The sequence below is a fragment of the Sporolactobacillus shoreae genome (genome assembly GCF_004684935.1).
Classification (GTDB): Bacteria; Bacillota; Bacilli; order Bacillales; family Sporolactobacillaceae; genus Sporolactobacillus; species Sporolactobacillus shoreae.
Genome location: NZ_SRJD01000003.1, coordinates 173,015 through 229,122 on the forward strand (window position 1 = coordinate 173,015; position 56,108 = coordinate 229,122).

Genomic DNA, 56,108 nt, shown 5'->3' on the forward strand with positions numbered 1-56,108 from the left:
GTGAAATGGAAGCGAAAGCCCACGAGATTTACATTCCGATTATGCACCCGCCCGCTATCGCTTTACTTCAGCAACTGATCCAGTGGACAAAGGCTCGGCGGATTCTGGAGCTTGGAACGGCCATCGGCTATTCCGCCATCAGGATGCGTCTCGCGGCAGGTGCTGGGGCAAAAATATTTTCAGTAGAACGGGATCCTGAAATGATCTCTGAAGCGAGAAAAAACATCTGCAAGATGGGTTTTGATCCGTCCATTCAGATTATTGAAGGAGACGCAACAGAAGATCTTCAGGATGTGAGAGAGGCCGCGCCATTTGATCTGATTCTCGTGGACGCGGCTAAGGCCCAGTATGAGCATTTGTTTCTTGAATACTCTTGTTATCTGAAAACTGGGGGAATAATGGTTACTGACAATGTTTTTTTTCACGGACTTGTCTGTGATATTGAAGGTGTAAAAAAGAAACAACTGCGCAGGTTGGTCGAAAAGGTGGATGATTTCAATCGTTTCCTTTCAAAGAGGACTGATTTTGAAACGGTCTTTCTGACAGTTGGGGATGGCCTCGCAATCAGCACCAAAAAAAGAGATTCCGAATCGATGGAGGGGAGCGCTCAATGAAACAAAAAAAGCCTATTGTGATCGGCGTCGCCGGCGGATCAGGATCGGGTAAAACAACGGTTACCAGGGAGATCTACAGGAGTTTCCCCGACAAATCCATTGCGGTGATCCAGCAGGATGCCTATTATAAAGCGCAGGACGACAAGCCCTTCGAAGAAAGGCTGCTGACTAATTATGATCATCCGCTCGCCTTTGACACCGATCTGCTGATTTCGCAGATTAATGAACTGCTGCAGTTTCACTCGATAAAAAAACCGGTGTATGACTATACAGTACATACAAGATCTGATAAAATTGTACCCGTCGAGCCAAAAGACGTAATTATCCTTGAGGGAATACTGATCCTTGAAGATGAGCGTCTCCGGGACCTGATGGATATTAAAGTGTTTGTCGATACGGATTCAGATCTGCGGATCATCAGGCGCCTCCTGAGAGACACCCAGGAACGTGGAAGAAGCGTTGAGTCTGTCATCAATCAATATTTAACGGCAGTTCGTCCGATGCATCTCCAATTCGTTGAACCGACAAAACGTTATGCGGATCTCATCATTCCGGAAGGCGGAAAAAATACAGTGGCCATTGATTTGATGGCAACAAAAATTCGAGCGGTCCTGAACAGTAAGGATGCTTAGAACTGAACTAAGGGAAATTTTCCGGAATAATTGCCGGTAATATGATTTATCGATCATTTTAGTTGGGAGCGTGAATTTATATGGCAGAAAAGCTTCATTACATGACAGCTGAAGGCAAGGCGAAACTTGAACAGGAACTGAGTTATCTCAAGACCGAGAAGCGCAAGGAAGTTGTAGAAAGAATTAAAATTGCCCGTGGGTTCGGTGACTTGTCCGAAAACTCCGAGTATGATGCTGCGAAAGATGAGCAGGCTTTTGTTGAAGCACGGATACAGCAACTTGAATTGATGATCCGAAACTCAGTAATTATCGAAGACGATGAGACGACTGATGTTGTTAAAATCGGCAAGTCTGTGACCTTCAAAGAGCTCCCGGATGGTGAAGAAGAAACGTATCAGATCGTCGGCAGCGCTGAATCGGATCCTTTCGCAGGAAAAATTTCAAACGATTCTCCTATGGCCAAAGGTCTGATCGGATTATCGGTTGGAGAAGAAGTCAGTGTCAGTACACCAGGCGGAGATATCCGGGTCAAGATTCTGAAGGTTGAATAATACCAGGCAGACATCAGCCGGGATTCATAAAATGAGCGCAAACCCTCCGCTTTTATGCCGGACAGCTTGCGCTCTCTTTAATGGAGGAAATATTTCACCGGTTCCCGAATAGTTATTAGAGCCTGGCATAATTTAGAAAAAAAGGGTTTGCAGGGGCTAATTATGAATGGACAGACAGGACAAAGGGATTCATCCGAAAAATATAATAATAGGTCAAGTCGATGATCTGAATGACATTAATTCAGATCAATTGAAATTTATATGATTCAAATGATTCCTGCGAGACGGATTCAATGTCTTTGCGGGAAGGGAGGATGTTTGAATGAGAAACCAGAGAAGCGGCGCCTCATCCCGCGCAGAACAGCGAAAAAATAAAACAGACCGGTTCCTTAACTGGACAATTGGCATTGTTTCACTGTTGATTTTGGCGGTGGGGTGTATCATTCTCATTGCGGTATTCAACACATCAAATCCGCGGCCTGCTGCCCAGCCGGCAAGCTCGCTTGCCCAGACAAGCGCTTCGTCGTCGCAAGCAAAGGGTCCGGACAACAGTTCTTCTGGCGATAGCAGCCAGTCCGGGTCGAGCCAGGTTTCCAATGAAGGTTCCTCGGGAAGCGCCAGTTCCTCAACGGTATCTGATGAAAACCATCAAGCGTCTTACGATATTGGAACCGCCGACTGGAATGCTCAGGTCCAGGCGATTTCTGGTGCGACCGGTATCAGTGTGAGCGATATGACCATTCACTGGCTTGGAAACGGCGGCTCACCAAACAGTTCGCTTGCCCGGGTTTCACCAAAGAGTGCCCAGACTTCAATTTACGTGGTTCATTTAATTTATCAGGGTGGAAAATGGCAAGCTGACAACGTCACAAAACCCGGTCAATAATAAGTATATAGAGTCTTAACCCGGCTGTCATTCGGAGGAATGGCAGCTTATTTTATAGGGCCTTCGGATTGAAAATCCTGTGAAAGTGTGATAACTTGAAACCATTAATCCTATTAATCATACTATTATTATAAGAATAAACTCAGTATAACAACTAATGGAGTGATCATAGATCATGGGACGGGAATTTATCGATGCATTTGAAAAATGGGCGGATCACTATGATCAGTCGGTTGCCGGTGAAGATCCTGAATATCGTGTCGTTTTCAGTTCGTACGATCAAATTCTTGAAGAGACAGCGAATGCAGCTTGCGGGACAGTGCTGGAATTCGGTACCGGAACCGGTAATCTCACCCGTAAACTTGTCGATAGGGGCCTCAATGTTATTGGTGTTGAACCCTCTCACAATATGCGCCTCATCGCACTTGAAAAAATACCGACTCTGAAAATTTGTGACGGAGACTTTCTTGATTTTCCGGATCCGGGCGAACCGGTTGATACAATCACGAGTTCGTATGCCTTTCATCATCTTACCTCGGACGAAAAGGACAAAGCGCTCAGCCGTTATAACGCTTTTCTTTCCGAACGTGGTAGAATTGTTTTTGCGGATACGCTATATAACAGTGAAGTTGACAAATTAAGGATACAGCATTGGGCAAAGGACAAGGGTTATTTTAACTTGTTAAAAGACTTACAGACAGAATACTATCCGCTTCGGAAGGATTTAGACAGGATGTTTCGTAAAAATCATTTTGTGCCTAAATTTAAACAAATGAATATGTTTGTCTGGCTGATTATTGCTGAAAAAGAGAACGAGTGACGGAAGGACGTTGATGATGAAAATCGGTTTGATTGGCGCTATGGAGGAAGAGGTTGAAATTTTGAAAGGGGAAATGATTGATACCAATGAGACAGAAGTGGCTCATTCCCGGTTCTATTCTGGACAGCTTGAAGGTTTTGACACCGTGCTTCTGCAGTCGGGCATTGGCAAAGTGAACGCTGCGCTAGGCACTACGTTGCTGATTGATCGCTTTCATCCGGATGTGGTGATCAATACCGGATCAGCGGGAGGGACTGATGCGGAATTGAGTATTGGTGATGTCGTCATCTCTTCCGGCGTCATCCATCATGATGTGGATGCGACAGCATTTGGCTACGTGCCAGGGCAGGTACCCGGTATGCCGGCTGTTTACATCCCCGACACTGCACTTTCAGAAACAGCTGAATCCGCGGCATCCGCGGCACTGGAAAAACATCGGATTGTCAGAGGGAAAATTGCGACGGGTGACTCTTTTATGGCGGATCCGAAACGGATTGAAGTTCTCAAAAAGCAGTTTCCGGATGTTAAAGCTGTAGAAATGGAAGCAGCTTCTATCGCTCAGGTATGTCTCCAGTTTGGCGTACCATTTCTTATCGTTCGGGCATTATCGGATATAGCCGGGAAGAAGTCCAACATTTCATTTGATCAATTCCTTGAGACGGCGGCAAAACATTCGGCACAATTCGTTCTTGCTGTTCTGGACAGACTGAAAAATGATAACGAGGCGGAATTTCATGCAAAATAAGCAGCAAACCCCCATTCAAATAAAATCGATGATAGCTGGTTGGAATGTATTGGGCAGCATTCTAAAAAGAAATCGGGCTATTAATCCGGCTGAGGACTGTTGTCAGTACGGCCGGGAAAAATCATCGAATGATTAAAATGGGGTGACATCATTGGCAGTATACCGGAGTGTGCATGAAATGGTCGGCAGGACTCCGCTGGTCGAATTAACCGCTTTTCAGATCCCGAAAAATGTGCATTTGTATGCAAAATGTGAATTCTTAAATCCAGGGGGCAGTGTCAAGGATCGTTTGGGTGAAAACTTTGTTGGAAAGGCTCTGGCTTCAGGAAAACTGAAACCTGGAGGAACATTGATCGAGCCGACTGCGGGAAACACGGGGATTGGTATCGCTTTGGCTGCTGTTGGAAAGGGTATTCACGTTATTTTTTGTGTGCCTGAGAAGTTCAGCGCGGAGAAGCAGATCCTTATGAAAGCGTTGGGAGCGGAAGTGGTTCATACGCAGACCGAGAAAGGAATGTCGGGGGCAATTGCCAAAGCAGAGCAGCTGGCCGGCGAAATTCCAGACAGTTACGTCCCGAATCAATTTGCCAACGAGGAAAACCCAGGTGCCTATTTTAACACGCTTGGTCCGGAAATATGGGAAGATCTGCATGGAAAAGTGGATGTCTTTGTTGCCGGAGCGGGAACAGGAGGAACTTTCACTGGGACGGCTTCTTATCTGAAAAGCAAGAATCCTAAGATTAAGACGGCAGTGGTTGAACCTGTCGGATCCATTTTGAACGGCGGGACACCTGCACCTCACAGAACTGAGGGAATCGGGATGGAGTTTATCCCCAAATTCGTGAAAACTGAGTATTTTGACGCGATCCATACAGTGAGTGATGATGACGCATTCCGGAGACTCAGGGAAGTGGCGCGCAAAGAGGGGCTTCTAGTCGGAAGTTCCTCGGGATCTGCACTTCATGCAGCGCTGCTGGAGGCGGATGCAGCCGAACCGGGAAGCAATATCGTCGTCCTATTTCCGGATTCAAGTGAACGCTACTTAAGTGAAAAAATATACGGCTGACCATTAACAGCAAAGAGGAGAGAACCAGTTTTGAAGCCAAAAACGAAAGTCATACATGCGGGCATTTTCGGTGACGACCATACGGGTGCCGTGACCGTCCCGATTTATCAGACCAGCACATACAAGCAGGAAGCGGTTGGGATAACAAAGGGCTATGATTACTCCCGCACAGCAAATCCGACGCGTCATGCGCTGGAAGTACTCATCAAGGAACTGGAATATGGCAAGGCCGGTTTTGCGTTCGGTTCGGGAATGGCGGCAATTTCTTCCGTACTGATGCTGCTGAATAGCGGCGACCATATTGTCATTACCGATGATGTCTACGGCGGTACGTTCAGAGTCATTGACAAAGTTTTTAAAAGACTGGGTATTTCAGCAACTTTTGTCGATACAAGCGATCAGAAAAAAATCGAGGGCGCGATTACAGAGAAGACAAAGGCGATTTATCTTGAAACGCCGACAAACCCTCTTCTGAAGATTACCGACATTAAGAAAACAGCCGAGTTCGCGCATAGAAAAGGTCTTCTTCTGATCGTTGACAACACATTTGCGACTCCATACTGGCAGCACCCCCTTCAGCTGGGAGCGGATATTGTTCTGCACAGTGCGACGAAATATATTGGCGGACACAGTGATGTTGTGGCAGGACTTGTCGCAGTTAGTTCAGATGAACTTGCTGAGAAAATCGGATTCATTCAAAATTCTGTGGGGGCCGTACCCGGACCTCAGGACGCCTGGCTATTGATCAGAGGTGTAAAAACCTTGGCTCTCAGAATGGAGCAGATTGAGGCAAACGCGAGAAAGATCGCTGAGTTTCTCGAGGCACATCCTAAAGTCGTGAAAGTGTACTACCCGGGACTTGAACACCATCCGGGTCATGAACTGGCCAAAAGTCAGGCTGAAGGTTTTGGTGGTATGATATCTTTTGACGCGGGTAGCGGTGAAGCTGCGGACCGTCTGCTTGCGAAGGTACAGTATTTTACACTGGCCGAAAGTCTGGGTGCTGTCGAAAGCCTTATCTCTGTTCCTGCTAGGATGACTCACGCTTCGATTCCTAAGCCACGAAGAGAAGAACTTGGCATAACGGATGGCCTGATCCGTCTTTCCATTGGTATTGAAGACGCCGAAGATCTGATTGCCGATCTGAAGCAAGCATTGGATGACTAAAAATTTGGTTTTGTTGAACGTGTCTGTTGTTTTTCGCTCCATGCGTTCGCTTTTCGCGGGCGATCCGTGAGTCTCCTCACTCGTGGCCCTCGCTGCGGGGTCTCACTTGGTCGCTGATCCCGCAGGAGTCTCGCACCTTTCACTCCAATCAAAGGAGGGGCAAAATCAACATTGAATTTAAACATAGCCATAGAATTAAATACTTGACCTGTCTGGATCCTCATGAATTTGTGGGGATTCTTTTTTTTACAGAATATACCTTTCAAAACTTGTGGCTCCCATGTTAAAGTGATAGAGGACTGGGGGTGCAAAAATGAAAGAGTATGAGAAAAAAATCATGGAAAAAATCGTTGATTGCAGAAGAACAGGCTTTCTTTGCCTGTTTCTCAGTGCGTTTTTATATGCGGGCACGCTGATCCCTAAATTTGAAGATCAGCAATGGAAGATTGGCATCCTGTCTATGTCAAGTCTATTGTTCGTTTTGCTTGCTTTCTTTTTCTACTGGAGGACATCGAAATTAAGAGATAAGCTCGAACGGTAGAAAATAAGTTTTTCAGTTCTTGAAGTGAAAAATAATTAGAGACTGTGAGGCGTATCTGATGGATCTGGGACTTAATGGGAAGCGCGCGCTGGTTCTTGCATCAAGTAAAGGGCTTGGTTTTGCGATAGCGAAACAGCTCGTTCTTGAAGGGGCGGAGGTGATTCTGTCAAGCCGGGATCATGAGCGTCTTGAAGTAGCTGCGGATTCACTGGATGACCTTTCTGACGGCGCCGCTACCTATTATCCGGCGGACGTCAGCCTGAAAGATGAACTGGATGCCCTGGCAGACTTCACAAAACTGCATTTTGGTTCATTGGACATTTTGGTCAACAATTCGGGTGGACCGCCAAGCGGACCGTTTCTATCGATGACCGATCAGGACTGGCAGAACGCCTTTGAACTGAATCTGCTGAGCTATGTCCGAATGATCCGCGCTACCGTTCCTCTAATGGAAAAAGCAGGCGGCGGCCATATCCTCAATATTGCGTCATCATCCATTAAGAAACCGATCAGCAATCTGGTTTTATCCAATACGTTTCGGCTGGGAATAGTAGGCCTCACTAAAACCTTGGCCAGTGAACTGTCGGACAGCAATATTCTGATCAATACGCTGGCGCCTGGCCGTATTCTTACAGATCGTGTTCTCTTGCTGAATGAAAAACAAAGCGAGACAACAGGCATCCCGATAGAAGACATAAGAAAAAAATCGGAAGCTGAAATTCCGCTCGGCCGATACGGAACGCCTGAAGAGTTCGCCAAAGTGGCCGCGTTCATGGTCTCGGATGCCTGCACCTATGTTACGGGAGAATCATTGTTGGTCGATGGCGGACTTGTCCGAAGTATTTAAGTTTTACAACTTTGAGCAGAGGGGTTTACATTGCTGTCGCCATGCCATACAATATCAAATGCATCTGGAACGGCCGCTGATACAGTTAACCGTATCACTGAAAGATTCAGGACGGAGAGACAAGTGTAAGCTGTACCAAGATTCTTTTTAGACGTACCAATCGACTTATATTCCAAAAAACAGCCGCGGGGTCAGCTAGTTGCTTGCCTGCGGTTCTTTGCGCCCTGAATAACAGCGGTAAAGCAGGAGATAGAGAAAGAGTAACAGTAAGCGGTTTTCCTGATTAAGGTGTACTTGATACTGTGGTTCAAAGGAGGAATTCTGCATGGCAGAAAAACGTTTATTTTCATTTGCGGTCGGTAAAAAGAAACAGACCGCGGCGAGCCGGATCGAAGACAATGAACGGATCAACCGGTTGAAAGATGAGATGCTTACAAAGCGCATGTTTTACGGCAAGTTATTCTGATAAAATTTTTTTCTGAAAAACTGAATGGTGATTTAAAAAAGGAATGAAAATCATAATTGATTTCATTCTTTTTTTTAGGTAACGAAGAATAAATCTGGCAAATTAAACAGTGCCTTGGATGAGATTCAAAGCTGAGGTGCGCGGGCTACTGTGGGATCAGCGAGCGCCTGGAGCGAAATGTAACAAAGAAGTTCGGACTGATTTAAAATCAGCCTTAAGCCTGAGCCTGAAACCGTTCAGAAGGCGGTCGATTGAGATTTCGACACCTTGTAATATAAACATATGGAACGGAGGATCAGTCATTTTAGTACACGAGAATGGAGGAATCGATATGGCTCATTTTAAAAATCTGCGCAGATTGATCAGGAGCAACAAACTCAGGAAAAAAGAACAGAGTGCCGATATCTTAGGAGATAACATTAGAATCCAAACAATGCATGAACAGTCTGTTGACCGCCGCTGCAATGCCACTTTTTTCTATATGTAGTTGTAACCTTGGATTTAAAATACTGTCCCGTCAGACAGAGTCCAGAATTTCAAAGGATGTGTAGCGTTTCGCATGATCATAGACATGCATGTCCAGATGATCCACGTGTGAAAATGGGCTGCCTTTCTTAATCGCGCCCACAAAACGGTCCACACGATCAGCCGGTCCCTCGGCGGCGATTTCTACTGAGCCGTCTTCACGGTTCCGCACCCACCCGGAAAGATCAAGTTTCTGGGCGGTTTGCCATGTATAGAACCTGAATCCGACGGCCTGTACGCGGCCTTTCACCATTATATGAACACTTTTAATTGTACTGTCTTTCTCCATAGAGTTCTCTCCCTTCACAGCGATAATAGCTTTACAATTACAGTTTAACATTCTCTTTTCCACATAGATAATGAGAGATCCTGTGTAAGAAAAGGCCAGACCGAATCACCGGCCAGGCCTGCGGAATATTTCATTATAGAGTTTCATCAGCGCGCGTTTTTCGATACGTGAAACATAGCTCCGCGAAATCGAAAGTTTTTCCGCTATTTCACGTTGTGTGAGATCCTGCTGGTTATTTAGCCCATACCGGCCGATAATCACTTCTTTCTCCCGGGGATCAAGCACCGAAATGGCGTGATGAATTTTTTTTGTGTCCAACCTCAATGAGATTTCATCAACAATATCTTTATTTTTTGATTTGAGTATGTCGATCAGAGAAATGGCATTGCCTTCTTTGTCCTGCCCTATCGGATCATTCAGCGAAACATCTTTCCTTGTTTTCTTCAGGCCTCTAAAATGCATCAATATTTCATTTTCAATACAGCGTGCCGCAAAAGTTGCGAGTTTCGTTCCTTTGTCAGCGGAATAACTCTCAATGGCTTTAATCAGACCGATGGTTCCGATCGAGATGAGATCATCGGTATCTTCCTTTGTATTGTTGAACTTCTTAACAATGTGTGCCACGAGGCGAAGATTATGCTCGATCAGCATATTTCTGGCTTCCTGATCCCCTTCAGCCATCCGCTCCAGGCATTTCTTCTCTTCCTCCTCTGACAGTGGCTGTGGAAAAGCGTTGTTCTTCACATATGAGACAAGCAGCAGGACCTGTTTGAACAGGTAGGCGAGTCCGCCCGCTATTGACAGCATGAGTAGTCACTCCTCCGCAAAATTCTCTGTGCTTCCGTACTGTCTTTTAGCATATGGGCGTTTGCCATGTCCTGTGCCTGTCCGGGCCTTTAAGAAAAATTAATTCATCCAGTGGAATAATACGTCTTCATCACGGAGCGGAGTGTTGTAAAAAAGCCCAGTCAAAGCCCTGTCAGGTGAATAATTTATAGTGATCCGAACAATAAGGAGTTGAAATCGAATGGGCTATTCAGGCGGTTACGGATCAGGTTTTGCCCTGATCGTTGTGTTGTTTATCCTGTTGATCATCGTCGGCGCGGCTTGGGTTTATTAAATTTCTTCGAAGAGGGGCCTGTGTTGCAGCAGGCCCCTTTCGGCTTTTAACAGATGATAAAGTAGTTCTCTGATGCTACTTTGTCATCTGATGAACAGGAACATGGAGTTGACGCCGGTTCATTTCCTCTTCGATAAGTATAATAAATTCTTCACTCAACTGATATTTCTTAGCTTTTTTATAAGATTCAATCAGTAGTTCATCGGTCAGATTCTTCATTTTTTTCCGTTTCCGGATGACACCTCCTTCAAAAAAATAGATTCATGAGATTTCTTAAATCCACTCTATCATGATCAGAAACAGTGGACAATCATCTTCTTATCCACAGATCACGGTGTATAAACTGTGAGTATTTTGTTGATAAGGCATAGGAGGACTTTATTTTTCAGTGTGAATTTGTGGACAAGGTTATCCACAAAAGACGACCAGTCATTTTTTGTCGAAACATATAGGTTCTTTTTTCAAAACTGATTTTTGCACTTGGTAAATCGGACGACATGTGGGAAAATGAGATCAGAAGATGAGGTGCTGGATCATTGTTGAAAAAATTTTTACCTGATGAACATGTTCAGAGCATTCTTGACATCCATCCGGAAATGCTCAAAAAGCGAGGAATCAAAGGACTGATTACGGATCTTGACAATACTCTGGTTGCCTGGAACGAGGCCCATATGACGCCGGAGCTTGCCAGTTGGTTTGACTCTTTCCGGGAAGCCGGTATTTCTGTAATGATTCTGTCAAATAACAGTGAACGGCGAGTCAAATTATTTTCAGAACCTGCTCATGTCCCGTATGTGCATCGCGCGAAAAAACCGATGGCCTACGGATTCAGACGGGCACTGAAGGAAATGCGGCTGAAAAAGGATGAAGTTGTTGTGGCCGGTGATCAGATTGTCACTGATATTTTCGGAGGCAATCAGTTCGGCGTGCATACGATTCTTGTTGTTCCGGTTGCGTTAAACGATGCCTGGATCACAAAAATAAACCGGACGGTGGAACGCTTTATTCTGTCGCAGATGCGCCGCCGGGGATGGCTTAAATGGGAGGAATAAGGAATGGACGATATACTCTGTGCCGGATGCGGCATTAAAATCCAGACGGAAAATGAGAATGCCCCCGGCTATGCGCCGCCGGGGGCACTGAAACATAATCCTGTAATATGCAGGCGCTGTTTCCGGCTGAAAAATTACAATGAAATACAGGATGTTCCGATGACCGGTGATGATTTTCTGAAGCTGCTCTCCAAAATAGCGGACGCGGATGCTCTTGTCGTGTATCTGGTTGATATTTTTGATTTCTCCGGGAGCTGGATTCCGGGGCTTCAGCGATTTATCGGAAAAAATCCTGTTCTCCTGGTGGGGAATAAAAATGATCTGCTGCCGAAGTCAACCAACCCCAACAAGTTGAAAAACTGGCTTCGGCGCTCAGTCAGGGGATTGGGCCTACGGCCTGTCGATGTGCTGCTGATGAGTGCGGAAAAAAATCACGGCATTGACGACGTCATGCAGAACATGGAGTATTACCGCAACGGAAGAGATGTCTATATTGTAGGTGTCACGAACGTCGGCAAATCGACATTTATCAACCACCTGATCCGGCAGTCGGGAAATGGGGACGGTGAGATCACAACATCACATTTTCCTGGCACGACTCTGGATTTTATTGGTATTCCGCTCGACGACGGACACATGCTTTATGATACGCCTGGAGTTGTCAATCTCCATCAGGCCGCCCATTTTGTCAGTGAACAGGATTACGGTGAAATCATGCCTTCCAAAGAAATCAAGCCGAAAGTATTTCAGCTGAATGAAGATCAGACACTCTTTCTGGGCGGACTGGGACGCATTGATTACACAGGGCCGGGAAGGCGCTCACTGATCGTCTATGCGTCGAACGCGCTGACGGTTCACCGGACAAAACTGGAAAATGCAGATGACCTTTTTCACCGGCAGTACGGACATTTGCTGACACCTCCAAGCCACAGAGACGGTCTTCCCGCTTTGAAGCGTTATGATTTTCGGACTGATGAACTTAACACAGATATCGTTTTTTCAGGACTCGGCTGGGTCACCGTCAAAGGCAAAGGGGCAAGAGTGTCCGCCTATGCACCATCAAGTATCAGCGTATCCGTACGTGCTTCAATTATAAAGGGGTAAGTTTGACACAAGAGATTTTGGACTCACTGGCGCCCGATGGGATTTCGGGTAAAAACAGATTTCCAATGGTCCGAAGAATGAAGTATGATTGAAAAGAACAGGACAGGAAAAGACACATTACTGAAAATGAAGGGATTTAACAAGGAATGCTGAACAGCAAACAGGTTAAGTATTTGAGAAAGCTGGCTCACCCGCTGAAACCGGTTTTCCAGATTGGCAAGGCCGGACTCGGCGATCAGCTGATCAATGAACTCGATGCCGTACTTGAGCGACGTGAATTAATCAAGGTATCACTGCTTCAGAATACGTTCGAGGACGCAGAAGATGCGGGAGAGCGTATTGCCACGGGGACAGGTGCGGAACTGATTCAGGTGATCGGACATACGATCGTTCTTTACAGAGAATCAAAAGAACACAAAAAGATAGAATTTCCAAAATAATGGGGAAGAATTAATTTTATGAAAAAAATTGGACTGCTTGGCGGGACCTTTGATCCGCCGCATCTGATGCACCTGCTGATCGCGCAGGAAGCACTTGAAGCGTGCGAGCTGGACGAAGTTTGGTTCCTGCCGAGCTATATCCCGCCGCATGTGCAGGGAAAGGTTGCCCGGACAGAGGCCAGTGACCGCGCCGAGATGGTCCGTCTGTCGATCAAGAGCAATGACCGGTTCCATTTATCAATGGTAGAAGTTCTGCGGAAGGGTAAATCTTACACAGTGGATACCCTCAGGGAACTTAAAAACAAATATCCCGGCAACAAATTTTACTTTATTCTGGGTGCGGATATGGTGGATGACCTGCCGACATGGCACGGTATTGATGAACTGAGACGCCTGACATCATTCATCGGTTTCAGAAGACCGGGTTTCCCCGCTGATAATCCGGCACATGTTGATGTGATTTATATTGACATGCCGCTGATTGATATCTCATCAAGCATCATTAGAAGACGACTGTTGGACGGGCGGTCATGCCGCTACTTCCTGGCAGATCCGGTCATAAACTATATAAAGGAGAGACGGCTGTATGAGGATTGAGGAAGCCGAAGAGGCGATCAGGAGCCTGCTTCCTGAGAAACGTTTCAGGCATTCGGTAGGCGTCTCGAAAACAGCGGTAAAGCTGGCGAAAAAATACGGTGCAGATGTTGAAAAAGCCGGAATTGCGGGCATGCTTCATGATATAGCCAAATATTTTTCTGATGCGGACCTGGAAGCAGCCATCAGGCGCAGAGCGGATATCTCCAATGATTTTCTGGAGTATTCGGATAAGCTCTGGCATGCTCCAGTCGGGGCTGTTTACGCTCAGGAAAAACTGGGAATTGAAGACCGCGAAATTCTTGACGCGATGACCTATCACACCACCGGCAGACAAAATATGAACTTGCTTGAGAAAATCATTTTTCTGGCGGATTATATTGAACCGGGACGTGATTTTCCGGGGGTGGATGAAGTACGTGAAGTCGCGGCAGAAAATCTGGACAATGCTGTATATTTAGAGCTTCAGAAAACCGTGATCCACCTGCTGGAGAAGAGACAAAGTGTCTATCCGAAAACTTTTGAAGCATATAATGATCTTGTCAAAAAAATTCAATGAGGTGACTGGATGAACAGTGAGGAATGGGTTAAATATCTGGCGGAAGCCGCGGATGACAAAAAAGCTCAGGATCTTGTCATTCTGAAGATGAAGGGTATCTCCATTATTGCGGATTACTTCATCATCTGCCACGGCGATTCCGGAAAACAGGTACAGGCTATTTCCACAGCGGTTAAAAAAGCCGCTGAAACAAAGGGACTGACCATCCACCGTATGGAAGGCTATGACCAGGCGCGCTGGGTGCTCATTGATATGGGCGATATCGTCGCGCATGTTTTTCATAAGGATGAACGGGATTACTATCAGCTTGAAAAATTATGGGGGGACGCCCCTCTCTATACTTTAGAAAAAAAGCCGCTTTAATAGCGGCTTTTTCTATTATAAATAATTCACGGGACAAGATCGGAATTCACCAAGCCGACACATTTTTAAGAAGGATTCCGCAGGACGAACGGGGAATATGTTAACAGTGTATAGCTCTGAATTAAAGACGATCATGTTTCAGTCGATCCCATCAAAAAATGGATCGAGAGCCTGATGATCTTCAAGAAATTTTTCTTTTGTTGCTTCAAAAAGGTGTTCAAAAACTCCGCTGTATTCCTGATTTAAAACGGCCAGCCCCGCCCCCGTCACCCCGCCTTTGACAGTGACTTTATCGCGAAGCTCCTGTAAAGTGAATTTTTTTTCCTCCAGCAGTTTGCCATATCCGATGGTCATCTGCGTTGCTAGTTCCGTTGCCTCCTTCTTTGAAATAGAGGTTGCTGCAACGGCTCCGTCGATCATTTTTTCCAGCACAAAAGAAAGAAATGCCGGACCACAGCTCGAGATGTCTGAGGCCACACGGATATCTTTCTCACTGACTTCTAGCGGCTGCGAAAAATTTCCCAGCAGATTCCAAAGCTTGTATTTTCCATGGTCAGTCAGGCTCGAACCAAAGGTTACAAGAGTGCTTCCTGACAGAGATTGGTTCACAATACTTGGAACCACTCTCGCGGTATGGCAGGGAATCAGCTTCTCAAGCTGGGCGATTCTGATCGGGCTGGTGACCGAAACGGCAAGCTGTTCCGGGTACCAGACCCCGCGGAGCGGCTGAAGCAATCCAAAGTATTCCTGGGGCCTGACGCAGAGAAAAATTGTATCCGAACGGCGGATCACTTCTCTGGAAGAACCGCAGACCTTCAGCCCGGGATAATGCGCAGCAAGATCATGAGCTTTTTTGGGGGTACGGTTTGTAACGTAAATTGTTTTCGCCTTTGCTGATTTGCTTCTGATTAGTGCACTGACAATCAACGATCCTATATTCCCTGTCCCAATAACGCCGATCCTCATTACTTTTTTCACCCCGATCTTTTCAATCTCCTTGTGAACTTTATGAGAGGAATTATAAAATTATACCCGCTCTTTAAGACACGTTAAATTTCACCTGATCTTTCGCAATTCCCGTTTGTTATCTGTTTTCATTATTACGATAGGAAGTGTGCCGATGGATCAAATTTGGAAAAAATATAGAAAATGGATTTCATTAGTGATAGTTGCCATAGGTCTCGTGCTTGGATTACTTATTTGGCAATTCAATGATTCAAAACAAAAAGCGGCTGCCGAAAGAGTGGAAACGTATTTCTCGGCGGACAAGAAAACCAAGAAAACTGCATCTTCCGAAGGTACAAATAAGCCATCTCCACCACGGCAGGAAATTATAGTCGATATGAAGGGTGCCGTGAGAAAACCTGGTATCTATCGAATGAGTTCCACCGACCGAGTCAGTGATGCCATTAATAAAGCAGGCGGGCTAGCGGATAAAGCAGACAGGGATAAAGTCAATCTGGCACAGAAAGTGTCCGATGAAATGGTTGTTTACGTACCTGAAAAAGGGGAGGATCTGCCGAAAATTCAGGCAGGCGGTGCAGCAGCAACTTCGGCGGGAATGCAACCGGGCAATGGTGCGGATCAAACTCAGGTAAATATAAACACCGCAGACGAACAGGAACTTCAGAACCTTCCCGGAATCGGTCCGGCAAAAGCAAAAACGATTATTCAGTACCGTGAGGAACATGGCCTTTTTAAATCTGTTGAGGATCTGACGAATGTCTCAGGAATCGGAGAAAAATCACTTGAAAAAATAAAGCCCCAGGCCACCATTCAGTAAGACCCCTTGGGGGCTTCAGAAATTATTTTTACGTCGCTAAATGATTTTTGAGAAAACAGGTATTTTCAGTTTCGTTCTGTTACAATAACTGTCGAGCATACGAAACCGGAGGGAAAGAGACAGAATGAAAAGATTATCATGGGATCAATATTTTATGGCTCAAAGCCATTTGCTCGCGTCCAGAAGCACCTGCACGCGACTCATAGTCGGAGCGACGATTGTACGAGACAAACGAATCATCGCAGGCGGCTATAACGGATCGATTTCGGGCGGTGTTCACTGCAACGATGAGGGCTGTTACATGATTGACGGTCACTGCGCGAGGACCATTCACGCGGAAATGAACGCCATCCTTCAGTGCGCCAAATTCGGTGAATCTACTGACGGAGCGGAGATCTATGTCACACATTTTCCTTGTGTCCAGTGCTGTAAAGCAATTATTCAGGCAGGTATCCAGAGCGTCTATTACGCGAATGACTACAAGAATCATCCGTATGCGGTGGAACTTTTCCAAATGGCAAATGTGAAAGTGAAAAAGGTTCCCTTTGAAGATGTTTTTGAATTAAAAGAGGATAGTCTGTCAGGAAAACAGATCGCTTATATTAAGGAACTGTTCACACGTCTGGAGGAAAATGGGACGGGAAAAGAGGAATTGCAGGAACTCCATGATCAGGCAGAAAGACTTTTTAAGCGTGGAAGCTAATGCCTTTCGCATCAAAGTGGCACCTGATCGCGTTTTGCGCCTGCCTCTCAAGCTGGGCGGCTGGGCGCAATCCTTCCGTTCCGGTTCTATTACTAGGTCTTTACAGTATCTACCTCCTGACTGCAAAAAAATATCGGCTGTTTGCAGTTTTCATCGTGGTCATACTGGCCATTATGCTTGATGTACAGCTTTTCCAGACAAATGGAACTGTGCTTTCTCCTGATCGGAACGTTTTTATTGGGAAGATAAAAGATATCCCGCTCTTCGATGGCGATCTTCTTTCATACACACTGAAGGATTCCGGGGAGGATGTCAGGGTTTCCGTCAAACTGCGCAGTGAAGAAGAGAAGAATAGGCTTATGAAAACACTTCGCCCGGGGTTGATCTGCCGTATCGAAGGACAGCTTGAGCGGCCTCCGGGGGCAACGAATTTTCATGCATTCGATTATCGGGCCTATTTGGAGAACAACCACATTTTCTGGCTGCTTAAAGCCAAAGGTCCACCGCAATGCGTGGGCTCATCATTGAGCATTTGGGAACGATTGAACCGATTCCGGCAAAGCCAGATGGAACGGATCCAAAATCAATTTTCTCCCACGAGCGCAGGTATCATGAATGCTCTGATTTTCGGTGACGACCGCAGCATGGATCCTGATCTTGCCGATGCATACCGTCTGTTCGGGCTTGTTCATCTTCTGGTGGTTTCGGGCATGCATATTGCTGCAATATTCGGTTTCCTTTATTTTGTGGCGCGTCGTCTTGGCGTGGTAAAGGAACATGCCTGCTTGATTTTGTTGCTGTTCATTCCTTTTTATGTTTTCCTGGCCGGTGCGGAACCCTCCGCTGTCCGCTCAGGATTAACCGCTGGTCTCGTGCTTACCGCGGGGATCGCAAAGATAAAAAACCTCCGCACTACAGATGTCCTCTCTATTTCTTGCCTGATTATGGTGTTCCAAAATCCGAAAGTCGTCTTTGATCTCGGATTTCAGCTGTCCTTTGCCGTGACTTTTACTGTAATGATCGCCGGACCGGCCATAATCGAAAAATACAAATCAGCGCTTTTAAGAATCTTCATGTTATCTATGATCAGCGAGATTGCCTCATTCCCTATTGCCGTGTATCATTTTTATCAATTTTCTTTTGTCGGGCTATTCCTCAGTATTTTTTTTGTCCCCTACATGACCTTTATTATCCTGCCCTTATCAGTATTGGCCTATGTCGGAGCGAGTATTTTGCCTGCAGCCTCCCGTTTTCTGTCACCTACAATGGATTTGTTCCTGTACGTGCCGCATGAGGTTCTGCTTTATCTGTACAGGCACCCCTTTTTTCAGCTTAATTACGGAGCTATGGAGCCATGGATGCTCGCCTCTGCGATTCTGATTTTCGCAGCGGCTCTGCTGATCTGGGAGAATTCGCGAAAAATCCTAACGGCGGCTTTGCCCGCACTCTCTTTTCTCCTGATTTACGGCATAATTTATGCGGCTGATTTTATTAATCCCTATGGATCCGTTACGTTTCTCGATGTCGGGCAGGGTGACAATATTCTGATCCGTCTGCCCCACCGACAAGGTACTTTGTTGATCGACAGCGGCGGAACGATGCCCTATCCTAAAAAAAAGTGGCAGATTCGAAATAAACCGTATGAAGTGGGAAGAGATGTTGTCCTACATGAATTGCAAGCGATGCGTATCAATTCATTGGATCGTGTTGTTTTCACGCACAAGGACTTTGACCATGTCGGTGGCATGCGGAGTGTGCTCGACGTTATTCCTGTTAGGCGGATCGTGGTTAGTCCTTTTTATAACCCGGATCAATCGGATTTGAAATTATTTGAGGACGCGTTAAACAGGGGAAGTGAACTCAGTCTGATGAAATCAGGAGACAGGCTGATGCTTGGCCATGCAGTCTTTGACATCCTGTCTCCGATCACGGCATCAAGTGACAGTAATGACAATTCGATGGTCATCCGGACAATGCTTGGAGGAAAACACTGGCTTTTTACCGGAGACCTGCCTATTGAAGGAGAACTGCGGCTTATCGAACAGAATTCTGATCTGAAGGCCGATATCCTGAAACTGGGCCATCACGGGAGTCGAACCTCAACCTCCGAAAAGTGGCTGGAAAAAGTAAATCCTGCTTTAGGAATTATATCGGTCGGCAAGAATAACCGGTATGGCCATCCCCATCCTGAAGTCCTTCAATTGTTGAAAAAGCATCAAGTCGGCGTCATCCGGACGGATCAGTCGGGAGCTATTCAATTTCTTTTTACGGATCAGAAAATTGTGCGGATGATCACCGCCTTGGGGCACTGAAGAACAATTTCCAGTATTTTTTGCTGATGACAAGAGTTGTCACCCATACTTTGAGTCATCATAGGATAACATAGAGAAAGAAACGAACATCGTCCGACCGGCGTTGTCCTAGGCTCCGCCAGTCCGGCGTTCATATATAACGGGGATAGGCCTTAGACGGCTATCCCTTTTTTTGTAGATGTCCCATGGCTTGTCAATCGTCCTGGGAAACGGTAAAGTGGGAGTTATGAGAAAAACCACGGGTGAACAAATACAGTTTTTTTGTTCTTCGCCTGTTTCAATGGGGGATGGTCCGAATTGCCACAGAAAAAATCTGCGGATCTGTCGATTCAGAAACCGCTGGCACCTGTAATCCTTCTATTTGGAACTCAGGATTATTTGATTCAATTAATGAAAAAAAATATAATACACGAAGCTTTGCCTGAGGATGATCTGGATTTTAACCTTTCGCGATATGACATGTTTGACGTCCCTCTGGAACAGGCACTTGAGGATGCGGAGACTGTTCCGTTTATGGGTGAAAAAAAGGTGGTTGTCATTGAAAATCCCTTTTTCCTGACGGCTGAGAAGGTAAAGGCTAAAATTGAACAGCACTTGCCCGCTCTGGAGCGCTACCTGGAGCATCCTTCACCGGACTCTATTCTCATTATTTCGGCTCCTTATGAGAAACTGGACCGACGCAAGAAGGCCGTAAAAAGCCTGGAGAAGGCAGCAAAAATGTACGAACTGTCTCAGCTGACTGATTCTACACTCTACCGGCTGATGGAGAACGTGGCGGGTCGATTCGGCGCGGTCTACACCCGCAGCGGTCATGACCAGCTGATTGCTTCCTCCGGTCAGGATCTGGCGAGGCTTGCTCATGAAGTGGAAAAATGCGCGCTGTATTGCGGTACGGATCGTCCGATCGACGGGGAAGCAGTCCTGGAGATAGGCTCCCGGTCGCTGGAAACGAACGTATTTCTTCTTGTCGACAAAGTCATGAAGAGGCGGACAGCTGAGGCCCTTCATTTATTGCATGAGCTGGTACGGATGAAAGAGGAGCCGCTGAAGCTTCTGGCCTTGCTTGAACGGCAGTTCCGGATTGTTTATCAGGTTTCCTATTATCACAATGCCGGGTATACGCAGAACAGCATAGCGGGGAAGATCGGTATTCATCCATATGTGGTCAAACTTGCGGCTGAACAAGCAAAATTGTACAAACCGGAATATCTTAGAGGTGTTCTGGTCCGGTGCACAGAAGCGGATTACCGGATCAAGACAGGTGCGGGGGACAAACTGCTCATTCTGGAACTGTTAATTCATAAAATTTCCGCATAAAAAAACCGGGATTCGCACTTCTGCGATCCCGGTTTTCTCGTTCAATTACGCATTCAGACCGTTCAATTTCTTGGAAAGTCTCGATTTTTCATGAGACGCTTTATTTTTGTGAATCAGGCCTTTTGTTGCTGCCTTGTCAACTTTCTTAGTCGCAGCAACAAAAGCTTCTTTTGCGCCCTCAACATCTTTTTCATCAACTTTTTCATTGAACGATTTGATAGCAGTGCGCATCGCCGACTTAATCTGCACATTGTGCTGGCGATTAGCTTCACTTGTTTTCACACGTTTAATTGCTGATTTAATTTGTGGCATTCCTTTCACCTCCAAATCCTTGAATTCCCGGCCAATCATAAACAAAAGGCTGCAGGAACAGAGAAGGTTCCGGATGATGCAGCCATTCACGTAAGCAGAGATTAATTCTGACAAACTGTATTGTATCAAAGCCGCAGTAGTTTTGCAATGAATGAATGAAAAATGTCGGTGTCGAACACTCTAGTAACAGTATTCATTCAGCTTGCGAGGAGTGGACGTCAGTATGGCAAAGGAATTAGATCTGAAGAACTACGGTGTCCGGACGGATTTGGCGATTGAATCCGGTACGGGAAAGAATCGGGATCGCGGCGTGGTTCTTGAAGAAAAGAATGAAAACGGAATTAAGATTACCCGAATGAAAATTGACGAAGAGGCGTCATTGAAGATGCACAAGAAGCCGGGTTCTTATTTAACCTTTGAGGCACGCGATCTTCGCGGCGGTGACACTGAGGCGGAAATGAAAACAGAAACCGTTTTTGCAAAATATTTCGCCCAATTTATTAAGGATCTGGGAATTTCAAAAGGGGCCAGCTGTCTGATCGTGGGGCTTGGCAACTGGAAAGTGACTCCCGATGCCCTGGGACCCAGCGTCATTGAAAATGTTCTGGTGACAAGGCATCTTTTCCATCTCCAGCCACAGAATGTCCAGAAAGGGTACCGTCCGGTTAGTGCGATTACACCCGGCGTTATGGGCGTGACGGGGATTGAAACAAGCGACATTATTCTGGGCGTGATTAATAAAATCAGACCTGATTTCCTGATTGCCATTGATGCCTTGGCTGCAAGATCAATTGAACGTGTGAATACGACAATCCAGGTAGCCGACAGTGGCATCCATCCGGGGTCTGGAATTGGCAATAATCGTAAAGAACTGAGCCGGGATACACTCGGAATTCCCGTGATCGCTGTCGGCGTTCCGACGGTCGTTGACGCTGTCACCATCACAAGTGATGTTCTGGATCTTCTGCTGAGGCATCTCGGGAGGGAAATGAACGACAAAAGTCCTTCAAAATCACTTGTGCCGTCATGGATCCCATTTGGTGAAAAGGGTGATTACAGGGAATGGAAACTGCCGAGTAAGGAGAACAGGGCGGCTTTTCTGGGGCTGGTTGGTACATTGGATGAAGGTGAAAAAGCGCAGCTGATTCAAGAAGCATTGGGCGCGACAGGCACCCGGTTGATGGTCACGCCTAAAGAAGTGGACTTTTTTATTGAAAAAATGGGCAATATTCTGGCACAGGGCCTGAATTCGGCATTGCACGATCAGGTCAGTCAGGAAAATGTCGGACACTTTACCCATTGAATTAAAATTGTTGTTCAAAAACATTGGCTCTGTCAAACTTGCCTGCTCTTTTTCACTCCATGTGCCTGCTTTTCGCGGGTGATCCGTGAGCCTTCTCTCCTTTTTTGGCCCCTAATATAAAAATAAAGTGGTCTAAAAGGCAGAATCCGCGCATAAAATGTTTAAATACTCTATCAAAAATGATTGTGAGGGAAGCTCATATGAACAAAGAAAGAAAAAAGATTCAATATTTATCCGAGCACGGCTGGAGTCCCAGGCAATATATAAGAAACGACAGAACAACTGTTGTTTGGAGACGCCAGATGAGTGACGGGGTTCATCAGGACCAGTCGGAACTGAGCCTGCTTGAGATAAATATGCTGACCTATAAAGGGTTAGCGAGGCACTGCGAATATATTGAAAATCGTCTGAGAAGAAGTATGGAAAGAGCAGAAAAAAGTGATCGATTGATCAAAAAAATCTATGGCTGACGACCCGCAGACTTTTGTCCGATTCAAAAAGAAATTCATACATCAATGGCTCTTTAATTGAAGGCTATGTGAATATTGAATGTTGATTTTGTTGCCCTATTGATTCGAACGCCTAGAGCGAAAAACAACAGACTTGACAAAACCTAATTGAAGAATTCAGTGCACAGAAAGGGAGATGGTCTGATTGAAAATCGAAATCTTTTCAGACCTTCAAGCGGGTAAATTGGAATGTTCAGTGAATGACTTCCTAAGCCATCATATGAATATTGAAAGGTCGAATTCAGTACATCTCAAAAGGACACTGATGATATGGTGTAAAAAAATGTTTTATTCACTCATGACTGTATGCGATGAATAACGGAATTCAGGAAAAAACACTCTGACCTGAGTGTTTTTTCCAATTTCAGATTCTATAAGTGAGACCAGCAACATATGATTTTGGAAAGGACAAGCATAAAACAGCAAAGGGGGAAAACGCCGTGCTGAAAAGAATGGTGATTGAATTGGCAGTGGTCTTTTCTCTGCTGCTTGTGTGCGTCATTTATGGAGCTGTGACTGTTCGGGATGCTCAGAATCCCGGAATAAACGTGAGCGCCTCGTCTCAGAATAGTGTAATACCACAGCAGAGCAATCAACCGGGAGTCAATCAGGACGGACAGGGGACAATTTCTTCGGGGGCAACCCCGGATTCCGGTATCCGAACAGACGGCAGCAGCAAGGGAGCGGGAGATTCTTTTTCAAACCGTGTCTCCCGTTTCTTTCTGGCTGGAGTCAGTTTAGTGGCAGGTGTTTTCGAGGGAATTGTTCAGCTCTTTTTGTAAATGCTCGTGAACCGTGTGTATTTGGTACAGGATCCGTTCTCCCTCATTCCCATTCTCCCGATTTGCGTTGAAACCGCTTGGATCGATTGATATAATCGAAAAGAGTATGGTTTTAAGCGGGAGGAACAAACATGTCAGAACGCAGCGATAGCAGGCAGTCGCATATCCGTAATTTTTCGATCATCGCACATATTGACCACGGAAAATCGACGCTTGCCGACCGAATATTGGAAGCGACTCAGGCGCTGACCAAGCGGGAAATGAAAGAACAGACTCTTGATGCCATGGATCTGGAGAGAGAACGGGGCATCACGATAAAATTGAATGCAGTGGAACTTACATACAAAGCGCCGGACGGCGAAACCTATATTTTTCATTTGATCGACACCCCGGGTCACGTCGATTTTTCTTATGAAGTTTCCCGGAGCCTTGCCGCGTGCGAAGGAGCATTGCTGGTGGTCGATGCCGCTCAGGGAGTTGAAGCGCAGACACTGGCGAATGTGTTTCTCGCGCTGGAGAACAATCTGGAAATTATACCGGTGATTAATAAGATCGATTTGCCGAACGCGGATCCGGACAGAGTAAAAAAGGAAATTGAGGATGTTATCGGTCTTGACGCCTCGGATGCCGTATTGGCATCGGCCAAAACAGGAATCGGCACGGAAGACATTCTGAAACAGATTATCGACAGAATCCCAGCGCCCACGGGAGACCCTGATGCGCCACTCCGCGCGCTGATTTTTGACTCTCTGTATGACGCTTATAGGGGTGTCGTCGTGTATGTGCGGATCATCGACGGTACAGTACGGGTCGGTGACACAATCAAGCTGATGGCGACAGGAAAGACGTTTGAGGTAATTGAAGTAGGGGTTTCCACACCGAAAATTGAAACCCGCGACGCTCTTTCAGTCGGCGATGTCGGCTTTCTTACAGCATCAATCAAGTCTGTCCACGATACGCGGGTCGGGGATACCATAACCTATGCGGAACGGCCGGCCGCCGAACCGTTGCCGGGTTATCGGAAAATGAATCCGATGGTTTACTGCGGGCTTTATCCGATTGACACCGCCCGCTATGATGACCTTCGTGAAGCACTGGGCCGTCTCGAACTGAACGACGCCGCACTTCAGTATGAACCTGAGACTTCTGAAGCCCTTGGCTTTGGTTTCCGCTGCGGCTTTCTTGGGCTTCTGCACATGGACATTGTTCAAGAGAGACTCGAACGTGAATTTAATATTGATCTGATTGCGACGGCGCCAAGTGTCATCTATAAAGTGAAATTGACCGACGGATCGACGGTTGACGTCGGCAATCCGTCTGAAATGCCGGAACGGAAATATCTCGAGGAAGTTTCCGAACCCTATGTCAAAGCGACGATCATGACGCCAAATGATTATGTCGGCACGATTATGGAACTTTGCCAGCGGAAGCGCGGCGACTTTAAAAACATGGAATATCTGGATGATAACCGTACGAATATCATTTACGATCTTCCGCTTTCAGAAATCATGTACGATTTTTTTGATTCATTAAAATCCAGCACCAAAGGTTACGCATCACTTGACTATGAAATGGACGGATATCGGGTCAGTGATCTGGTCAAGATGGATATTCTCCTAAACGGGGAAAAAGTGGACGCGCTCTCCGTAATTGTCCACAAGGAATTCGCGTACGACCGCGGCAAGGCGATTGTTGAGAAACTGAAGGAACTGATTCCGCGCCAGCAGTTTGAAGTGCCGATACAGGCGGCAATCGGGCTGAAAATTATCTCCCGTTCGACCATCAAGGCTCTCCGCAAAAACGTGCTTGCCAAATGCTATGGCGGCGATGTTTCGCGGAAACGGAAGCTGCTTGAGAAACAAAAAGAGGGTAAGAAACGGATGAAGGCAGTAGGTAGCGTCGATGTGCCCCAGGAAGCGTTCATGGCTGTTTTCAGGATGAGCCACGATGACTGATCAGGTAACGCGCGGTGCGTATATACACATCCCATTCTGTGATCATATTTGTTATTATTGCGACTTTAACAAGGTGTTTATGAAAAATCAGCCGGTGGATGGCTATCTGGACGCCCTTGCAAAGGAAATGGCCTATTACGCGGCAATGGGTCCGGTAAAAACCATTTACATTGGCGGAGGGACACCAACTGCCCTGAATGAAGAACAGTTTGAACGGATGCTGTCCGATGTGTCACATTACTTCGGACATGATGCTCTTCAAGAGTTCACTGTGGAGGCAAATCCGGAAAATCTGAGTGGTGGAAAACTTGAACTGATGAAACGCTACGGCGTCAATCGCCTCAGTGTCGGCGTGCAATCCTTTGACAACGAACTTCTGAGGACAATTGGACGTGCCCACAATGCGGAGAACGCAAGGGATACAATTCAGCGGGCGCAAGCGGCGGGATTTGAAAATATTACTTTAGATCTGATGTTCGCTTTACCGGGACAAACGGAGGAAATGCTGCATCAATCACTTGAAACAGCCTTATCTCTGAACACACCGCATATCTCCATATACTCGCTTCAGATTGAACCGCGCACGATTTTCTATAATCGGATGAAGGGCGGTAAATTGCGCCTCCCGGGTGAAGATATCGAAGCGGATATGTACGGACAGATTATTTTTACTCTGGAAAAGCATGGGTTGCGCCAATATGAAATCAGTAATTTTTCCAGATCTGGCTATCAGGGCATACATAATTCTCTTTATTGGCACAATGAGGAGTATTACGGAATAGGCGCTGGTGCCCATGGTTATGTGAACGGAAAAAGATATGCCAATGCAGGTCCGGTCAAAAAATACATTTCACTGGTTGGTAAACATGGCTTCTCGGAGGCTTCGGCACATGCAGTGACTGTGCAGGAAAGGATTGAGGAGGAAATGTTTCTGGGACTCAGATTAATGAGGGGAGTCAGCCAGTCCCGCTTTCTTCAAAAATTCGGCCGGCATATTAAAGAAGTTTATGGTAATCAGATCAATCGTCTGAAATCGGAAGGGCTCCTTGAAGAATGCGGCGATTACATTAAATTGTCAACCAAAGGAATTTTCTTAGGAAATAATGTTTTTGAAGCATTTTTATTGTCCTAACCATTTGACAAATGGGCGGGAAGTTGGTAAATTTTAATGTAGAATTAGCACTCAGTAAGAGAGAGTGCTAACAGAGGTGATAGGGATGTTGACGGAGCGCCAGTTGTTTCTGCTGCAGCTTCTAGTAAATGACTATATTGTCTCTGCCGAACCCGTGGGGTCCCGTTCCATTTCAAAACGCGATGATGTTCACTACAGTCCGGCGACGATCCGTAATGAGCTGGCGGATTTGGAAGAGATGGGCTATCTTGAAAAGACACATCTGTCTTCCGGACGGGTCCCTTCAGAGAAGGGATATCGCTTCTATGTGGATCATCTCCTTTCTCCGGCGATGCTTTCAGACCTGGAAATGAAAAATATCCGTGACGCGTACCGCCGGAAATTTTCCGAAACTGAAGAGTTGATTCATGTCACTGCCGAGTTGCTGTCCGAGTTCACAAACTACACGGCCATCATGCTCGGCCCTGAATTGCTCGAAATGAAGCTCAAGCATATTCAGTTTGTCAGGCTTTCCGGAAACAAGGGTGTCATGATTATTGTTACAGACTCTGGACACGTTGAGAACCGTGTTGTGACATTCCCAAGTGAAATTAAAGCTGAGGATATTGAGAAAATCGTCAACATCCTGAATGAAAAATTGAATATGGTTCCGCTGTACCAGCTTCAGAAGAGGCTGAACGAAGAGTTCAGAGATGTGCTCCGCAGGAATGTCAGCAATTATGAACACGCCATGACGCTCCTCAGGGACAGCCTTGAAATTAATGATCCGGAGCAGATCTTTTACAGTGGAAAGAGTAAAATACTCTCGCAGCCTGAATTTCAGGATATTGATAAAGTGATTTCTCTTCTTAATGTATTTGAAGGCAAGGATCTCATCAGAGAACTGATGAATATGCCGCCGGGCGGAATGCATATCCGGATCGGGAAGGAAAACAAGCTGAACGGCATTGAGGATTGCAGTCTGATCACAACAACTTATTCAGTTGGCAGTGAGCTTTTGGGAACGGTCGCCGTGATCGGTCCGAAGCGGATGGCTTATCCGAGAGTGATCACATTGATTGATGTTCTTTCGAATCTTTTAACAAAATCGCTGAGCGACAGGAAAGAAAATAATAAATAAAAAACAGCCGGAATAAAGTGAATGAACTTATTCCGGGATGGTCGCATGATGCAGGAGGTGAGCTTATGGCAAAACAGACAAATGAAGAAATTAAGGATAAGAATCAGGAAACCGCTGACGGATCAGCAAATGATCCGTCCGTGAAGAAGAGCGCCGATGCTCCCGAATCCGTTAAAGAAAAGGATGAGGCGGCAGACCAAACGGGACAGAAAGAAGAAGCTGTCGATAATCAGCCGGACCCGGCAAAACTGGAAGAACTGACAAAGAAAGCAGCCGCGCAGGCTTCAGAAATTGAGACGCTGAAAAAAAGCGGACAGGATCTGAATAGCCGCTTGCTGCGAGCACAGGCGGACTTTGATAATTTTCGTAAACGTACGATCAAAGAAAAGGCTGACGCAAGAAAATTCCGTGCACAGGATCTGGTGTCGGATTTACTCGAGACACTGGATAATTTCAAACGCGCACTCGCGGTCGATACGGCTTCTGAAGACGGCACCGCTTTGAAAAAGGGCATGGAAATGATTCTGGGAAAATTTGAATCAGCACTGAAAAAAGAAGGCGTGGAGGAAATTGAATCTCTGGGCAAACCGTTTGATCCGACTGTTCACCAGGCCGTGATGCAGGAAGAAAGCGATGAACACGATTCCGGCATAGTGATACAGGTTCTTCAGGCAGGTTATACGCTTAACGGAAGGGTCATCCGTCCTGCGATGGTTAAAGTCAGCCAGTAAAAATACCAGATTAACAGTCAACATTTTTTTCTTAATATAATCAGGAGGAAAAGATCATGAGTAAAATTATCGGTATTGATTTGGGTACTACAAATTCTTGTGTGGCAGTTATGGAAGGCGGCGAACCTGTAGTCATCCCTAACCCTGAAGGCGGACGTACAACTCCTTCAGCCGTTGCCTTCAAAAATGGTGAGCGCCAGGTTGGTGAAGTTGCCAAGCGTCAGGCTGTGACAAACCCGGATGTTGTGCTCTCCATCAAAAGACACATGGGTTCCGATTATAAAGTTGAGATTGAGGGAAAGAAATATACGCCGCAGGAAATTTCCGCGATTATTCTTCAGAAACTGAAATCGGACGCTGAAGCTTATCTCGGGGAATCGGTTGATAAAGCGGTTATTACAGTACCGGCTTATTTCAATGATGCTCAGCGCCAGGCGACAAAAGACGCGGGTAAAATCGCCGGCCTGGATGTACTCAGAATCATTAACGAACCGACTGCTTCCTCCTTGGCTTATGGTCTGGACAAGGGCGAAGATCAGACGATTTTGGTTTTCGACCTTGGCGGTGGTACATTTGATGTGTCAATCCTGGACCTTGGGGACGGCATCTTTGAAGTTAAAGCAACTGCCGGAAATAACCATCTGGGCGGCGATGATTTCGATCAGAGAATCATCAACTATCTGGTCGGGCAGTTTAAAAACGAAACCGGAATTGATCTTTCAGGAGACAAAATGGCTTTACAGCGTCTGAAAGATGCTGCTGAGAAGGCGAAAAAAGAGCTCTCAGGTGTCACTCAGGCTCAAATTTCACTTCCGTTTATTTCGGCGGACGCCACTGGCCCAAAACACCTGGAAACAACACTGACGCGCGCTAAATTCGATGAACTGACCGCTGATCTTGTTGAATCAACAATGGGCCCTGTCCGTCAGGCTCTTTCCGACGCGGACATGACCATGGACGACATCAACAAAATCATTCTCGTTGGTGGTTCGACACGTATTCCGGCCGTTCAGAATGCAATCAAGAATCTGACAGGCAAGGAACCGAGCAAAGGCGTCAACCCGGATGAAGTCGTCGCAGTCGGAGCTGCTATCCAGGGTGGCGTATTGACCGGTGACGTCAAAGATGTGGTCCTGCTCGATGTAACGCCTCTGTCACTGGGCATTGAGACGATGGGCGGTGTATTCACAAAGCTGATTGATCGTAACACGACAATCCCGACAAGTAAGTCGCAGGTATTCTCAACGGCAGCCGACAATCAGACAGCCGTTGATATTCATGTACTGCAGGGTGAACGTCAGATGGCGGCCGACAACAAAACACTCGGACGTTTCCAGCTGACCGATATTCCGCCGGCACCGCGTGGTGTTCCACAGATTGAAGTTTCCTTTGAAATTGACGCCAACGGAATTGTCAATGTCAAGGCAAAGGATAAGGGCACAAACAAAGAACAGTCGATTACGATTAAGTCATCTTCAGGTCTGAGCGATGATGAAATCGATAAGATGGTCAAAGATGCCGAAGCAAACGCTGAAGCAGATAAGAAGCGTAAGGAAGAGGTTGACCTCAGAAATGAATCCGATCAGCTGATTTTTGCGACAGAAAAAACTCTGAAGGATCTCGGCGACAAGGTGGAAGCCTCTGAAAAAGGGAAAGCCAGTGATGCCAAAGATAAGCTTAAAAAAGCTCTTGAGGGCAAAGATTTGGATGCGATCAAGAAAGCCAAGGATGAATTGAACGAAATCGTTCAGCAGCTCTCTGTCAAGCTGTACCAGCAGGCTGCCCAGAACGGTCAGAACGCTGGACAGGGTGCCGGCGCTGAGGGACAGTCCGGATCAGGCAAGAAGGACGACAATGTTGTTGACGCTGATTATCATGAAGTCAACGATGATGATAAAAATAAAAAGAAATAAGCAGACATAAGATAAAAACATCTGCTGAAAAAAAGCCGAAGTCAGACGCGCGTCTTGGCTTTGGCTTTTTCTTGCTTATTTGTTTGTTCAGATGGTATGATTTATTTTAATGTGAAGTCTTTTCGGGAGTGGTTTGATGAGTAAAAAGGACTATTATGAAATCCTCGGAGTCGGCAAGGATGCTTCGAAGGACGAAATTAAAAAAGCTTTTCGGCAATTGGCGAGAAAATATCATCCCGATGTGAATAAAAGTACGGATGCTCCGGAAAAATTTAAAGAAGTGACGAAAGCGTACGAAGTGCTCAGTGATCCGCAGAAACGTGCGCAGTACGATCAGTTCGGAGAGGCTGATCCGAATGAACAGCAGGGCGGATTCGGCGGCTTTGGAGGTCAGGGTTTCGGCGGTGGCGACTTTGGCGGATTCGGCGATATTTTTGACCAGATTTTCAATGGCGGTGGAAGAAGACGAAATCCAAATGCTCCGAGACAGGGGGCGGACCTTCAATATGAGATGTCGATCACTTTTGAAGAAGCGGCGTTCGGGAAAACAACTGAAATCCGAGTGCCAAAGGAAGAAACATGTTCCAACTGTCACGGTACAGGAGCAAAACCCGGTACAAAACCAGAGTCATGTTCGCATTGTCATGGAACAGGCCAGTTGAATACGGAGCAGAATACGCCGTTTGGCCGGATCGTTAACCGGAGAGTATGCCCTTATTGCCAGGGAACGGGAAAAATTGTCAAGGATCCGTGCCGCGCCTGTGGTGGAAAAGGGAAAGTAAAAGTTAACAGAAAGATTGAAGTGAAAATTCCTGCGGGTATAGATGACGGTCAGCAAATCCGACTTTCAGGACAGGGAGAGGCCGGCGTCAATGGCGGACCAACTGGAGATCTTTATATTGTATTTGCGGTGAAGCCCCACAAAGTTTTCAAGCGCGATGGAGATAATGTATATCTTGAAGTGCCGCTCAGCTTTGCGCAGGTAGCACTTGGGGATGAAATTGAGGTACCGACGCTTTACGGGAAAGTTAAACTGCGTATTCCTGCGGGGACGCAGACTGGCACTAATTTCCGCCTGAAGGGAAAGGGAATCAAAAATGTCAGAGGATATGGCCAGGGCGATGAGCATGTCACGATCCGGGTTGTCACTCCGAAGCATCTAACCGAAGAAGAAAAGGCACTCTTCAGGAAACTTGAAGGAACTAAAGATGGCGCTGCAGACAATGAGAACGAAAGTATTTTTGACAAGATGAAGAAAAAAGTATTTAAGGCTGATTAATGATGCCATCAATTCAGCGAATGGAGCCAAGCGTATGAAATGGTCCGAAATATGCATCCATACAACTGAGGAGGCCATCGAACCTGTCACGGGTATTCTCTACCAAGCCGGAGCGGGGGGCGTTGTTATTGAAAACTCTCAGGATCTTCAGAAGGATCAGCCCGCGGGCACTGAAACCGTCTTTGATCTCGATCCAAATGATTTCCCGGTAGATGGAGTAAATGTCAAAGCCTATCTCCCGGTAAACAGTTTTTTAGGAGAAACGGTTGAAGAGATAAAGCAGGCCCTTAATAATCTGCTTCTTTACAACATTGATCCCGGTGAAAATCTTCTGACTTTCAGTGAACATAATGAAGAAGAATGGGCGACGGCCTGGAAGAAATATTATAAGCCGGTTCATGTCGGTGATCATTTTACAATTACGCCGACTTGGATTGATTATCATTCAGAGGACAGCAAGAGACATATGATCGAACTTGATCCGGGCATGGCTTTTGGTACCGGGACACACCCGACAACTGTTCTGTGTATAGAGGCCCTTGAAAAATACATGACAACTGGTGCCCAAGTTCTCGATGTAGGGACCGGTACAGGGGTACTTTCTATTGCCGCGGCTAAACTCGGTGCAGGCAGCGTTCTGGCTGTCGATCTGGATCAGGTCGCCGTTCATTCATCAAAGTTGAACGTTAAATTGAATAAAGTCCGGGATATTGTCAGCGTACGGCAGAACAACCTTGCCGACGGCATCAAAACAGAATTCGATCTTATAGTTGGAAATCTTCTGGCTGAGCTTGTTATCCGGCTGGTCGAAGAAGGGGCGGCATCTAAATTAAAAGCGGACGGGGTTCTGGTTGTGTCGGGAATCATTAAAACCAAAAGGGATCAAGTCTGTGATGTTCTCCTGTCCAACGGTTTTCATCTGATCGATGAAAAAAGAAGCGGGGACTGGGTGGCTCTTGTTGCTCGGAAGGTGTTCTGACGATGCAGCGATATTTTGTTCCGGATGACCAATTTCATGAAAATCATGTATGGATTACGGGTGAAGATGCGAAACATATCATGCGCGTCATGCGCATGAATCTGACTGATAAAATCGTCTGTGCGAATAACATGGGTGAAGCTTTTCTCTGCGAAATTGACAAAATCCAGGATCAGCAGGTTGCAGCGGTAATCCGCTCACAGCTGATATCGGATCCTGAGCTGCCGGTAAGAGTTGTCATTGCTCAGGGCATGCCCAAGGGGGAAAAGTTTGATACGATTGTTCGAAAAGGGACGGAGTGCGGAGCATCCGCCTTTATTCCCTTTTATGCTGAACGATCGGTGGCGGTCTGGCAAAAGGACAGAATTGAAAAAAAACGTCTCCGCTTGGGCAAGATTGCCAAGGAAGCGGCGGAACAGTCTCATCGCCTTTTTATCCCTGAAGTCACGGAGCCTATGAATCTTGGCCAGCTCCTTGCTGCCTGTAAATCCTTTACTTATGCAGCGGTGGCTTATGAAGAGACTGCTAAAAAGGGCGAACTTTCCGCACTCCCCTTGTTATTGAAACAGATGAAACCCGGAGACAGCCTATTAGCTGTCATAGGCCCGGAAGGCGGCTTGTCTCACGAAGAGGCTCTGGCTTTCCAAGTTGCCGGCTGCCGGCTCTGCGGCCTCGGACCGCGGATTATGAGAACTGAAACGGCACCTTTGTATCTACTTTCCGCTGTTTCCTATCAGTTCGAACTATTAAACAATGAGGTGGGGTACTAAATATGCCTTCAGTTGCATTTCATACACTTGGCTGCAAGGTCAATCATTACGAAACGGAAGCGATCTGGCAGTTATTCAGCAAAAACGGCTACGAACGAAGAGATTTTGAAAAGACTGCCGACGTCTATGTCATTAACACGTGCACGGTCACTAATACAGGTGATCAAAAAAGCCGACAGGTGATCCGGAGGGCGATCCGCAACAATCCGGACGCTGTCATTTGTGTGACCGGCTGTTACGCACAGACCTCTCCTGCGGAAGTCATGTCCATCCCAGGTGTGGATATTGTTGTAGGGACTCAGGACAGGAACCGTCTGTTGGGTTACGTGGATCAATATAGAAAAGAACGCGAGCCGATCAACGGGGTCAGCGACATTATGAAAGCGAAAGTCTATGAGGAACTTGACGTACCGGCATTTACCGACCGGACAAGAGCATCGCTGAAGATTCAGGAAGGTTGCAATAATTTCTGCACTTTCTGCATTATTCCCTGGGCGCGCGGTCTGCTCCGTTCAAGAAAACCAGAAAATGTGATCGGCCAGGCGCAGCAGCTGGTTGACGCGGGTTACAAGGAAATTGTCCTTACCGGCATACATACGGCCGGATATGGTGAAGACATGGAGGATTACAGTTTTGCCAGACTGCTTTCTGATCTGGAGGAAAAAGTCAGCGGGTTGAAGAGAATCCGCATTTCGTCCATTGAAGCAAGTCAGATCACGGATGAAGTCGTGGATGTCATCAACCGGTCACATGTGATCGCCCGTCACCTTCATATCCCGCTTCAATCTGGTTCGGACGGAGTACTGGAAAGAATGCACCGCAAGTATACGACGGCTTTTTTTGCGAAAAAAATTGAGAACCTGAAAAAGGCATTGCCTGATTTTGCACTGACATCGGATGTAATTGTCGGTTTTCCGGGCGAAACGGAAAGAGAATTTCAGGAAACATATGATTTTATCCGGGACTTGCATTTCTCTGAATTGCACGTGTTCCCGTACTCGCAGCGGACAGGCACTCCGGCCGCTAAGATGCCGGATCAGGTGCCGGAAGAAGTGAAGCATGAACGTGTTGAAAGACTGATTGATCTTTCCAACAGATTGTCGGGGGAATACGCGTCAAAATATCAGGATCACGTGCTCGAGGTCATTCCTGAGGAACCGCTGAATCATCATGAGCCAGATGGCTACTATGTTGGCTTCACAGACAACTATTTGAAAGTAAAATTCCGCTATCCTTCTCATGACATTGTTGGAAAGCTTGTACGTGTTAAGATTACGGATGCCGGTTATCCGATCAATGAGGGGCAGTTTGTCCGGATACTTGATGAAGGTGAAAAGCCCGCGGCAACTTTCTAATTTTTTTAAGATCACAGTCGATTTTTTTCGACCCAGCGTCCGTAAGGTTCTGCAAGAGGAACAGCGAGAAGAGCCGTGATCAGGTTGAAGATAACAGATGTGTGTGCCAGAGCTGTCCGTCCGTCTCCGGCAATCATCATGGATAGATTCGCTAAAGGATGGATGAAGGGGAAAAAGATAACAACGCTCAGGACATTAAACAGAATATGGGTGTACGCTGTCCATCTTCCCTGACGCCCGGTCCCAAGGCTCGCGATGTAGGTAGTCACGCAAGTCCCAATATTAGAGCCAAACATAATAGCAATCGCAGCCGGCAATGTCAGGATGTTGTGGTCAAGAAAACCCATGCAGACAAGCATCGTTGCCGAGCTGGACTGAATAATTGCGGAAAACAGTGTGCCTACCACAACGGCATAAATCAAGCTTCCGTTCGCATCCACCAGTAAGTCGCGGATAAAAGATGATCCGGCGAGTGGTTCGGCAAGGGAGCTGAAGCCGGCCATTGAAGCAAACAGGCATCCGATACCTAATAAAAAAGATCCGATGGAAAAACTTTGCCTGAATGGCAGGCACATGAGAATGACACCAGCTCCAAAAAAAACGTAATGCAGCGATCCGACAGGAAGCGCCGCAATTTCACCTGTGACCGTTGTTCCGATGTTGGCACCGAGAATGATACCGACACTTTGTGAGAAACTCATGGCGTGAGCGCCAATAAGGCCAACAGTAATTATTGTCACCGCTGAGCTACTCTGAAGCAGCATAGAAGCCAATGTACCAATAGTCAGCCCTTTTAAAGGGGTACGGGCTGCTCTTTGCAGGGTATCCCGCATTCTGCGGCCTGCGAGGTGATGCATGGCGCTCGACATAATGCCCATGCCCAGCAAAAAGAGAAGAACGTAAAGAACAAATACAATAATCTGCAGATCCATCTGAACCACCTCGTCCTATTCTACGGGGTATGTGGTCAATACATGACTCTAATTGAACAGCATTTAATAGATTTATAAACTTACGGTTCAACTTGTAAAAACAGCAGTCTTGGAAAAAACGCTTTCTTGAATTTGATAATTTGTTCTCTATCGTATATAATGTCAAGTGACATGTTATAGTATGTCATTTGAGTTGCTTTCGTTTTTGGAGGGAGGGAAACATAGATGGTTGAGACAAGGGTCAGGAAAAATGAGTCAATTGAAGATGCCCTGAGGCGCTTCAAACGCTCGGTTTCAAAGTCCGGCACTTTAGCTGAAGTGAAGAAGCGGAGAAATTACGAGAAACCGAGTGTCAAGAGAAAGAAAAAATCTGAGGCTGCACGTAAAAAAAATCGTCGCAGATTCTGAGAAGGAGTTTTGGTACATGGGTCTTGTTGATCGTCTAAACAGCGACATGAAACAAGCGATGAAAGCGAGAGACAAAGCGCGTCTTTCTGTCATCCGAATGATCAAAACGGCGCTTCAGAACGAGTCGATCAAAAAAGGAACAGAATTATCCGAAGAAGAGGCGCTGACGGTCCTGTCTCATGAACTTAAGCAGAGGAAAGACTCCCTCCAAGAGTTTGAGAATGCGGGCAGACAGGATCTTGTTGACGAAGTCAGCAATGAAATTGCCATTGTTCAAACATATATGCCTGAACAACTATCTGAAGAGGATGTAATATCCATAATAGATGAAACAATTTCGGAAGTCGGCGCCGGATCAAAAGCGGATATCGGCAAAGTCATGAAGGCAATTATGCCGAAAGTCAAAGGGCGAGCCGATGGCGGTTTGGTCAATCGTCTCGTGCGAAGTAAATTAAATTGATAAAAGAAAGCTCTGTTTGTGTTGGACACGAACAGAGCTTTGTTTTTCCATATTTAAAACTTTTTTAATCCGGCATCCGTATCCGGAATGTCCGGCTACTTACAGGTAAAGGGGATGGGTTACTTGATGGATGCTTCAACAGTCAGTATTCTAATTATTGCGGCACTTATCATTATCGCGATCGTTGTGCTTTTTACTTTTGTCCCGGTTATGCTTTGGGTCTCGGCGCTTTCTTCCGGTGTACGCATCAGTATTTTTACACTGATTGGTATGAGGCTGCGAAGGGTTGTGCCTCGCCGGGTGATTGATCCGCTGATCAAAGCCACAAAAGCAGGCCTTGATATTCATACGAACCAGCTGGAGAGCCATTATCTGGCGGGCGGAAACGTAGACCGTGTTGTCAACGCATTAATCGCGGCGCACCGGGCCAATATCGAATTGACATTTGAACGGGCAGCCGCTATTGATCTAGCGGGTCGTAATGTGCTTGAAGCCGTGCAAATGAGCGTCAACCCGAAGGTTATTGAGACACCGTATATAGCTGGTGTGGCCATCAATGGAATTGAAGTAAAAGTCAAAGCGAGAATCACCGTCCGGGCCAATATTGACCGACTGGTTGGTGGTGCAGGAGAAGAAACAGTTCTTGCGCGTGTCGGCGAGGGCGTTGTCAGCACGATCGGCGCATCTCATACCCATAAAGATGTTCTTAAAAATCCGGATACGATATCGAAAACCGTCCTTGAAAAAGGTCTGGATGCCGGAACGGCTTTTGAAATTCTTTCAATTGACATCGCGGATGTTGACGTCGGCAAAAATATCGGTGCTTTTCTGCAGACCGAGCAGGCTGAGGCGGACAAAAATATCGCACAGGCGAAAGCCGAGGAGCGGCGTGCGATGGCGGTTGCGAGTGAGCAGGAAATGAGGGCCAGGGTCGAAGAAATGCGCGCCAAAGTTGTTGAGGCGGAATCTGAAGTGCCTCTTGCGATGGCGGCAGCTCTTAAAGGTGGCAAGCTTGGGGTCATGGACTACATGAATTATAACAACATCAAAGCGGATACTGAAATGCGCCATTCATTCGGCAATAATAGCGATGTCAGTGACAATTCCTCAGGAGATGAGTATAAGTAAGGTGGAGGGTTCCGAGCGAAAGGAGATGACTGTACGATGTCCTTTGTAGGGATAATAATCGGTGTCATTGTTTTTCTCTTTTACATTGCAAGATCTGTAGAAAAACAGAATGCTCAGGAACGAAAACGACGTGAACAGCGCCGTGGATCGGGATCGGTATTAACACGCAAAATGCCTGAAGGCGGCTCTTTCGGCAGTGCTGAAAGGGAAAAGGGTGCCCAAATTTACTCTGACTCTGCTCCGGAACCGGCAACAGAGAATGCCGCTGGTGGGGGCGATCTGATGAAACGCTATCGAAAAGCGATCGACCGGGCCCCAAGGACAGACATCGGATCTGTTCCGGAACCGGGGCTTGCCACGCTCCATTCCTTGAACAGGCAAAAACGTCCAGAATGGATGAGGGATCGCAGAGTAGCGCGTCAGGCCTTTATTTTCGCCGAGTGTATCGGAAAACCGAGGGCTGTCGAAAAACATCCCTACTTTACACAGAAAAGATCTAATAAATAAATACACGAACGCGCGCCCCGCAGCACATCGCTGCGGCTTTTTTTTTAGAATGGATAAGGACTGAAAACAGGTCATCCGGAAGATCAAATGACAATAAAGAGCCTTGCTTAATTGAAGTGCTACACAGCAACGATGATACATAAGGTGTAATGAGGTGGAAGTCATGAAAAGAAAGTGGCCGGCAGGATTCAAAAAATGGTTCGCCGATGTCTCAGACATTCCGGAAGATATCATTTCCGATGTACCCAGAATCACGCTGATCGGCCGGTCCCGTCTTTCAGTTGAGAACCATAAGGGAATTATTGCATTTTCAGAAAATGAACTGATTCTTTCCACTCAACTTGGCAATCTTAAGGTCACTGGTGAATCTTTTGTTCTGGGGACCATTATTGAGAAGGAAATTGACCTTGAAGGTGTTATAACGGGCATCAGTTTCATTGGCAGCTGAGAGGAGGGCTATGCTTGAGGCATTGGACGGGACAAGCAGGCGGTTATCTGAAGGCGGAGATTACGGGGAATGCTCCGGAAAAATTTCTGACGCTTTGTGCGGCATCCGACATTCGTTTCTGGCAAGTGAAGAGGAAGAACAAGAACACTTTGATCTGTTTCCTAACAATCAAACGACCCGATCAATTAAAAGCATTATTAAGGGAAAGCGGATGCACCATTAGAATTGTGAACAAGAAAGGGTTCCCGTTCTACTGGAGAAAACTGAAAACGCGTTCCGGGATTATTTTCGGTCTGTTTTTTTTTATTGCCGTACTTTTCATTTTATCAAATATGGTCTGGGCGGTTCAGGTGAGTGGGGCGGATCCGAAGCTTGAAGATGAAATCCGTTCAATACTTGTGAAAGAGCATCTATACGTCGGAACGCTTAATTTTTTCGTTCCAGACTCAGGTCAACTGGAAAGCCGATTGTCCTCTCAGCTGAATACAGTGACCTGGATCGGTGTGTCGCAAGAGGGGACAACTTATAAAGTCGATGTCGTCCAGAAAAAATATCCGAAACAAGATGACAAACCTACAGGGCCAAGAAATTTGGTTGCAGCGAAGCAGGCAATCATCCATAGTCTTTTCGTTGAAACAGGACAGCCCGTCGTGGAAAGCAATCAATATGTCAAAAAGGGGCAAGTGCTGGTTCTTGGGAAAATAGGAACAGATGAATCACCTCAATTTGTGTCCGCCAATGGAAAGGTAATCGGGGAAACATGGTATCAGTCGCAGACAGTGATACCTCTAAAAAGCCGCTACAGTTTCTACACCGGAAAATCCAGTACCGTCCACCGCTTGCAGATTGGACCTGTGAGTATTCCGCTCTGGGGACTGAGTCAGCATCCTTATCGGCAATTTGATAAAGAAATAGTCCGAAAACCAATACGCTTTCTGCTTTGGGATCTGCCCGTGTCTTATGTCAGGACACAGTTCAGAGAGAAAAATGTTTCCATCCGCACACTGACACAGAAGGAAGCTCTTGAGGAAGCTGGTAAAGCTTCAGAGCAGAAATTAATGGGGAGCCTCCCTGCCGAATCAGAGATTGTTTCTTCCAGCGTTGAAAGCGAAAAACTCGAAAAAGGTAAGCTAACGGTGCTGAGTCGGGAAATAGTTTATGAGAATATTGCGCAGCCGCAGGTTATTGACCTTTCCAGGGAAAAGAAGAAATCCGTGAGCAAACAAAAAGCCGGCAGGTGAACACACTTCAAAAAAATTTTTTGTTCTGTTCCGGAGCCTTTGCCGATCAGATTGGAATTCAAAGGTTCACATATGGTAAAATGAGAGAAACGTTAACTGTTGACGAGGGGGATATACAGAGCTTGCCAGAACGCCATCTATATACAATCACGATAAACTGGGATAATGCAAATGAAGCAATTATGCTTTTCGGCCCCGGAGATGCCAACCTGAAAATTATTGAGAAGACCTTAGGTATCTCTATTGTCACACGGGGTGGATCGGTCAGTGTCCAGGCAGAAAATGAAGATGATGTAAAGCGGGTTGAAGAAGTACTTCAAGCCCTGCTTCGACTTATAAGACGAGGTATTTCGATTACCGAGCGGGATGCTGTCTATGCTCTTAAGATGGAAGCAAACGGCCAGCTGGATATATTCGGAACCCTTTATGAGACGGAAATTACTACCAATGCCAAGGGTAAACCCGTTCGCGTCAAAACAGTCGGACAGCGCAGATACGTTGAAGCGATAAAATCTCATGATATGGTTTTTGCAATTGGCCCGGCAGGGACAGGGAAAACATATCTTGCAGTTGTTATGGCTGTAACGGCTCTGAAGGCAGGCAGGATCAAACGGTTGATACTCACGAGACCGGCTGTCGAAGCCGGTGAAAATCTCGGCTTTCTTCCAGGCGATTTAAAGGAAAAAGTGGATCCTTACCTTAGGCCGCTGTATGACGCGCTACATGACGTGCTTGGAGCTGAACACACACTTCGCCTGCTGGAACGCGGGACGATTGAAATTGCGCCCCTTGCCTATATGAGAGGGCGGACACTCGAGGATGCCTATGTGATCCTTGATGAGGCACAGAACACGACTCAGGAGCAAATGAAGATGTTTCTGACCCGCCTTGGTTTCGGCTCTAAGATGATTATCACGGGCGACGTGACACAGGTCGACCTTCCAAAAGGGAAAAAATCCGGCTTGAAGACTGCGAAGGAGTTGCTGACCAATGTAGGTGGAATCGCTTTTGTTGAGTTGCAAAGCACCGATGTGGTACGCCACCCGCTTGTTCAGAAAATTATTGAGGCTTATGGAGACTGAAACGAGAAGCGGTTCTTCTTTTTGAACTTTTTGGATTATCAGATCTTGGTCCATCATCGGGAGGCACAGCAATGGCACCGGCAAATCACTTCAGAATAAAAATGAGGACATTTCTGGTCAGATACGTTGCTGACTGGGGCATTATTGCTATTGTCGGTATTATTCTATATGTGTTGATGATCGGCAGTGTACTTCCGAAGAATCCTGATGTCCGGCTTCATGAAATTTCGTCGGTAGATATCCAGTCGCCAATTGACGCCGTTGATACACAAGCTACCGAATTAAAAAAGCAGGAAGCCATCGGTTCAACACCTTCCGCCTATATATACAACAAAAATCTTGGATTAATGCAGGTTGAAAAAGTTGGGGATCTGTTTGATACCATTACGGCTGTCAAGAAGCAACAGAAAATTACTGCGAATTCCTCCCAGGATGAGCTGAATGTCGCCATAAGTAAAATAAACGACGGTCTTTCAGCTGCGCCGGATTCAAAAATTCCTGATGAAACGCTGAAAACATTGTTAACTGCTCCGGACCGGAATTTTCAGATAGCCGAGGACATTACCAGCACAAGCATCTATGAAGCAATGAGCGGTAAGGTCGGCTGGAATGATCTGGAGCGTGTTCAGAACAAAGCTGCGGCTTCTCTGCCATCCTCTGTGCTGAACGACAGCATGAGGAACGCGCTGACTGTCGTGCTCCGCGACTATATCACAGCTAATTACACGTTTGATGCGACAGCGACAAAACGCAACAAACAGGAGGCCGCCAACAGTGTGGATAATGTGACCATCCATCAGGGGGAGGTCATCGTCCGGAAGGGCGAGCTTGTGACGAGTGATATGATCCGTCAACTGAAACTGGTTGGGCTCCTGGATGAACACTTTAACATGATCCCGTTTATCGGCCTTTTTATTTTTACAGCTTTTATAACGCTTGTTTTCTGGTTTGAGTATAATCGGTTCAAGGCGAGACATGAGAAGTACTCGCTGAAATATTTGTATATATATGCTTTGGTCTTTATCGGCACCGCAGTGATTATTAAAATTTGCAGTTATCTCAGACTCACTCAAGTGTCCGGACTGAGCAATATTATTCCCATTGCTCTGGCGCCGCTCCTGATCCGAATGCTTCTCAGCGAGAGGATGGCTGTTGTCTCCGGAGTGCTTCTGTCACTTATAGGCAGTGTCATTTTCGGGATTAGCGCGAAGGCGGCCATATTTGATGCGCCGATGGCCATCTATATGCTGTTCTCGGCTCTCGCCGGAGCTCTTGTTCTAAGAAAGAGGCAGGTCCGTCCGAAGTTTTTTCAGACGGGCGGTATCGTGGCATTAGTCAATATTTTGATTCACCTGTCACTTCTGATGTTTCAAAATGCACCCTTCTCTCTTGTCGGTACAGGCATGTCCCTGATTTTTGCTTTTCTGTCCGGATTCCTCTCGGTTATTCTGGCGAACGGACTCATGCCTCTGTTTGAAACCGGCTTCCGAATCCTTTCACCGATCCGGCTGATTGAGCTTTCAAACCCGAGCCAGCCATTACTGCGAAAAATACTGATTGAGGCTCCAGGCACCTATCACCACAGCGTTATGGTTGCGAACCTTGCCGAAAGGGCCTGTGAGGCGATTGGGGCGAACGGGCTTCTGGCCAGAGTGGCCGCTTATTATCATGATATCGGGAAAACCAAACGTCCGAAATTTTTTGTGGAAAATCAACTGGACGGGATTAATCCGCACGAGAAAATTTCGCCCCAGCTAAGTCGCACCATTATCTTTTCTCATCCTTATGACGGGGCGGACATACTCCGGCAGCATCATATGCCGAAAGAAATTATTGATATTGCTGAACAACATCACGGAACGACGATTCTTCGCTATTTTTATGTCAAGGCGCAGGAACTGAGTGACCAGCCCGTTCCGGAGAGCGAATTCCGTTACCCGGGACCCAAGGTACAGACTAAAGAAGGGGCGGTGGTTGAACTGGCGGACAGCATCGAGGCGGCAGTCCGATCAATGAAGAAGCCGACCCCTGTCAAGGTACAGAATCTGGTCAAAAGTATTTTTAATGACCGTCTAAGTGACGGACAATTCGATGACTGCGATGTGACTTTGAAAGAGTTGAAAATTGTTGAGAAATCAATTGACGAGACACTTCGTGGTGTTTATCATTCACGGATAGAGTATCCAAAAGATTTAAAAGTGAAAAAGGTGAGCGAAAAATGACGATGACAATTGATTTGCATGATGATACTGAGGAATTGAGTGAAGAGCAGCAGCAGTGGGTCATAAAACTGATTGATCACGCTGTGGATATTCTGCAGTTGTCGGGAGAAATTGACTGTTCGCTGACATTTGTCGGCAACGCACGGATTCAGGAAATCAATCGTGAGTATCGTGGGATCGATCGCCCGACCGATGTTATTTCCTTCGCACTGGAGGAAATGGCGGATGATGAAGTGCCAATTATGCCTGAGGAAGGCGAGCCCCGCGTGCTTGGGGATATCATTGTTTCAATTGACAAAGCAAGGGAACAAGCAGTGACCTATGAACATTCTTTTGAGCGTGAGCTTGGTTTTCTTGTGGTTCACGGCCTTCTTCACCTGCTCGGGTACGATCATACGACTGAATCTGAAGAGAAGGAAATGTTCGGCCTTCAGGAGGAGATATTGTCCACATTTGGCTTGAACAGGAACTGATTATGGCAAAATATCAGATTGAGAAGCGCCGGCACAAGCGTCTTTCGAAAAGTTTCGGGGATGCGATATCAGGATTCTGGCTCGCCTTCCGCCAGGAACGCAACATACATATCCAACTTTCCGCCGCAGTGATTGTGATTATTTTTTCATTAATAATCCACATATCGCGGACAGACATGATGATTGTTATTATTCTGATCGGGGGAGTCATTAGCCTCGAGTTAATGAATACGGCGCTGGAACGTGTCGTTGATCTTGTAACGCGCGAAAGGCATCCGATGGCTAAAGCAGCAAAGGATACGGCGGCGGCCGCGGTATGGTGGTTTTCCGTCATTGCGGCGTTAATTTATGCTTACATTGTCGCAGGGACGCTCTTATTAAAATGAAAAGGTGAGTAGAATGAACGATAAACAGTTGATCGAAGAAGCAGAAAAAGCGATGAAAAACGCTTATGTTCCATATTCCCACTTTCATGTGGGTGCGGCTCTGCTCACAAAATCAGGGAAACTTTTTACAGGATTCAACATCGAGAACGCCGCTTATTCTGTCTGCAACTGTGCGGAACGGACCGCCATCTTTAAGGCTTTTTCCGAAAATGAAAGAGAGTACACGGCATTGGCGGTTATTGCGGCGAGTGGAAGGCCCGTCCCGCCATGCGGCGCCTGCAGGCAGGTGATGAGCGAACTCTGTCCGCCCGATATGCGCGTGATACTGGCCAATACATCCGGGCAAACGCTTGTTACTACTGTCGCCGAGTTGCTGCCCGGTGCATTTCTTTCGGAGGATATGAACCAATGAGCCAACTCTTTAAATCGGGATTTGCTGCGATTGTCGGTCGCCCCAATGTAGGTAAGTCAACATTATTAAATCGTGTGCTGGGGCAGAAAATTGCCATCATGAGCGATAAGGCGCAGACGACACGTAATAAAATTCACGGCATCTATACCAATGAGGAAGAACAGGTTATTTTCATCGATACACCAGGAATTCATAAGCCAAAGCACAGGCTTGGTGAAGTTATGACATCGATGGCGCTGGACACGCTTAATGAAGTGGACCTTGTCCTTTTTCTGATTGACGCGGAACAAGGCTATGGCCGAGGTGACCAGTTTATTATTGATTTTTTGAAGAATACGGAATCTCCTGTTTTTCTTGTCATTAATAAAATTGACAAAGTGCATCCAGATGATCTTCTGCCCTTGATTGACCGTTACCGCAGCCTCTATAAGTTTGCCGAAGTGATCCCTCTATCGGCGCTTCAGGGCCAGAATGTCAACGCTTTGCTTGAGCAGATCAGGGATTACCTTCCTGAAGGACCTAAATATTATCCTGAAGACCAGATAACAGATCATCCGGAGAGATTTATCATAACGGAACTGATCCGTGAAAAAATTCTTCAGCTGACTCGGGATGAGGTGCCGCATTCCATTGCAGTAGTCATTGATCAGATGAAAACAGATGAAACGCGCAAAAAGTCTGAAATTCAGGCGACAATTATGGTTGAACGCCCGTCACAGAAGGGAATTATTATCGGTAAATCGGGAAGTATGCTCAAACAGATCGGAACTCTTGCCCGAAAAGAAATTGAAGCATTACTTGGCGACAAAGTTTTTCTGGAACTCTGGGTGAAAGTGGATAAAAACTGGCGGGATAAAGAAGAGGAACTGAAAAATTTCGGCTATATCAACCGAGATGAATAAGCCGGTTATTTGAGTGGCAGGGATCAGTTTCCGTGATTGTCAATCATTTCTTCTCATGATTCTTCTCTTTTCGCAAAAGATAAGGATGAGGCGGATAATGGGAAGGATGAAAGCTTATGCTGGATTTAACGTGGAAAATTTTTTGTATGACCGGAAGTATTGATTCTTACCTCCTGATCAGGGAAATGGAGAAGGAGGGTGAGGAACAGATTCCTGAAAAGAATATTTCAGATGTTGAGGAGCAGGCAAGATAATCCTTGATCGGCTCAGGAGACAGGAAACCGGGTGATTCGATTGATGACCAAAGCTGAAGGCATAATTATCCGGACGACAGACTATGGGGAGAACAACAAAATTGTGACTCTATACACATCGGAGTTCGGAAAGATCGGACTGATGGCCAGAGGAGCAAAAAAACCGAAAAGTATGCTGTCATCAATCAGCCATGTTTTCTTTTACGGTCTCTGTCTTTTCAACAAGGGCAGAGGCCTTGGTTCGTTGTATCAGGCAGAATCCATTAATCCCTTTCGGTTAATCCTGTCAGATATTGAAAAAACGGGCTATGCGGCACTGATTGTTGAACTCACTGACCGTCTGACAGAAGACAGCCAACCCTTTCCGGGTCTGTACAGATTGCTTAGAGACACTTTGCTTCTTATTGAAAAAGGGACGGACGCAGCCATTCTTGCTTCTATTTTTGCAGTAAAGATGATGAAAGTCGCGGGAATAGATCCGGAGGTGGACCATTGCCTTCGTTGTGGAAATGAAGCCGGGCCGTTTAAGTTTTCACTATCGGGAGGGGGCATACTTTGCCGGAACTGTGAGGCTTCTGACCCCTACGCGCTTCCGATGACTCCCTCTGTTGCCAGACTGCTCCCGCTTTTTAAAAAAATTCCACTGAACAGAATCGGAAATATTTCGGTCCGGCAAGAAACGATTGGCGAAATCGAATCTATTATTGCTGCTTACTATGAGCGAAACGCAGGCATCCGGCTTCGTGCCTGGCGCTTCATTGAGCAGCTGTCCCATTTTCGGGCAAAAGAATAAATAAGACCGATAACCGTTTGGAGGCGAGAACAGGTGGAGCTTAATGAGCGTCAAAGAAGAATCATAGCGATTGTGAAGGAGTCGGCACCTATCACAGGTGAACAAATTGCGGAAAAACTGGATCTCACGAGGGCAACGCTTCGCCCGGATCTGGCCATTCTCACAATGGCGGGATTTCTCGAAGCGCGTCCGCGAGTCGGGTATTTTTACACGGGTCAGACACTTTCGTCACTTTTTTCAGAGCAGATGCAAAAGATTAAAGTAAAGGACTATCTGTCCTTTCCCGCGGTAGTAAAAGAATCCTCATCAGCTTATGATGCCGTCTGCGACATGTTCAAAGAGGATGTCGGATCCCTGTTCGTCATAAATGGAAAGGGGCTTCTCTCCGGCGTGCTGTCCCGAAAGGACCTGCTTCGAACGGCAATCGGTTCACAGGACATGACACAGGTCCCTGTCAGTGTCATTATGTCGCGGATGCCCAATATTACATACTGTAGGAATGACGATCCGGTCATTTCCGTAGCTGAACTGATCATTGAAAAACAGGTCGACGCAGTCCCTGTTGTCCGTGACAGGAATGGCGGCCTCGAAGTCATCGGACGGATGACTAAGACAAATATCACAAAGGCATTTGTTGCCCTGGCCAAGGGATCTATAGAGTAGACAGATCAGGTACTGATAAATGATAAATCTGAAAGATTGATTGGCTCGGAAAGTCTATCAATTGCATGAAACAGTAACATTAGGCTATAATATAATTTTGTTGATTCACAGGACTCTTAAATCTTTTTTGACAATATTTGAAAAATAAAAACATAAAAAGACATGCAGGAATTTGCGTAGCGGAGAGAGAATGAATAAAGTGATGAGAAAAATCACGTTATATGTCGATGCGGATGCATGTCCTGTGAAAGATGAAATTCGGCTGATTGCGGGTCAATTTAATGTTGATGCGGTTTTCGTTGCTTCATATGCTAGCTTTCATCAGGATCCGGAATCAAAATGGGTTTATGTCGATCAACGTAAGGAGGCTGCTGATCTCTATATTGTGAACCATGCGTTTCCCGGAGATCTTGCTGTTACTCAGGATATGGGGCTGGCGAGCTTGCTGACCGGAAGGGGAGTTACTGTTCTTTCGATTCATGGATTTGAGATCGAAGAAAGCCGTGTGCCGGAAATTCTTCACCGGAGATATCTCGCCTACAAGTCGCTTCACGCTGGCCGGAAAATCAGGGGACCGAGACCTTTTACAGAAGACAATCGCAGGGAATTTTCCGAAGCATTGACAAAGTTGTTATGCAGATTGGTTCATTAGGATATAAATAAGTAATAATGTTGGTGGTGCATGACGGTTTGCAGCTGCAGCAAAAGAAGATTGAGGAAATCAGGAAATCACTGGACATTGTCGATATCATTGGCGAATATGTTCAATTGAATAAGCAGGGGAAGAATTATTCAGGACTGTGTCCTTTCCACAGCGAACGTACGCCGTCTTTTTCAGTCTCCCCGGATAAGCAGCTTTATCACTGTTTTGGATGCGGTGCCGGAGGAAATATTTTTACCTTCATTATGGAAATTGAAGGCATGTCTTTTCCTGAGGCTGCCCAGTTTCTTGCGGATAAAGCCAGAATTGAACTGGGTTCGTCCTTCCCCGACTCACATGTGGGGAGAAACGGACAGGAGCAAAGCAAAAAGCAGTTTACAGATGGCATGGAACTGATAACCAAATTTTATCATTATTTACTGGGATCCGCAAAGTTTGGAACGGCAGGAATGAACTATTTAAAAGAGCGGGATTTCAACTCTGAAATGATTGACCGGTTCAGAATTGGGTATGCGGTCAACAGCTGGGATGCAGTTACGTCGCTTCTTCAACGCAGAAATGTCAGTATGGAACAGATGGAAAAGGCGGGACTGATTGCCAAAAGAGGATTTGACCACAAATACTTTGACCGCTTTCGAAATAGGATCATTTTTCCGATATTCAATATGAGGGGGCAAACCGTCGCTTTTGGTGGCAGGACACTGGGAGAAGAAAAGCCGAAATATCTGAATACACCTGAGTCTCAGATCTTTCATAAGGGAAAGATCCTTTATGGTTATCATCTTGCGAGGCAATCCATCCGCAAATCAAATCAGGTCGTACTTTTGGAGGGCTATGTGGATGTTGTGCGGGCACATCAGATTGGTGTGACACACAGTGTAGCCTCGATGGGGACCTCGCTGACGGAGGATCAGGCGGCGGCACTCTCAAGAATGGCAGATACGATCATCATTTGTTATGATTCGGATCTTGCCGGTATTGAAGCAAGTTTCCGCGCGGCCGGAATGCTCCAGGGTGATGGAAAGGTCGTAAAAATAGCAAAAATGCCGGAAGGTTATGACCCCGATGACTACATTCGCAAATTTGGCGGCGAACGTTTTAAAAGCGATGTAATAGGGGCAAGCCAAACATTGATGACTTTCAAGATGGGTTACTTCCGCAGAAAAAGGAATTTGAGTGATGAAGGAGATCGGCTGCTCTATATCGAAGACATATTAAAGGAAATTGTCACGCTGAAAAGGGCGGTCGAGCGTGATCATTATCTCAGGCTGCTTGCGGAAGAATTTTCAATTTCTCTTGATGCGCTGAAGAGGCAGGAAACACAGCTGTACAAAGCTTCAAAACGGCGCGATGAGACGAAGGAACGGGAGGCAACCATTGCTGTACCTGGGCGTGACCGGCTTGCACCTGCATATGAAATGGCAGAGCGAATGCTGCTCGCATATATGATGAGAAGCAGGGAGATAGCAGATCGCGTCCGGGAAACGGTAGGAGGATCCTTCTCGCTTAACATTCATCAGGCTCTTGCAGCTTATCTGTATGGTTATTATGAGGACGGCAATCCGCCAGACGAAGGCCTGTTCATTCAGCGGATCGAGGATCCCCGCCTGCAGCAGAAAGCGGCGGAATTATCCATGATATCCATGAACCGGCAGGCGGAGGAAAAAGAAATTGAGGACTGTATCCATCAGGTCGTCAAGCATGCAAGAGAGTCAATGATCGCAGGTATAGTGGCAGAGAGAAAGAAAGCCGAACAGAGCGGTGACTACAATAAAGCCGCACAGCTGCTGTCTGAGATCATCGACACAAAGAAGCAATTAGACACGAAGAATGCCAAGTAAGTATAAGTATCTGGAAGGAGGGGGTCAAATGGCTGGCAAAGCGAGCAAGACGGAACCGGAGCTAACGGTAGATCAGGAAAAGGAACAGCTTCTTGAATTGGGCAAAAAACGCGGTTCTCTGACATATCAGGAAATTGCGAACCGTCTTGCGCCATTTGATCAGGAATCGGAGCAGATGGATGAATTTTATGAGGCACTTGCCGATCAGGGCATTGATGTCTCTGATGAATCCGATGGTCCTGGTTCTGATGACAAAAACAAAGAAGAAGAATTTGATTTAAATGATCTGAGCGTGCCGCCGGGTGTTAAAATTAATGATCCCGTCAGAATGTATCTGAAGGAAATCGGGCGTGTTGATCTGCTTTCTGCTGATGAGGAGATTGCGCTTGCCAAAAGGATTAACGCTGGTGATGAAGAAGCCAAACGACGGCTCGCAGAAGCAAACCTTCGACTGGTGGTCAGCATTGCGAAGCGCTACGTCGGGCGCGGCATGCTGTTCCTCGATCTGATTCAGGAAGGAAACATGGGCCTGATCAAAGCTGTTGAGAAGTTTGATTATACAAAGGGCTTCAAATTCAGTACTTATGCTACATGGTGGATACGTCAGGCTATTACCCGGGCCATTGCCGATCAGGCCAGAACAATCCGTATTCCGGTCCATATGGTTGAAACAATCAATAAGCTGATTCGCGTCCAGCGCCAGCAGCTTCAGGATCTTGGCAGAGAGCCGACACCGGAAGAAATCGGTAAGGAAATGGAACTGTCACCTGAAAAAGTCCGTGAGATTCTTAAAATTGCTCAGGAACCTGTTTCACTTGAAACCCCTATTGGTGAAGAAGATGACTCACATCTGGGCGATTTCATTGAGGACCAAGACGCAAAGGCGCCTTCCGACGCTGCAGCCTATGAATTGTTGAAGGAACAGCTTGAAGATGTACTGGACACACTAACGGATCGGGAAGAAAATGTCCTCCGGCTCCGTTTCGGACTGGATGATGGAAGAACAAGGACTCTTGAAGAAGTCGGCAAAGTATTCGGGGTCACAAGGGAACGCATCAGGCAAATCGAAGCAAAGGCTTTGAGAAAACTCCGGCACCCGAGCCGAAGCAAGCAGCTTAAAGATTTTCTTGATTAAAACAATAAATTGGATGACATGCTCGCTCCATTTGCCGGAGCGGGTTTCTTTTTTATTTTATAGGCTAAGTTAAAATTCAATGTTGTTTTTGCCCTTTGTTGATTGGAGCGAAAAACAACAGATAAGTTTAGTAAAGCCAAAGTATAAAAAAGAATCGGATTATAAAATATGGGCGATTGGGTCAAAGTGCCACGTCCAGTGACTTACCCGACATTAGGCCCTCCGCTGACCATCACAACAAAGGCTTACCTTGCGCCAAAGGCTTGCTTCGTCGAATTTTCTTTATAATCTGCATCTCAAACGATTAACCCTAATTTCATTTTAAACTAAATTGTAAACGTTATCAATTTCTTTGTATTAATATTTATTTTGGTGCAGCATCACTTGGACCGGCGGTAACGGACGACTTTGGGGATTCTGACAGAGTATGATAAGATAAAATAAAGATGTCGAAACATATCGTTAGAACAGGGAAAGTGAATATGATAAAAACACATTTATCTAGGAGACTTCATGCCATCCTGAATTTTATTCCGGAAAAATCCACGATCGCGGATATTGGATCGGATCATGCACATCTCCCATGCCGCGCAGTACAGGAAGGTATAGCAAGAAAAGCGATAGCTGGAGAGGTGCGTATCGGTCCTTTCAAACAGGCTCAGGCGAATGTTAAAGAATATGGAATGACCGATATGATCTCGGTTCGTTTAGGTGACGGTCTGGATGTCCTTTCTCCGAAAGAAGTTGATACCGTTGTAATTGCCGGTATGGGCGGCGAACTGATTACGGAGATACTTGATCGGGGTGAAAAGAAAATGGGTGCAGATACGACCTTGATTTTACAGCCGAATATCCGCGAACCGCTCCTGAGGGGTTGGCTTAGCGAACATGGCTGGAAAATTACGGGTGAAGCAATCGTCGAAGAATCCCCACACTTTTATGAAGTCATTCAGGCGAAGCATATGGCAAGTGAACAAAAGCTGACTGATGCCGAAAGAATGATGGGTCCGTTCCTCCTCAGAAATCAGACACCTATTTTCAAAAAAAAATGGACAAATCGTGCGGCAAAAATGCGCCGGATTCTGGATGCACTGGATCAGTCGGAACAGACGGATGTGGTGAGTGAGAAGAAAAAAGATTATTTAAGGAAGATACAAATGATTGAATCGATCCTGAATAAGTGATGGATTTCAAAATATAGCTTCAGTCGAGAGATCATGCTTCGTAATATCTTAAAGAAGGTGAAGTTATGGAAAATTGGATTACCGGTCTCCGATTGATTCAACGACTTGAAGAATGGGCACCAAAAAAACTGGCGTATGAAAACGACAAAATTGGCCTCTTAGTCGGCACGCTGAACAAAAAGGTAAAGAAAGTGATGGTAACACTTGATGTTCTCGAAAATGTTGCCGATGAAGCAACGGAGAAGAAAGTGGACCTGATCGTTGCCCACCACCCTGTTATTTTTCATCCGCTTAAAACGGTCGAGTCAGATGAAGGGCAAGGGAAAATTGTTACTAAATTGGTGAAAAATGATATAGCTGTCTATGTGGCGCATACCAATCTTGACATTGCTTCGGGTGGTGTCAATGATATGCTTGCGGATCAACTTGGCCTGGATGAAACTGAAATCCTCCAACCGACATACTCTGAGCCGCTTTATAAGCTGGCTGTCTATGTGCCGGAGGGGTATATTGAAACAGTTCGGCAGGCGCTTGGCGATGCAGGAGCGGGCGCGATTGGCAGTTACAGCCACTGCAGTTTTATCACAAAGGGTGAAGGAACATTTCTCCCGGGTTTGGAAACACATCCATTTATCGGCTTTCCCGGCAAAATGGAAAAAGCAGATGAAGGACGTCTTGAAACGATTGTCCCGGAGCATTTGATTGACGAGGCTATAGCACGGATGATTGCCGTTCATCCTTATGAAGAAGTGGCTTATGATCTTTTTCCGATGAAGAACGTGGGAAAAGAATATGGCCTTGGAAGAATCGGAAAATTGGCGGAGCCTGTTCCCTTTGAAGACTATTGTCTCCAGGTGAAAGAAAGACTTGGCGTTGATGGCTTGCGGGCGGTGGGACCTCTTGAGGAGAAAGTACAGACTGTTGCCGTTTCGGGAGGAGACGGCAACAGTCTGGTTCCATACGCCAGATTGAGGGGCGCTGACGTATTGATTACGGGGGATATCTATTATCACACAGCTCATGACGCTCTCTTGAACGGACTTAAAATCATAGATGCCGGGCATCATATTGAATCGGTTATGAAAAAAGGAGTCCGGCAATATCTCCTGAAAGCAATACGTGAAGAGGCATATGATACGGAGGTCATCCTTTCCGAATCCGTCACTAATCCTTTTCATTTCATGTAAGAGAAAAATCCGACTCCGCAAAGAATCGGATGATAACCTATTATTTTAAGAATACAGTTGCGTAATTTACGCGTTTTTTGCCCTTTTCCCTGCGCGGGCAGAATTCAGTTTCACTTTCGGTAATATATTTTTGTCCCTTGCAGCCGTGCTCTCCGTCGACCAGGTTTCGGGTTTTTGGGGATCATACGTGTCAAGGAACAAAATGACTTCCTTCGTCAGCTGGGTCGGCGTAGAAGCCCCTGCAGTCACCGCAACTTTTCGAACTCCGTCAAGCCAGTCCAACTGCAGCTCGGAAAGATCTGCTATTCTGTAGGCCGGCGTATGAGCAATCTCCTTGGAGACCTGTGCGAGCCTGTTGGAATTATTGCTTCTTGGGTCTCCGACGACAATGAGCAGATCAACGTCTTTTGCCTGCTCTGCTACGGCTTCCTGACGGGTTTGGGTTGCCAGACAAATTTCGTTGCATGATTCAGCCTGTGGATATTTTTCTTTTATATAATCCATTATCTCGCGGACATCCCACTGACTCATTGTGGTTTGGTTCGTGATAATAATTTTTTCAGCAGTAAGATTGAGCTGATCCACATCCTCAAGCGTCTCGACCAGGTGAACAGTTCCTGGAGCCACACCAGTTGCTCCCTCGGGTTCGGGGTGGCCTTTCTTTCCAATATAAATAACCTGATAGCCTTCCGCTTTTTTTTCTTCAATCAGTTTATGTGTTTTTGTAACGTCTGGGCAGGTGGCGTCAATCGTAGTTAATCCTTTGGCTTCCGCCAATGCGCGGACATCCGGAGAAACGCCGTGGGCTGTGAATATCACTGTTCCGTGGTCAATATCCTGTAATAAATCTATTCTTTTTTTCCCGCGTGCGTCAAGGGTAATAATGCCTTCCTCTTTGAAAGCTTCAGTAACGTGGTGATTATGGACAATCATGCCCAAAATATATATAGGCCTGGGCAGGTTGCTGTCCATAGCCGCTTTGCGCGCAATGACCAGCGCATCGACGACCCCGTAGCAATAGCCCCGCGGCGAGACTTTAGTGACTTCCATTATGTGTTCTCTCCGATCTGTTCTGTGGTTCTCCCCGCTCTTATTATCTGTATTAACGGGCAGGGACCATTTTTATTATAAATGAGGTGGGGTGAGAACACAACGAAGCCGATATCGGTGACATTTATATATACATCCGCGGTTTTGAAGGCTTTGTTTTCAGTTGGTCCGTATCCCGAAGGCTTTCTGCTTCCTTACGTGTTTTTATGACCGTTTTACGTGACGTGGTCTGTAGACTTGGCGTCGGTTTTTCTGCCGCCTCATCAGTTTTTTTCTCGTTTTTCTCTTCTTCGTGTTCTGGCGTTTCAGTATCCGTTTCTTCGGCGCTTTTTTCTGAAGACTGCATGCTTTTCAGTACGCCGAGAATGGCCGGAGCGTTTTTAATGAGCGGTCCAAACTGTTGAATCATGGGAATCATTGTCTGAGCCGTCTGAATGGCTTTCTGAGCATTCATCAGCATTCCAAACAGATTGACGCCGCCTCCCGACTGGCCGGCCCCCTGTTGCATTAGAGACGACAGAATACCAGTGAGACCGCCTGCAGACGGGGGAGGACTGGGTACAGGCGGCATCTCCCGCATCATGGTGGGAAAGAGGGAGGGAAATCCGCTCTGAGGCCTCGGTGGGAAGAGAGAGAAAAAAGAAGGCTCCCGAAATTCAGGAAACATCGAATTTTGCTGGAACGGCGGCATTATTATCCCTCCCTTCGAGATGTGAGCTGATATTCAGTGTATGTCAGAATCAGGGTTTGGGTGAATCCGCAAGTATACCGTTCGCCACACCAGATATGATAAAATCAGTATAAATAAAGAAAACGGAGTGAAATCCATGCTGAAAATTGGTTCACATGTTCATATGTCTGGAACAAAAATGTTGCTTGGTGCGAGCGAGGAAGCGGCAGCATTCGGAGAGTCAGTCATGATGATTTACACGGGAGCGCCTCAGAATACGGTGAGGAAGCCTGTCGAGAAGTTGAATATCGAAGCAGGGCGTGAGCATATGAAGGCCCATCAAATTGAGGAAGTGGTGGTTCACGCCCCTTACATTATTAATATCGCCAACACAGTTAGGCCGGAAACATTCGCATTAGGCGTTTCATTTTTAAGAAAAGAAATCGACCGTTCCGAAGCGATCGGCGCGAAACAGATTGTTCTGCATCCGGGTTCACACGTCGGCGCGGGAGTTGACGCGGGAATTGCAAAAATTATTGAAGGGCTGAACGAAGTGCTTGATACGACGGACTCTGTTCAGATTGCACTGGAGACAATGGCTGGAAAAGGCAGTGAATGCGGCTTCCGATTTGAACAACTGGCGAAAATTATTGACGGCGTACGACTGAATGAAAAGTTATCCGTCTGCTTTGACACTTGCCATACAAGCGATGCAGGTTACGATATTACGCAAAATTTTGACGAAGTTCTGAAGGAATTTGACCGGATTATCGGAATAGAACGCATCCGGGTCGTACATGTGAATGATAGCAAAAACCCGCAGGGGTCCAGGAAAGACCGCCACGCGAATATTGGATTCGGGTGCATAGGCTTTGAAGCCCTCAATGGTGTCGTCCACCATCCGCTTCTTGAATCCGTTCCGAAAATTCTTGAGACACCTTATGTAGGGGAGGATAAAAAAAATAAAAAACCTCCCTATAAGTATGAGATCGACATGTTCAGAAATCAGGAATTCAACGAAAAGCTGATTGAGGAGATACTCGAACAGTAAGTTTATCCTCAAATTTCAATGAAACACTTCCTGGATTCCTGAAATTTCTTAACAAGTGGCTACGTGAATATTGAATGCTGATTTTGTTGCTCTATTGATTCGAGCGGATCGCCCGCGGAAAGCGTGCGTTTGGAGCGAAAAAGAGCAGGCAAGTTAAACAAAGTCTAATAAAAAATTACTGATACTTTGCCATGAGCTGTTTAAACTTCTGATCCAGTTCCTGAGCGAGAACGGGGCCAAGCTCTTCAATGAAAATCCTTCGAAGTTTTTCCTGACCGGCGGGTTGAAAAAGGTCAATGTTTTTTCCCCTGACCCGTCCCGCGACTCGGGCAGCCTGATTTCTTGTTATCGGGATGTTGAATTGTATTGCCTGTTCATAAAG

The 56,108-nt window shown here is 46.3% G+C and carries 65 protein-coding genes (2 of these 65 running past the window's edge); 56 read left to right on the forward strand and 9 right to left on the reverse strand.

The annotated features are described in order from the left end of the window. The 12 genes from E4665_RS04235 to E4665_RS18080 form a co-directional block, all read left to right on the forward strand. Positions 1-614: the 3' portion of an O-methyltransferase gene (locus E4665_RS04235; RefSeq protein ID WP_241654661.1), read on the forward strand. The gene continues 67 nt to the left of window position 1, outside the view; only the last 614 of its 681 coding nucleotides appear in the window; the start codon falls outside the window, past its left edge; its stop codon occupies positions 612-614. Then, positions 611-1,246, forward strand: a complete 636-nt coding sequence (gene udk / locus E4665_RS04240) for a uridine kinase (RefSeq protein WP_135347564.1) — start codon at positions 611-613, stop codon at positions 1,244-1,246. Before E4665_RS04235 ends, udk begins: the two co-directional genes overlap by 4 nt. A gap of 80 nt (positions 1,247-1,326) precedes the next feature. Continuing rightward, complete coding sequence (gene greA / locus E4665_RS04245; RefSeq protein WP_135347565.1) at positions 1,327-1,797, forward strand: transcription elongation factor GreA; 471 nt, start codon at positions 1,327-1,329, stop codon at positions 1,795-1,797. A 322-nt stretch (positions 1,798-2,119) separates the two neighbouring features. Next, positions 2,120-2,683 (forward strand): DUF1510 family protein, encoded by a 564-nt coding sequence (locus tag E4665_RS04250; RefSeq protein ID WP_135347566.1) that lies wholly within the window; start codon positions 2,120-2,122, stop codon positions 2,681-2,683. A gap of 175 nt (positions 2,684-2,858) precedes the next feature. Next, positions 2,859-3,503, forward strand: coding sequence for a class I SAM-dependent DNA methyltransferase (locus tag E4665_RS04255; protein ID WP_135347567.1), 645 nt, complete (start codon positions 2,859-2,861; stop codon positions 3,501-3,503). Between the two features lie 16 nt (positions 3,504-3,519). After that, positions 3,520-4,248, forward strand: coding sequence for a 5'-methylthioadenosine/S-adenosylhomocysteine nucleosidase (gene mtnN, locus E4665_RS04260; protein ID WP_135347568.1), 729 nt, complete (start codon positions 3,520-3,522; stop codon positions 4,246-4,248). A 151-nt stretch (positions 4,249-4,399) separates the two neighbouring features. Then, on the forward strand, positions 4,400-5,314 hold the full coding sequence (locus E4665_RS04265; protein WP_135347569.1) for a PLP-dependent cysteine synthase family protein: 915 nt from the start codon (positions 4,400-4,402) through the stop codon (positions 5,312-5,314). Between the two features lie 30 nt (positions 5,315-5,344). Continuing rightward, positions 5,345-6,481 carry a bifunctional cystathionine gamma-lyase/homocysteine desulfhydrase gene (locus tag E4665_RS04270; RefSeq protein ID WP_135347570.1) on the forward strand — a complete coding sequence of 379 codons (1,137 nt, stop codon included), beginning with the start codon at positions 5,345-5,347 and terminating at the stop codon, positions 6,479-6,481. Positions 6,482-6,794: 313 nt separating this feature from the next. Beyond that, positions 6,795-7,022, forward strand: a complete 228-nt coding sequence (locus tag E4665_RS04275) for a YrhC family protein (protein ID WP_135347571.1) — start codon at positions 6,795-6,797, stop codon at positions 7,020-7,022. Positions 7,023-7,080: 58 nt separating this feature from the next. Then, complete coding sequence (locus E4665_RS04280; protein WP_135347572.1) at positions 7,081-7,869, forward strand: SDR family oxidoreductase; 789 nt, start codon at positions 7,081-7,083, stop codon at positions 7,867-7,869. A 325-nt stretch (positions 7,870-8,194) separates the two neighbouring features. Further along, complete coding sequence (locus E4665_RS18075; RefSeq protein WP_167815109.1) at positions 8,195-8,335, forward strand: hypothetical protein; 141 nt, start codon at positions 8,195-8,197, stop codon at positions 8,333-8,335. Positions 8,336-8,666: 331 nt separating this feature from the next. Next, positions 8,667-8,822 (forward strand): hypothetical protein, encoded by a 156-nt coding sequence (locus E4665_RS18080; RefSeq protein ID WP_167815110.1) that lies wholly within the window; start codon positions 8,667-8,669, stop codon positions 8,820-8,822. A 30-nt stretch (positions 8,823-8,852) separates the two neighbouring features. Here E4665_RS18080 and E4665_RS04285 read toward each other — a convergent pair whose 3' ends face one another. Both E4665_RS04285 and sigK read right to left on the reverse strand, forming a co-directional pair. Beyond that, the gene (locus tag E4665_RS04285; protein WP_135347573.1) at positions 8,853-9,149 is read right to left on the reverse strand and encodes an acylphosphatase; all 297 of its coding nucleotides are present in this window, start codon (positions 9,147-9,149) and stop codon (positions 8,853-8,855) included. Between the two features lie 105 nt (positions 9,150-9,254). Beyond that, on the reverse strand, positions 9,255-9,956 hold the full coding sequence (gene sigK / locus E4665_RS04290) for an RNA polymerase sporulation sigma factor SigK (RefSeq protein WP_135347574.1): 702 nt from the start codon (positions 9,954-9,956) through the stop codon (positions 9,255-9,257). Positions 9,957-10,176: 220 nt separating this feature from the next. Between sigK and E4665_RS04295 the strand changes: the two genes are divergently transcribed. Beyond that, positions 10,177-10,269 (forward strand): YjcZ family sporulation protein, encoded by a 93-nt coding sequence (locus E4665_RS04295; RefSeq protein ID WP_135347575.1) that lies wholly within the window; start codon positions 10,177-10,179, stop codon positions 10,267-10,269. Positions 10,270-10,344: 75 nt separating this feature from the next. Here E4665_RS04295 and sda read toward each other — a convergent pair whose 3' ends face one another. Then, positions 10,345-10,488 (reverse strand): sporulation histidine kinase inhibitor Sda, encoded by a 144-nt coding sequence (sda, locus tag E4665_RS04300; RefSeq protein WP_135347576.1) that lies wholly within the window; start codon positions 10,486-10,488, stop codon positions 10,345-10,347. Between the two features lie 317 nt (positions 10,489-10,805). Here sda and E4665_RS04305 point away from each other — a divergent pair, with 317 nt between their 5' ends. The 6 genes from E4665_RS04305 to rsfS all read left to right on the forward strand — a co-directional run bounded on the left by E4665_RS04305 (position 10,806) and on the right by rsfS (position 14,381). After that, on the forward strand, positions 10,806-11,321 hold the full coding sequence (locus E4665_RS04305; protein ID WP_135347577.1) for a YqeG family HAD IIIA-type phosphatase: 516 nt from the start codon (positions 10,806-10,808) through the stop codon (positions 11,319-11,321). Positions 11,322-11,324: 3 nt separating this feature from the next. After that, positions 11,325-12,425 carry a ribosome biogenesis GTPase YqeH gene (gene yqeH / locus E4665_RS04310; protein ID WP_135347578.1) on the forward strand — a complete coding sequence of 367 codons (1,101 nt, stop codon included), beginning with the start codon at positions 11,325-11,327 and terminating at the stop codon, positions 12,423-12,425. 146 nt (positions 12,426-12,571) lie between these two features. Next, on the forward strand, positions 12,572-12,865 hold the full coding sequence (yhbY, locus tag E4665_RS04315) for a ribosome assembly RNA-binding protein YhbY (protein WP_135347579.1): 294 nt from the start codon (positions 12,572-12,574) through the stop codon (positions 12,863-12,865). A gap of 18 nt (positions 12,866-12,883) precedes the next feature. Next, the gene (locus tag E4665_RS04320) at positions 12,884-13,462 is read left to right on the forward strand and encodes a nicotinate-nucleotide adenylyltransferase (RefSeq protein WP_135347580.1); all 579 of its coding nucleotides are present in this window, start codon (positions 12,884-12,886) and stop codon (positions 13,460-13,462) included. Next, positions 13,452-14,018: a bis(5'-nucleosyl)-tetraphosphatase (symmetrical) YqeK gene (yqeK, locus tag E4665_RS04325; protein ID WP_135347581.1), complete on the forward strand. Its 567-nt coding sequence runs from the start codon at positions 13,452-13,454 to the stop codon at positions 14,016-14,018. Before E4665_RS04320 ends, yqeK begins: the two co-directional genes overlap by 11 nt. A gap of 9 nt (positions 14,019-14,027) precedes the next feature. After that, positions 14,028-14,381: a ribosome silencing factor gene (gene rsfS, locus E4665_RS04330; RefSeq protein WP_135347582.1), complete on the forward strand. Its 354-nt coding sequence runs from the start codon at positions 14,028-14,030 to the stop codon at positions 14,379-14,381. A gap of 138 nt (positions 14,382-14,519) precedes the next feature. Here rsfS and comER read toward each other — a convergent pair whose 3' ends face one another. Continuing rightward, positions 14,520-15,347, reverse strand: a complete 828-nt coding sequence (gene comER / locus E4665_RS04335) for a late competence protein ComER (RefSeq protein ID WP_135347657.1) — start codon at positions 15,345-15,347, stop codon at positions 14,520-14,522. Positions 15,348-15,501: 154 nt separating this feature from the next. On the opposite strand from comER, the gene E4665_RS04340 reads away from it, so the two are divergent. The 4 genes from E4665_RS04340 to holA all read left to right on the forward strand — a co-directional run bounded on the left by E4665_RS04340 (position 15,502) and on the right by holA (position 20,496). Beyond that, positions 15,502-16,164, forward strand: a complete 663-nt coding sequence (locus tag E4665_RS04340) for a helix-hairpin-helix domain-containing protein (RefSeq protein WP_135347583.1) — start codon at positions 15,502-15,504, stop codon at positions 16,162-16,164. A 124-nt stretch (positions 16,165-16,288) separates the two neighbouring features. Next, complete coding sequence (locus tag E4665_RS04345) at positions 16,289-16,867, forward strand: ComE operon protein 2 (protein ID WP_135347584.1); 579 nt, start codon at positions 16,289-16,291, stop codon at positions 16,865-16,867. Continuing rightward, a complete protein-coding gene (locus tag E4665_RS04350; protein ID WP_135347585.1) occupies positions 16,867-19,179 on the forward strand; it encodes a DNA internalization-related competence protein ComEC/Rec2 in 2,313 nt (770 codons plus the stop codon). Before E4665_RS04345 ends, E4665_RS04350 begins: the two co-directional genes overlap by 1 nt. Positions 19,180-19,476: 297 nt before the next feature. Next, a complete protein-coding gene (gene holA, locus E4665_RS04355) occupies positions 19,477-20,496 on the forward strand; it encodes a DNA polymerase III subunit delta (RefSeq protein WP_135347586.1) in 1,020 nt (339 codons plus the stop codon). Between the two features lie 45 nt (positions 20,497-20,541). Here the strand turns inward: holA and rpsT are convergent, their stop codons facing one another. Next, positions 20,542-20,808, reverse strand: coding sequence for a 30S ribosomal protein S20 (gene rpsT, locus E4665_RS04360; protein ID WP_135347587.1), 267 nt, complete (start codon positions 20,806-20,808; stop codon positions 20,542-20,544). 223 nt (positions 20,809-21,031) lie between these two features. Between rpsT and gpr the strand changes: the two genes are divergently transcribed. The 12 genes from gpr (at position 21,032) to mtaB (ending at position 34,636) form a co-directional block, all read left to right on the forward strand. Continuing rightward, positions 21,032-22,111 (forward strand): GPR endopeptidase, encoded by a 1,080-nt coding sequence (gpr, locus tag E4665_RS04365; protein ID WP_135347588.1) that lies wholly within the window; start codon positions 21,032-21,034, stop codon positions 22,109-22,111. A 200-nt stretch (positions 22,112-22,311) separates the two neighbouring features. Continuing rightward, a complete protein-coding gene (locus E4665_RS04370) occupies positions 22,312-22,581 on the forward strand; it encodes a hypothetical protein (protein ID WP_135347589.1) in 270 nt (89 codons plus the stop codon). Between the two features lie 479 nt (positions 22,582-23,060). After that, positions 23,061-23,402 carry a hypothetical protein gene (locus E4665_RS04375; RefSeq protein ID WP_135347590.1) on the forward strand — a complete coding sequence of 114 codons (342 nt, stop codon included), beginning with the start codon at positions 23,061-23,063 and terminating at the stop codon, positions 23,400-23,402. A 131-nt stretch (positions 23,403-23,533) separates the two neighbouring features. Further along, positions 23,534-25,357 (forward strand): translation elongation factor 4, encoded by a 1,824-nt coding sequence (gene lepA / locus E4665_RS04380; RefSeq protein ID WP_135347591.1) that lies wholly within the window; start codon positions 23,534-23,536, stop codon positions 25,355-25,357. Beyond that, on the forward strand, positions 25,350-26,489 hold the full coding sequence (gene hemW / locus E4665_RS04385; RefSeq protein ID WP_135347592.1) for a radical SAM family heme chaperone HemW: 1,140 nt from the start codon (positions 25,350-25,352) through the stop codon (positions 26,487-26,489). The genes lepA and hemW overlap by 8 nt, the downstream gene beginning before the upstream one ends. Before the next feature lie 85 nt (positions 26,490-26,574). Beyond that, positions 26,575-27,609, forward strand: coding sequence for a heat-inducible transcriptional repressor HrcA (hrcA, locus tag E4665_RS04390; protein ID WP_135347593.1), 1,035 nt, complete (start codon positions 26,575-26,577; stop codon positions 27,607-27,609). Between the two features lie 65 nt (positions 27,610-27,674). Further along, complete coding sequence (gene grpE / locus E4665_RS04395; RefSeq protein WP_135347594.1) at positions 27,675-28,340, forward strand: nucleotide exchange factor GrpE; 666 nt, start codon at positions 27,675-27,677, stop codon at positions 28,338-28,340. Between the two features lie 56 nt (positions 28,341-28,396). Beyond that, complete coding sequence (dnaK, locus tag E4665_RS04400) at positions 28,397-30,253, forward strand: molecular chaperone DnaK (RefSeq protein ID WP_135347595.1); 1,857 nt, start codon at positions 28,397-28,399, stop codon at positions 30,251-30,253. 136 nt (positions 30,254-30,389) lie between these two features. Further along, the gene (gene dnaJ, locus E4665_RS04405; RefSeq protein WP_135347596.1) at positions 30,390-31,532 is read left to right on the forward strand and encodes a molecular chaperone DnaJ; all 1,143 of its coding nucleotides are present in this window, start codon (positions 30,390-30,392) and stop codon (positions 31,530-31,532) included. Between the two features lie 34 nt (positions 31,533-31,566). Beyond that, on the forward strand, positions 31,567-32,511 hold the full coding sequence (gene prmA / locus E4665_RS04410) for a 50S ribosomal protein L11 methyltransferase (protein WP_135347597.1): 945 nt from the start codon (positions 31,567-31,569) through the stop codon (positions 32,509-32,511). A gap of 2 nt (positions 32,512-32,513) precedes the next feature. Beyond that, positions 32,514-33,281 (forward strand): 16S rRNA (uracil(1498)-N(3))-methyltransferase, encoded by a 768-nt coding sequence (locus E4665_RS04415; protein WP_135347598.1) that lies wholly within the window; start codon positions 32,514-32,516, stop codon positions 33,279-33,281. A gap of 2 nt (positions 33,282-33,283) precedes the next feature. Then, positions 33,284-34,636 (forward strand): tRNA (N(6)-L-threonylcarbamoyladenosine(37)-C(2))-methylthiotransferase MtaB, encoded by a 1,353-nt coding sequence (gene mtaB / locus E4665_RS04420; RefSeq protein ID WP_135347599.1) that lies wholly within the window; start codon positions 33,284-33,286, stop codon positions 34,634-34,636. An 11-nt stretch (positions 34,637-34,647) separates the two neighbouring features. On the opposite strand, the gene E4665_RS04425 is transcribed toward mtaB, so the two are convergent. After that, the gene (locus tag E4665_RS04425) at positions 34,648-35,568 is read right to left on the reverse strand and encodes a Na/Pi symporter (protein ID WP_135347600.1); all 921 of its coding nucleotides are present in this window, start codon (positions 35,566-35,568) and stop codon (positions 34,648-34,650) included. 225 nt (positions 35,569-35,793) lie between these two features. Between E4665_RS04425 and rpsU the strand changes: the two genes are divergently transcribed. The 20 genes from rpsU to E4665_RS04525 all read left to right on the forward strand — a co-directional run bounded on the left by rpsU (position 35,794) and on the right by E4665_RS04525 (position 52,955). After that, positions 35,794-35,976 (forward strand): 30S ribosomal protein S21, encoded by a 183-nt coding sequence (rpsU, locus tag E4665_RS04430; RefSeq protein ID WP_010632223.1) that lies wholly within the window; start codon positions 35,794-35,796, stop codon positions 35,974-35,976. Positions 35,977-35,992: 16 nt separating this feature from the next. Beyond that, positions 35,993-36,436, forward strand: a complete 444-nt coding sequence (locus E4665_RS04435; RefSeq protein WP_135347601.1) for a GatB/YqeY domain-containing protein — start codon at positions 35,993-35,995, stop codon at positions 36,434-36,436. 126 nt (positions 36,437-36,562) lie between these two features. Next, positions 36,563-37,564: a flotillin-like protein FloA gene (gene floA / locus E4665_RS04440; protein WP_135347602.1), complete on the forward strand. Its 1,002-nt coding sequence runs from the start codon at positions 36,563-36,565 to the stop codon at positions 37,562-37,564. A 36-nt stretch (positions 37,565-37,600) separates the two neighbouring features. Beyond that, the gene (locus E4665_RS04445; protein WP_135347603.1) at positions 37,601-38,071 is read left to right on the forward strand and encodes a hypothetical protein; all 471 of its coding nucleotides are present in this window, start codon (positions 37,601-37,603) and stop codon (positions 38,069-38,071) included. A 163-nt stretch (positions 38,072-38,234) separates the two neighbouring features. Next, positions 38,235-38,519 carry a sporulation protein YqfC gene (gene yqfC, locus E4665_RS04450; RefSeq protein WP_135347604.1) on the forward strand — a complete coding sequence of 95 codons (285 nt, stop codon included), beginning with the start codon at positions 38,235-38,237 and terminating at the stop codon, positions 38,517-38,519. A 14-nt stretch (positions 38,520-38,533) separates the two neighbouring features. Further along, on the forward strand, positions 38,534-39,760 hold the full coding sequence (gene yqfD / locus E4665_RS04455; protein WP_135347605.1) for a sporulation protein YqfD: 1,227 nt from the start codon (positions 38,534-38,536) through the stop codon (positions 39,758-39,760). Between the two features lie 182 nt (positions 39,761-39,942). Then, positions 39,943-40,842 (forward strand): PhoH family protein, encoded by a 900-nt coding sequence (locus E4665_RS04460; RefSeq protein ID WP_241654679.1) that lies wholly within the window; start codon positions 39,943-39,945, stop codon positions 40,840-40,842. A gap of 71 nt (positions 40,843-40,913) precedes the next feature. Continuing rightward, entirely contained in the window at positions 40,914-43,064 is a 2,151-nt protein-coding gene (locus tag E4665_RS04465) for an HD family phosphohydrolase (RefSeq protein WP_135347607.1), read from the forward strand. Beyond that, entirely contained in the window at positions 43,061-43,537 is a 477-nt protein-coding gene (gene ybeY / locus E4665_RS04470) for an rRNA maturation RNase YbeY (RefSeq protein ID WP_135347608.1), read from the forward strand. The genes E4665_RS04465 and ybeY overlap by 4 nt, the downstream gene beginning before the upstream one ends. A gap of 2 nt (positions 43,538-43,539) precedes the next feature. Continuing rightward, the gene (locus E4665_RS04475; RefSeq protein ID WP_135347609.1) at positions 43,540-43,923 is read left to right on the forward strand and encodes a diacylglycerol kinase family protein; all 384 of its coding nucleotides are present in this window, start codon (positions 43,540-43,542) and stop codon (positions 43,921-43,923) included. Between the two features lie 13 nt (positions 43,924-43,936). After that, a complete protein-coding gene (locus E4665_RS04480) occupies positions 43,937-44,335 on the forward strand; it encodes a cytidine deaminase (protein ID WP_135347610.1) in 399 nt (132 codons plus the stop codon). Next, a complete protein-coding gene (gene era / locus E4665_RS04485) occupies positions 44,332-45,237 on the forward strand; it encodes a GTPase Era (protein WP_135347611.1) in 906 nt (301 codons plus the stop codon). Before E4665_RS04480 ends, era begins: the two co-directional genes overlap by 4 nt. A 116-nt stretch (positions 45,238-45,353) precedes the next feature. Next, positions 45,354-45,491 (forward strand): YqzL family protein, encoded by a 138-nt coding sequence (locus tag E4665_RS04490; protein ID WP_135347612.1) that lies wholly within the window; start codon positions 45,354-45,356, stop codon positions 45,489-45,491. 43 nt (positions 45,492-45,534) lie between these two features. Next, complete coding sequence (recO, locus tag E4665_RS04495; RefSeq protein WP_135347613.1) at positions 45,535-46,284, forward strand: DNA repair protein RecO; 750 nt, start codon at positions 45,535-45,537, stop codon at positions 46,282-46,284. 33 nt (positions 46,285-46,317) lie between these two features. After that, positions 46,318-46,947 carry a transcriptional regulator CcpN gene (gene ccpN, locus E4665_RS04500; protein WP_135347614.1) on the forward strand — a complete coding sequence of 210 codons (630 nt, stop codon included), beginning with the start codon at positions 46,318-46,320 and terminating at the stop codon, positions 46,945-46,947. 190 nt (positions 46,948-47,137) lie between these two features. After that, positions 47,138-47,599 (forward strand): YaiI/YqxD family protein, encoded by a 462-nt coding sequence (locus E4665_RS04505; protein WP_241654664.1) that lies wholly within the window; start codon positions 47,138-47,140, stop codon positions 47,597-47,599. 38 nt (positions 47,600-47,637) lie between these two features. Continuing rightward, positions 47,638-49,449 carry a DNA primase gene (gene dnaG / locus E4665_RS04510; protein WP_135347615.1) on the forward strand — a complete coding sequence of 604 codons (1,812 nt, stop codon included), beginning with the start codon at positions 47,638-47,640 and terminating at the stop codon, positions 49,447-49,449. Positions 49,450-49,477: 28 nt separating this feature from the next. After that, positions 49,478-50,584 (forward strand): RNA polymerase sigma factor RpoD, encoded by a 1,107-nt coding sequence (gene rpoD / locus E4665_RS04515; RefSeq protein WP_135347616.1) that lies wholly within the window; start codon positions 49,478-49,480, stop codon positions 50,582-50,584. 482 nt (positions 50,585-51,066) lie between these two features. After that, on the forward strand, positions 51,067-51,768 hold the full coding sequence (locus tag E4665_RS04520; RefSeq protein WP_135347617.1) for a tRNA (adenine(22)-N(1))-methyltransferase: 702 nt from the start codon (positions 51,067-51,069) through the stop codon (positions 51,766-51,768). 65 nt (positions 51,769-51,833) lie between these two features. Beyond that, entirely contained in the window at positions 51,834-52,955 is a 1,122-nt protein-coding gene (locus tag E4665_RS04525) for a Nif3-like dinuclear metal center hexameric protein (RefSeq protein ID WP_135347618.1), read from the forward strand. A 66-nt stretch (positions 52,956-53,021) separates the two neighbouring features. On the opposite strand, the gene E4665_RS04530 is transcribed toward E4665_RS04525, so the two are convergent. Together E4665_RS04530 and vrrA are read right to left on the reverse strand one after the other, a co-directional pair. Next, the gene (locus tag E4665_RS04530; protein WP_135347619.1) at positions 53,022-54,005 is read right to left on the reverse strand and encodes a 4-hydroxy-3-methylbut-2-enyl diphosphate reductase; all 984 of its coding nucleotides are present in this window, start codon (positions 54,003-54,005) and stop codon (positions 53,022-53,024) included. Positions 54,006-54,129: 124 nt separating this feature from the next. Beyond that, the gene (gene vrrA, locus E4665_RS04535) at positions 54,130-54,696 is read right to left on the reverse strand and encodes a VrrA/YqfQ family protein (protein WP_135347620.1); all 567 of its coding nucleotides are present in this window, start codon (positions 54,694-54,696) and stop codon (positions 54,130-54,132) included. 136 nt (positions 54,697-54,832) lie between these two features. Here vrrA and E4665_RS04540 point away from each other — a divergent pair, with 136 nt between their 5' ends. Further along, complete coding sequence (locus tag E4665_RS04540; protein ID WP_135347621.1) at positions 54,833-55,726, forward strand: deoxyribonuclease IV; 894 nt, start codon at positions 54,833-54,835, stop codon at positions 55,724-55,726. A 175-nt stretch (positions 55,727-55,901) separates the two neighbouring features. On the opposite strand, the gene E4665_RS04545 is transcribed toward E4665_RS04540, so the two are convergent. Next, positions 55,902-56,108, reverse strand: the 3' portion of a protein-coding gene (locus E4665_RS04545; protein WP_241654681.1) for a DUF2624 family protein. 51 nt of this gene lie beyond the right edge of the window; only the last 207 of its 258 coding nucleotides appear in the window; its start codon lies off the right edge, out of view; it ends in the stop codon at positions 55,902-55,904.

What these genes read in the sequence shown, in the direction of transcription:
- comER (WP_135347657.1), bottom strand. Translation starts at nt 15,347, where the DNA reads ATGAGGATCGGCGTTATTGGGACAGGGAATATAGGATCGTTGATTGTC.
- E4665_RS18080 (WP_167815110.1), top strand. Translation starts at nt 8,667, where the DNA reads ATGGCTCATTTTAAAAATCTGCGCAGATTGATCAGGAGCAACAAACTC.
- E4665_RS04415 (WP_135347598.1), top strand. Translation starts at nt 32,514, where the DNA reads ATGCAGCGATATTTTGTTCCGGATGACCAATTTCATGAAAATCATGTA.
- E4665_RS04480 (WP_135347610.1), top strand. Translation starts at nt 43,937, where the DNA reads ATGAACGATAAACAGTTGATCGAAGAAGCAGAAAAAGCGATGAAAAAC.
- E4665_RS04285 (WP_135347573.1), bottom strand. Translation starts at nt 9,149, where the DNA reads ATGGAGAAAGACAGTACAATTAAAAGTGTTCATATAATGGTGAAAGGC.
- dnaJ (WP_135347596.1), top strand. Translation starts at nt 30,390, where the DNA reads ATGAGTAAAAAGGACTATTATGAAATCCTCGGAGTCGGCAAGGATGCT.
- E4665_RS04445 (WP_135347603.1), top strand. Translation starts at nt 37,601, where the DNA reads ATGTCCTTTGTAGGGATAATAATCGGTGTCATTGTTTTTCTCTTTTAC.
- E4665_RS04425 (WP_135347600.1), bottom strand. Translation starts at nt 35,568, where the DNA reads ATGGATCTGCAGATTATTGTATTTGTTCTTTACGTTCTTCTCTTTTTG.
- yqeH (WP_135347578.1), top strand. Translation starts at nt 11,325, where the DNA reads ATGGACGATATACTCTGTGCCGGATGCGGCATTAAAATCCAGACGGAA.
- E4665_RS04345 (WP_135347584.1), top strand. Translation starts at nt 16,289, where the DNA reads ATGAAAAGATTATCATGGGATCAATATTTTATGGCTCAAAGCCATTTG.
- mtnN (WP_135347568.1), top strand. Translation starts at nt 3,520, where the DNA reads ATGAAAATCGGTTTGATTGGCGCTATGGAGGAAGAGGTTGAAATTTTG.
- udk (WP_135347564.1), top strand. Translation starts at nt 611, where the DNA reads ATGAAACAAAAAAAGCCTATTGTGATCGGCGTCGCCGGCGGATCAGGA.
- E4665_RS04525 (WP_135347618.1), top strand. Translation starts at nt 51,834, where the DNA reads ATGGAAAATTGGATTACCGGTCTCCGATTGATTCAACGACTTGAAGAA.
- E4665_RS04340 (WP_135347583.1), top strand. Translation starts at nt 15,502, where the DNA reads ATGGATCAAATTTGGAAAAAATATAGAAAATGGATTTCATTAGTGATA.
- floA (WP_135347602.1), top strand. Translation starts at nt 36,563, where the DNA reads ATGGATGCTTCAACAGTCAGTATTCTAATTATTGCGGCACTTATCATT.
- rpoD (WP_135347616.1), top strand. Translation starts at nt 49,478, where the DNA reads ATGGCTGGCAAAGCGAGCAAGACGGAACCGGAGCTAACGGTAGATCAG.
- prmA (WP_135347597.1), top strand. Translation starts at nt 31,567, where the DNA reads ATGAAATGGTCCGAAATATGCATCCATACAACTGAGGAGGCCATCGAA.
- E4665_RS18075 (WP_167815109.1), top strand. Translation starts at nt 8,195, where the DNA reads ATGGCAGAAAAACGTTTATTTTCATTTGCGGTCGGTAAAAAGAAACAG.
- E4665_RS04520 (WP_135347617.1), top strand. Translation starts at nt 51,067, where the DNA reads ATGATAAAAACACATTTATCTAGGAGACTTCATGCCATCCTGAATTTT.
- recO (WP_135347613.1), top strand. Translation starts at nt 45,535, where the DNA reads ATGACCAAAGCTGAAGGCATAATTATCCGGACGACAGACTATGGGGAG.
- sigK (WP_135347574.1), bottom strand. Translation starts at nt 9,956, where the DNA reads ATGCTGTCAATAGCGGGCGGACTCGCCTACCTGTTCAAACAGGTCCTG.
- gpr (WP_135347588.1), top strand. Translation starts at nt 21,032, where the DNA reads ATGGCAAAGGAATTAGATCTGAAGAACTACGGTGTCCGGACGGATTTG.
- E4665_RS04530 (WP_135347619.1), bottom strand. Translation starts at nt 54,005, where the DNA reads ATGGAAGTCACTAAAGTCTCGCCGCGGGGCTATTGCTACGGGGTCGTC.
- lepA (WP_135347591.1), top strand. Translation starts at nt 23,534, where the DNA reads ATGTCAGAACGCAGCGATAGCAGGCAGTCGCATATCCGTAATTTTTCG.
- ybeY (WP_135347608.1), top strand. Translation starts at nt 43,061, where the DNA reads ATGACGATGACAATTGATTTGCATGATGATACTGAGGAATTGAGTGAA.
- E4665_RS04490 (WP_135347612.1), top strand. Translation starts at nt 45,354, where the DNA reads ATGCTGGATTTAACGTGGAAAATTTTTTGTATGACCGGAAGTATTGAT.
- vrrA (WP_135347620.1), bottom strand. Translation starts at nt 54,696, where the DNA reads ATGCCGCCGTTCCAGCAAAATTCGATGTTTCCTGAATTTCGGGAGCCT.
- E4665_RS04475 (WP_135347609.1), top strand. Translation starts at nt 43,540, where the DNA reads ATGGCAAAATATCAGATTGAGAAGCGCCGGCACAAGCGTCTTTCGAAA.
- E4665_RS04370 (WP_135347589.1), top strand. Translation starts at nt 22,312, where the DNA reads ATGAACAAAGAAAGAAAAAAGATTCAATATTTATCCGAGCACGGCTGG.
- yhbY (WP_135347579.1), top strand. Translation starts at nt 12,572, where the DNA reads ATGCTGAACAGCAAACAGGTTAAGTATTTGAGAAAGCTGGCTCACCCG.
- E4665_RS04320 (WP_135347580.1), top strand. Translation starts at nt 12,884, where the DNA reads ATGAAAAAAATTGGACTGCTTGGCGGGACCTTTGATCCGCCGCATCTG.
- E4665_RS04250 (WP_135347566.1), top strand. Translation starts at nt 2,120, where the DNA reads ATGAGAAACCAGAGAAGCGGCGCCTCATCCCGCGCAGAACAGCGAAAA.
- E4665_RS04275 (WP_135347571.1), top strand. Translation starts at nt 6,795, where the DNA reads ATGAAAGAGTATGAGAAAAAAATCATGGAAAAAATCGTTGATTGCAGA.
- rpsU (WP_010632223.1), top strand. Translation starts at nt 35,794, where the DNA reads ATGGTTGAGACAAGGGTCAGGAAAAATGAGTCAATTGAAGATGCCCTG.
- yqeK (WP_135347581.1), top strand. Translation starts at nt 13,452, where the DNA reads ATGAGGATTGAGGAAGCCGAAGAGGCGATCAGGAGCCTGCTTCCTGAG.
- rpsT (WP_135347587.1), bottom strand. Translation starts at nt 20,808, where the DNA reads ATGCCACAAATTAAATCAGCAATTAAACGTGTGAAAACAAGTGAAGCT.
- yqfC (WP_135347604.1), top strand. Translation starts at nt 38,235, where the DNA reads ATGAAAAGAAAGTGGCCGGCAGGATTCAAAAAATGGTTCGCCGATGTC.
- E4665_RS04295 (WP_135347575.1), top strand. Translation starts at nt 10,177, where the DNA reads ATGGGCTATTCAGGCGGTTACGGATCAGGTTTTGCCCTGATCGTTGTG.
- mtaB (WP_135347599.1), top strand. Translation starts at nt 33,284, where the DNA reads ATGCCTTCAGTTGCATTTCATACACTTGGCTGCAAGGTCAATCATTAC.
- E4665_RS04465 (WP_135347607.1), top strand. Translation starts at nt 40,914, where the DNA reads ATGGCACCGGCAAATCACTTCAGAATAAAAATGAGGACATTTCTGGTC.
- E4665_RS04435 (WP_135347601.1), top strand. Translation starts at nt 35,993, where the DNA reads ATGGGTCTTGTTGATCGTCTAAACAGCGACATGAAACAAGCGATGAAA.
- era (WP_135347611.1), top strand. Translation starts at nt 44,332, where the DNA reads ATGAGCCAACTCTTTAAATCGGGATTTGCTGCGATTGTCGGTCGCCCC.
- greA (WP_135347565.1), top strand. Translation starts at nt 1,327, where the DNA reads ATGGCAGAAAAGCTTCATTACATGACAGCTGAAGGCAAGGCGAAACTT.
- dnaK (WP_135347595.1), top strand. Translation starts at nt 28,397, where the DNA reads ATGAGTAAAATTATCGGTATTGATTTGGGTACTACAAATTCTTGTGTG.
- E4665_RS04350 (WP_135347585.1), top strand. Translation starts at nt 16,867, where the DNA reads ATGCCTTTCGCATCAAAGTGGCACCTGATCGCGTTTTGCGCCTGCCTC.
- E4665_RS04280 (WP_135347572.1), top strand. Translation starts at nt 7,081, where the DNA reads ATGGATCTGGGACTTAATGGGAAGCGCGCGCTGGTTCTTGCATCAAGT.
- E4665_RS04540 (WP_135347621.1), top strand. Translation starts at nt 54,833, where the DNA reads ATGCTGAAAATTGGTTCACATGTTCATATGTCTGGAACAAAAATGTTG.
- hemW (WP_135347592.1), top strand. Translation starts at nt 25,350, where the DNA reads ATGACTGATCAGGTAACGCGCGGTGCGTATATACACATCCCATTCTGT.
- hrcA (WP_135347593.1), top strand. Translation starts at nt 26,575, where the DNA reads ATGTTGACGGAGCGCCAGTTGTTTCTGCTGCAGCTTCTAGTAAATGAC.
- E4665_RS04460 (WP_241654679.1), top strand. Translation starts at nt 39,943, where the DNA reads ATGCTTTTCGGCCCCGGAGATGCCAACCTGAAAATTATTGAGAAGACC.
- E4665_RS04255 (WP_135347567.1), top strand. Translation starts at nt 2,859, where the DNA reads ATGGGACGGGAATTTATCGATGCATTTGAAAAATGGGCGGATCACTAT.
- sda (WP_135347576.1), bottom strand. Translation starts at nt 10,488, where the DNA reads ATGAAGAATCTGACCGATGAACTACTGATTGAATCTTATAAAAAAGCT.
- rsfS (WP_135347582.1), top strand. Translation starts at nt 14,028, where the DNA reads ATGAACAGTGAGGAATGGGTTAAATATCTGGCGGAAGCCGCGGATGAC.
- E4665_RS04505 (WP_241654664.1), top strand. Translation starts at nt 47,138, where the DNA reads ATGAATAAAGTGATGAGAAAAATCACGTTATATGTCGATGCGGATGCA.
- grpE (WP_135347594.1), top strand. Translation starts at nt 27,675, where the DNA reads ATGGCAAAACAGACAAATGAAGAAATTAAGGATAAGAATCAGGAAACC.